48 protein-coding genes, 1 other RNA gene, 1 pseudogene and 1 riboswitch (2 of these 51 only partly in view) are annotated in these 56,819 nt (G+C 67.8%); of the genes and pseudogenes, 20 read left to right on the top strand and 30 right to left on the bottom strand.

Going from position 1 to position 56,819, the window contains the following annotated elements:
• The 5 genes from AB1281_RS23630 to AB1281_RS23610 form a co-directional block, all read left to right on the top strand.
• Positions 1–996: the 3' portion of a NupC/NupG family nucleoside CNT transporter gene (locus AB1281_RS23630; RefSeq protein ID WP_049444396.1), read on the top strand. 303 nt of this gene lie to the left of the window's left edge; the window shows 996 of its 1,299 coding nt (coding positions 304–1,299); its start codon lies off the left edge, out of view; the stop codon is at positions 994–996.
• Positions 997–1,021: 25 nt separating this feature from the next.
• Positions 1,022–1,987 (top strand): ribokinase, encoded by a 966-nt coding sequence (locus AB1281_RS23625; RefSeq protein WP_430347206.1) that lies wholly within the window; start codon positions 1,022–1,024, stop codon positions 1,985–1,987.
• 149 nt (positions 1,988–2,136) lie between these two features.
• Positions 2,137–2,568 (top strand): hypothetical protein, encoded by a 432-nt coding sequence (locus AB1281_RS23620; RefSeq protein ID WP_430347205.1) that lies wholly within the window; start codon positions 2,137–2,139, stop codon positions 2,566–2,568.
• 147 nt (positions 2,569–2,715) lie between these two features.
• On the top strand, positions 2,716–3,711 hold the full coding sequence (gene dusB / locus AB1281_RS23615) for a tRNA dihydrouridine synthase DusB (protein ID WP_101766374.1): 996 nt from the start codon (positions 2,716–2,718) through the stop codon (positions 3,709–3,711).
• Positions 3,712–3,828: 117 nt separating this feature from the next.
• Positions 3,829–4,656 (top strand): class I SAM-dependent methyltransferase, encoded by an 828-nt coding sequence (locus AB1281_RS23610; RefSeq protein WP_005408109.1) that lies wholly within the window; start codon positions 3,829–3,831, stop codon positions 4,654–4,656.
• Between the two features lie 178 nt (positions 4,657–4,834).
• Here the strand turns inward: AB1281_RS23610 and AB1281_RS23605 are convergent, their stop codons facing one another.
• The 3 genes from AB1281_RS23605 to AB1281_RS23595 form a co-directional block, all read right to left on the bottom strand.
• Positions 4,835–5,893 carry a metal-dependent hydrolase gene (locus tag AB1281_RS23605; protein WP_430347204.1) on the bottom strand — a complete coding sequence of 353 codons (1,059 nt, stop codon included), beginning with the start codon at positions 5,891–5,893 and terminating at the stop codon, positions 4,835–4,837.
• Positions 5,894–6,050: 157 nt separating this feature from the next.
• Positions 6,051–6,851: a UDP-2,3-diacylglucosamine diphosphatase gene (locus tag AB1281_RS23600; RefSeq protein WP_014036008.1), complete on the bottom strand. Its 801-nt coding sequence runs from the start codon at positions 6,849–6,851 to the stop codon at positions 6,051–6,053.
• On the bottom strand, positions 6,848–8,563 hold the full coding sequence (locus AB1281_RS23595; RefSeq protein WP_430347203.1) for a lysophospholipid acyltransferase family protein: 1,716 nt from the start codon (positions 8,561–8,563) through the stop codon (positions 6,848–6,850). Before AB1281_RS23595 ends, AB1281_RS23600 begins: the two co-directional genes overlap by 4 nt.
• A 335-nt stretch (positions 8,564–8,898) precedes the next feature.
• Between AB1281_RS23595 and metK the strand changes: the two genes are divergently transcribed.
• The gene (metK, locus tag AB1281_RS23590) at positions 8,899–10,110 is read left to right on the top strand and encodes a methionine adenosyltransferase (RefSeq protein WP_010481882.1); all 1,212 of its coding nucleotides are present in this window, start codon (positions 8,899–8,901) and stop codon (positions 10,108–10,110) included.
• 138 nt (positions 10,111–10,248) lie between these two features.
• On the top strand, positions 10,249–10,758 hold the full coding sequence (locus AB1281_RS23585) for an acyl-CoA thioesterase (protein WP_430347202.1): 510 nt from the start codon (positions 10,249–10,251) through the stop codon (positions 10,756–10,758).
• A gap of 80 nt (positions 10,759–10,838) precedes the next feature.
• Here AB1281_RS23585 and ppc read toward each other — a convergent pair whose 3' ends face one another.
• Positions 10,839–13,550 (bottom strand): phosphoenolpyruvate carboxylase, encoded by a 2,712-nt coding sequence (gene ppc / locus AB1281_RS23580; RefSeq protein ID WP_430347201.1) that lies wholly within the window; start codon positions 13,548–13,550, stop codon positions 10,839–10,841.
• Between the two features lie 172 nt (positions 13,551–13,722).
• Positions 13,723–16,239: a S9 family peptidase gene (locus tag AB1281_RS23575; RefSeq protein WP_430347200.1), complete on the bottom strand. Its 2,517-nt coding sequence runs from the start codon at positions 16,237–16,239 to the stop codon at positions 13,723–13,725.
• 120 nt (positions 16,240–16,359) lie between these two features.
• A riboswitch (S-adenosyl-L-homocysteine riboswitch) is annotated at positions 16,360–16,443 on the top strand.
• A gap of 36 nt (positions 16,444–16,479) precedes the next feature.
• Between AB1281_RS23575 and ahcY the strand changes: the two genes are divergently transcribed.
• The 5 genes from ahcY (at position 16,480) to AB1281_RS23550 (ending at position 21,455) form a co-directional block, all read left to right on the top strand.
• Complete coding sequence (gene ahcY / locus AB1281_RS23570) at positions 16,480–17,925, top strand: adenosylhomocysteinase (protein WP_004154241.1); 1,446 nt, start codon at positions 16,480–16,482, stop codon at positions 17,923–17,925.
• A gap of 260 nt (positions 17,926–18,185) precedes the next feature.
• The gene (locus tag AB1281_RS23565; protein ID WP_430347199.1) at positions 18,186–18,974 is read left to right on the top strand and encodes a lysozyme inhibitor LprI family protein; all 789 of its coding nucleotides are present in this window, start codon (positions 18,186–18,188) and stop codon (positions 18,972–18,974) included.
• Between the two features lie 50 nt (positions 18,975–19,024).
• Complete coding sequence (locus tag AB1281_RS23560; protein ID WP_430347198.1) at positions 19,025–20,368, top strand: XVIPCD domain-containing protein; 1,344 nt, start codon at positions 19,025–19,027, stop codon at positions 20,366–20,368.
• A 110-nt stretch (positions 20,369–20,478) separates the two neighbouring features.
• Positions 20,479–20,952, top strand: a complete 474-nt coding sequence (ybaK, locus tag AB1281_RS23555; protein WP_430347197.1) for a Cys-tRNA(Pro) deacylase — start codon at positions 20,479–20,481, stop codon at positions 20,950–20,952.
• Positions 20,952–21,455 (top strand): hypothetical protein, encoded by a 504-nt coding sequence (locus AB1281_RS23550; protein ID WP_430347196.1) that lies wholly within the window; start codon positions 20,952–20,954, stop codon positions 21,453–21,455. The genes ybaK and AB1281_RS23550 overlap by 1 nt, the downstream gene beginning before the upstream one ends.
• On the opposite strand, the gene AB1281_RS23545 is transcribed toward AB1281_RS23550, so the two are convergent.
• Complete coding sequence (locus tag AB1281_RS23545) at positions 21,452–22,045, bottom strand: energy transducer TonB (protein WP_430347195.1); 594 nt, start codon at positions 22,043–22,045, stop codon at positions 21,452–21,454. The two genes, AB1281_RS23550 and AB1281_RS23545, sit on opposite strands and share 4 nt — an antisense overlap.
• 107 nt (positions 22,046–22,152) lie before the next feature.
• A complete protein-coding gene (locus AB1281_RS23540) occupies positions 22,153–22,710 on the bottom strand; it encodes a DUF3228 family protein (protein WP_430347194.1) in 558 nt (185 codons plus the stop codon).
• A 136-nt stretch (positions 22,711–22,846) separates the two neighbouring features.
• On the opposite strand from AB1281_RS23540, the gene AB1281_RS23535 reads away from it, so the two are divergent.
• Entirely contained in the window at positions 22,847–24,364 is a 1,518-nt protein-coding gene (locus AB1281_RS23535) for an amidohydrolase family protein (protein ID WP_430347193.1), read from the top strand.
• Positions 24,365–24,370: 6 nt separating this feature from the next.
• Here AB1281_RS23535 and AB1281_RS23530 read toward each other — a convergent pair whose 3' ends face one another.
• The 3 genes from AB1281_RS23530 to AB1281_RS23520 are packed head-to-tail and all read right to left on the bottom strand — an operon-like array spanning position 24,371 to position 27,111.
• A complete protein-coding gene (locus tag AB1281_RS23530) occupies positions 24,371–25,102 on the bottom strand; it encodes a LytR/AlgR family response regulator transcription factor (protein WP_430347192.1) in 732 nt (243 codons plus the stop codon).
• Complete coding sequence (locus AB1281_RS23525; RefSeq protein WP_430347191.1) at positions 25,099–26,148, bottom strand: sensor histidine kinase; 1,050 nt, start codon at positions 26,146–26,148, stop codon at positions 25,099–25,101. Before AB1281_RS23525 ends, AB1281_RS23530 begins: the two co-directional genes overlap by 4 nt.
• A 36-nt stretch (positions 26,149–26,184) precedes the next feature.
• A complete protein-coding gene (locus AB1281_RS23520) occupies positions 26,185–27,111 on the bottom strand; it encodes an alpha/beta fold hydrolase (protein WP_430347190.1) in 927 nt (308 codons plus the stop codon).
• 203 nt (positions 27,112–27,314) lie between these two features.
• On the opposite strand from AB1281_RS23520, the gene metF reads away from it, so the two are divergent.
• Both metF and AB1281_RS23510 read left to right on the top strand, forming a co-directional pair.
• Entirely contained in the window at positions 27,315–28,142 is an 828-nt protein-coding gene (gene metF / locus AB1281_RS23515) for a methylenetetrahydrofolate reductase [NAD(P)H] (protein WP_075675359.1), read from the top strand.
• A gap of 40 nt (positions 28,143–28,182) precedes the next feature.
• Entirely contained in the window at positions 28,183–28,767 is a 585-nt protein-coding gene (locus AB1281_RS23510; RefSeq protein WP_430347189.1) for a DUF4124 domain-containing protein, read from the top strand.
• An 84-nt stretch (positions 28,768–28,851) separates the two neighbouring features.
• Here the strand turns inward: AB1281_RS23510 and AB1281_RS23505 are convergent, their stop codons facing one another.
• The 3 genes from AB1281_RS23505 to AB1281_RS23495 all read right to left on the bottom strand — a co-directional run bounded on the left by AB1281_RS23505 (position 28,852) and on the right by AB1281_RS23495 (position 33,883).
• Positions 28,852–29,805, bottom strand: coding sequence for a Nudix family hydrolase (locus AB1281_RS23505; RefSeq protein WP_430347188.1), 954 nt, complete (start codon positions 29,803–29,805; stop codon positions 28,852–28,854).
• A gap of 113 nt (positions 29,806–29,918) precedes the next feature.
• Positions 29,919–32,651 (bottom strand): preprotein translocase subunit SecA, encoded by a 2,733-nt coding sequence (gene secA / locus AB1281_RS23500; RefSeq protein ID WP_430347187.1) that lies wholly within the window; start codon positions 32,649–32,651, stop codon positions 29,919–29,921.
• A gap of 275 nt (positions 32,652–32,926) precedes the next feature.
• A complete protein-coding gene (locus tag AB1281_RS23495) occupies positions 32,927–33,883 on the bottom strand; it encodes a M23 family metallopeptidase (RefSeq protein WP_049443148.1) in 957 nt (318 codons plus the stop codon).
• A 12-nt stretch (positions 33,884–33,895) separates the two neighbouring features.
• Here AB1281_RS23495 and AB1281_RS23490 point away from each other — a divergent pair, with 12 nt between their 5' ends.
• Positions 33,896–34,345, top strand: coding sequence for a DUF721 domain-containing protein (locus AB1281_RS23490; protein ID WP_014035989.1), 450 nt, complete (start codon positions 33,896–33,898; stop codon positions 34,343–34,345).
• A gap of 281 nt (positions 34,346–34,626) precedes the next feature.
• Here AB1281_RS23490 and lpxC read toward each other — a convergent pair whose 3' ends face one another.
• The 15 genes and pseudogenes from lpxC to mraZ all read right to left on the bottom strand — a co-directional run bounded on the left by lpxC (position 34,627) and on the right by mraZ (position 51,477).
• On the bottom strand, positions 34,627–35,538 hold the full coding sequence (lpxC, locus tag AB1281_RS23485) for a UDP-3-O-acyl-N-acetylglucosamine deacetylase (RefSeq protein ID WP_008267619.1): 912 nt from the start codon (positions 35,536–35,538) through the stop codon (positions 34,627–34,629).
• 205 nt (positions 35,539–35,743) lie between these two features.
• A complete protein-coding gene (gene ftsZ, locus AB1281_RS23480) occupies positions 35,744–36,979 on the bottom strand; it encodes a cell division protein FtsZ (RefSeq protein ID WP_430347186.1) in 1,236 nt (411 codons plus the stop codon).
• 170 nt (positions 36,980–37,149) lie between these two features.
• Entirely contained in the window at positions 37,150–38,385 is a 1,236-nt protein-coding gene (gene ftsA / locus AB1281_RS23475; RefSeq protein ID WP_005408083.1) for a cell division protein FtsA, read from the bottom strand.
• Positions 38,386–38,453: 68 nt separating this feature from the next.
• Positions 38,454–39,131, bottom strand: a pseudogene (locus AB1281_RS23470) (cell division protein FtsQ/DivIB); the annotation flags it as partial.
• Positions 39,128–40,090, bottom strand: a complete 963-nt coding sequence (locus AB1281_RS23465; protein WP_075675362.1) for a D-alanine--D-alanine ligase — start codon at positions 40,088–40,090, stop codon at positions 39,128–39,130. The pseudogene AB1281_RS23470 and the gene AB1281_RS23465, both read right to left, overlap by 4 nt.
• On the bottom strand, positions 40,087–41,523 hold the full coding sequence (gene murC, locus AB1281_RS23460) for a UDP-N-acetylmuramate--L-alanine ligase (RefSeq protein WP_430347185.1): 1,437 nt from the start codon (positions 41,521–41,523) through the stop codon (positions 40,087–40,089). Before murC ends, AB1281_RS23465 begins: the two co-directional genes overlap by 4 nt.
• A 40-nt stretch (positions 41,524–41,563) precedes the next feature.
• Entirely contained in the window at positions 41,564–42,652 is a 1,089-nt protein-coding gene (gene murG / locus AB1281_RS23455; protein WP_430347184.1) for an undecaprenyldiphospho-muramoylpentapeptide beta-N-acetylglucosaminyltransferase, read from the bottom strand.
• Positions 42,649–43,974 carry a putative lipid II flippase FtsW gene (gene ftsW / locus AB1281_RS23450; RefSeq protein ID WP_075675364.1) on the bottom strand — a complete coding sequence of 442 codons (1,326 nt, stop codon included), beginning with the start codon at positions 43,972–43,974 and terminating at the stop codon, positions 42,649–42,651. Before ftsW ends, murG begins: the two co-directional genes overlap by 4 nt.
• A 1-nt stretch (position 43,975) precedes the next feature.
• The gene (gene mraY / locus AB1281_RS23445; protein WP_010481929.1) at positions 43,976–45,061 is read right to left on the bottom strand and encodes a phospho-N-acetylmuramoyl-pentapeptide-transferase; all 1,086 of its coding nucleotides are present in this window, start codon (positions 45,059–45,061) and stop codon (positions 43,976–43,978) included.
• Positions 45,051–46,445 (bottom strand): UDP-N-acetylmuramoyl-tripeptide--D-alanyl-D-alanine ligase, encoded by a 1,395-nt coding sequence (locus AB1281_RS23440; protein ID WP_075675365.1) that lies wholly within the window; start codon positions 46,443–46,445, stop codon positions 45,051–45,053. Before AB1281_RS23440 ends, mraY begins: the two co-directional genes overlap by 11 nt.
• Complete coding sequence (locus AB1281_RS23435) at positions 46,442–47,950, bottom strand: UDP-N-acetylmuramoyl-L-alanyl-D-glutamate--2,6-diaminopimelate ligase (protein ID WP_197587084.1); 1,509 nt, start codon at positions 47,948–47,950, stop codon at positions 46,442–46,444. The genes AB1281_RS23440 and AB1281_RS23435 overlap by 4 nt, the downstream gene beginning before the upstream one ends.
• Positions 47,947–49,791, bottom strand: coding sequence for a peptidoglycan D,D-transpeptidase FtsI family protein (locus AB1281_RS23430; protein WP_014035981.1), 1,845 nt, complete (start codon positions 49,789–49,791; stop codon positions 47,947–47,949). Before AB1281_RS23430 ends, AB1281_RS23435 begins: the two co-directional genes overlap by 4 nt.
• The gene (gene ftsL, locus AB1281_RS23425; RefSeq protein ID WP_014035980.1) at positions 49,788–50,051 is read right to left on the bottom strand and encodes a cell division protein FtsL; all 264 of its coding nucleotides are present in this window, start codon (positions 50,049–50,051) and stop codon (positions 49,788–49,790) included. Before ftsL ends, AB1281_RS23430 begins: the two co-directional genes overlap by 4 nt.
• Positions 50,048–51,016, bottom strand: a complete 969-nt coding sequence (gene rsmH, locus AB1281_RS23420) for a 16S rRNA (cytosine(1402)-N(4))-methyltransferase RsmH (RefSeq protein WP_075675368.1) — start codon at positions 51,014–51,016, stop codon at positions 50,048–50,050. The genes ftsL and rsmH overlap by 4 nt, the downstream gene beginning before the upstream one ends.
• A 14-nt stretch (positions 51,017–51,030) precedes the next feature.
• Complete coding sequence (mraZ, locus tag AB1281_RS23415) at positions 51,031–51,477, bottom strand: division/cell wall cluster transcriptional repressor MraZ (RefSeq protein ID WP_004143635.1); 447 nt, start codon at positions 51,475–51,477, stop codon at positions 51,031–51,033.
• Between the two features lie 324 nt (positions 51,478–51,801).
• Between mraZ and AB1281_RS23410 the strand changes: the two genes are divergently transcribed.
• Both AB1281_RS23410 and AB1281_RS23405 read left to right on the top strand, forming a co-directional pair.
• On the top strand, positions 51,802–52,590 hold the full coding sequence (locus tag AB1281_RS23410; protein ID WP_075675369.1) for an NRDE family protein: 789 nt from the start codon (positions 51,802–51,804) through the stop codon (positions 52,588–52,590).
• 358 nt (positions 52,591–52,948) lie between these two features.
• Positions 52,949–53,428, top strand: a complete 480-nt coding sequence (locus AB1281_RS23405) for a DM13 domain-containing protein (RefSeq protein WP_014035977.1) — start codon at positions 52,949–52,951, stop codon at positions 53,426–53,428.
• A gap of 88 nt (positions 53,429–53,516) precedes the next feature.
• Here AB1281_RS23405 and rnpB read toward each other — a convergent pair.
• An RNA gene (gene rnpB / locus AB1281_RS23400) (RNase P RNA component class A) lies at positions 53,517–53,868 on the bottom strand.
• A gap of 155 nt (positions 53,869–54,023) precedes the next feature.
• Positions 54,024–54,842 carry a 16S rRNA (cytidine(1402)-2'-O)-methyltransferase gene (rsmI, locus tag AB1281_RS23395; protein ID WP_075675371.1) on the bottom strand — a complete coding sequence of 273 codons (819 nt, stop codon included), beginning with the start codon at positions 54,840–54,842 and terminating at the stop codon, positions 54,024–54,026.
• An 81-nt stretch (positions 54,843–54,923) separates the two neighbouring features.
• Here rsmI and AB1281_RS23390 point away from each other — a divergent pair, with 81 nt between their 5' ends.
• Together AB1281_RS23390 and AB1281_RS23385 are read left to right on the top strand one after the other, a co-directional pair.
• Positions 54,924–56,645, top strand: a complete 1,722-nt coding sequence (locus AB1281_RS23390) for a penicillin-binding protein activator (RefSeq protein WP_430347183.1) — start codon at positions 54,924–54,926, stop codon at positions 56,643–56,645.
• On the top strand, positions 56,635–56,819 hold the 5' portion of the coding sequence (locus AB1281_RS23385) for a YraN family protein (protein ID WP_430347182.1). The gene runs 184 nt beyond the window's last position; only the first 185 of its 369 coding nucleotides appear in the window; its start codon is at positions 56,635–56,637; its stop codon lies off the right edge, out of view. Before AB1281_RS23390 ends, AB1281_RS23385 begins: the two co-directional genes overlap by 11 nt.

Genomic DNA, 56,819 nt, shown 5'->3' with positions numbered 1-56,819 from the left:
CCGACCATCATCTTCTTCTCGGCGCTGATGGGGGTGATGTACCACCTCAACGTCATGCAGGCGATCGTGCGCGTGATGGCGTGGTCGATCACCAAGGTGATGCGCGTGTCCGGCGCGGAAACCACCAGCGTCTGCGCCAGCGTCTTCATCGGCCAGACCGAGGCGCCGCTGACCGTGCGCCCGTACATCGCCAAGATGACCCAGTCCGAGCTGCTGACCATGATGATCGGCGGCATGGCCCACATCGCCGGCGGCGTGCTGGCGGCCTACGTGGGCATGCTCGGCGGTGGCGACCCGGCGCAGCAGGCCTTCTACGCCAAGCACCTGCTGGCGGCGAGCATCATGGCCGCACCGGCCACCCTGGTCGTGGCCAAGCTGCTGATCCCGGAAACCGGTACCCCGCTCACCCGCGGCACGGTGAAGATGGAAGTCGAAAAGACCTCCAGCAACATCATCGACGCGGCCGCCGCCGGTGCCGGTGACGGCCTGAAGCTGGCGCTGAACATCGGCGCGATGCTGCTGGCCTTCATCGCCCTGATCGCGCTGCTGAACGCCCCGCTGACCTGGATCGGCGATGTGACCGGCCTGGCCGCCGCCATTGGCAAGCCGACCAACCTGTCGACCATCTTCGGTTACGTGCTGGCTCCGATCGCCTGGGTGATCGGCACCCCGTGGGCTGATGCCACCACCGTTGGTTCGCTGATCGGCCAGAAGGTCGTGATCAACGAGTTCGTGGCCTACACCGAGCTGTCGCAGATCGTGAACGGCCAGGTGGCCGGCGTGAGCCTGTCCGAGGAAGGCCGCCTGATCGCCACCTACGCGCTGTGCGGCTTTGCCAACTTCAGCTCGATCGCGATCCAGATCGGCGGCATCGGCGGCCTGGCGCCGGAACGTCGCCACGATCTGGCCAAGTTCGGCCTGCGCGCGGTGCTGGGCGGTACCATTGCCACCTTCATGACGGCGACCATCGCCGGCGTGCTGACGCACTTCAGTTGAACCCTTGGTTGAGAAAAGATTCCCTATGAGCAGCAGTGTCGTTGTCGTCGGTTCCTTCAATGTCGATCACGTGTGGCGGTGCGAGTCGCTGCCGGCACCGGGTGCGACCATTGCCGGCCGTTACAGCACCGGCCCCGGTGGCAAGGGCTTCAACCAGGCCGTGGCCGCCTGCCGCGCCGGCGCCGACACCCACTTCGTGTGCGCGTTGGGCGATGACGCCGGTGGCGCCACCGCGCGCGAACTGGCCGCACAGGATGGCTTCGCGCTGATCGCCGAGGCCAGCAGCGAGCCGACCGGCACCGCAGGCATCTACGTCGATGCCCGTGGCCGCAACACCATCGTGATCGGCCCGGGCGCCAATGCCGCGCTGAGCACCGACTTCCTGCAACAGCAGCAGGCCCTGCTGACGGCCGCCAAGGTGGTGCTGGTGCAGCTGGAATCGCCGGTACCGACCATCGAAGCGGCGCTGGCCACGGCCCGCGAAGCCGGTGTCACCACGGTGCTCAACACCGCACCGGCCGACGCACCCTCGACCATTGGCCTGCTCAAGCTGGCCGATGTGATCACCCCGAACGAGACTGAGTTCGCCGCCCTGCTCGGCCGCCATGTCGGCGAGCGCGTGGAAGCCAACGACGTCGCCGCGCTGGATGGCGCCAGCCTGCACGCGCTGTGCCGCAAGCTGGTCGGCAACGGTACCGTGGTGGTGACCCTGGGTTCGGTGGGCGTGTTCGTGTCGCATGCCGATGAGAACCTGCGCGGCGATACCCAGCCGTACTACCGCGTGGGTGCCGAACAGGTGCAGGCGATCGACACCACCGGTGCCGGTGATGCCTTCAACGGTGCGCTGGCCGCATCGCTGGCGCAGGTGGCCGACGCCCCGTTCGCCCGCCACGTGCGCTTCGCCAACCAGTTCGCCGGCCGTTCGACCGAGAAGGAAGGCGCCGCTGCGGCGATGCCGCGCTTCACCCCGGCCGATTCCGAAGCAAGGTAGATCCACGCCATGCGTGGATGAGAGGGCCCGGATGTGCAGGCACCCGGGCCTTTCTTTTGGCCAGTTCCCAGCGGCTGCGACTGCCGGTCGCATTGCCCATACCCTGCCCCTCGCCCACCATCCGCGCAGCTTCCTTGCACGGGCAGGACATGGACGGATTCCCCTGGTTGCTGGTCGCGGCCGCCGGCAGTGCCATCGCGGCCCTGCTGCATATCGGCTGCATCGCTTTTGGTGCCCCCTGGTACGGGTACTTCGGTGCTGGCCCGCGCATGGTCCGGCTGGCACAGGCCGGGCATTGGTGGCCGCCGCTGATGACCGCCGGCATCACGGCCGTGCTGGTGGCCTGGACCCTGTATGCACTGGCAGCCGCGGGCTGGCATTCGCCGCTGCCGGGCAGCCGCCTGGTGCTGCCCGGTATTGCTGCATTGCTGCTGCTGCGCGCGGCGATGGGTTTCGGCCTGGCGTTGTTCCGGCCGGGGTACAACGGCGCGCGCTTCTGGGCGGCCAGCTCGCTGGTCTGCCTGGGCCTGGGGCTGGCCTTCGCCGTGGGGACCCGCCAGGCCTGGCAGAGCCTGGGGTAGCCGCCCACCATCGCCCGCCCCTGGGGGCGGCGGAAGCAACCGTCAAGCATCTGCTGATGCCGGTACGGCATGAGGTCGGTGCCGATCGGCCTGAACCGGACCGTGCCCGACACGGCCGTACCGCCGCCCGCGCCCTACAATGGGCGCATGCAGATCGGCCCGTACACCATTGCCCCCAACGTCGTGCTGGCGCCCATGGCTGGCGTCACCGACAAGCCCTTCCGCCTGCTGTGCAAACGGCTGGGTGCGGGACTGGCCGCCTCGGAAATGACCATCAGCGACCCGCGCTTCTGGAACACGCGCAAGTCCATCCATCGCATGGACCATGAGGGCGAACCGGCACCGATCAGCGTGCAGATCGCCGGCACCGAGCCGCAGCAGCTGGCCGAGGCCGCGCGCTACAACGTGGACCACGGCGCGCAGATCATCGACATCAACATGGGCTGCCCGGCCAAGAAGGTGTGCAACGCCTGGGCCGGCTCGGCACTGATGCGCGACGAACAGCTGGTGGCGCGCATCCTCGAAGCCGTGGTCAACGCGGTGGACGTGCCGGTCACGCTGAAGATCCGCACCGGTTGGGATTGCGACCACCGCAATGGCCCGGTGATCGCCCGCATCGCCGAGGCCAGCGGCATCGCTGCGCTGGCCGTGCATGGGCGCACCCGCGACCAGCATTACACCGGCCAGGCCGAGTACGGCACCATCGGCGAGATCAAGGCGGCGCTGCGCATCCCGGTGATCGCCAACGGTGACATCGACTCGCCGCAGAAGGCCGCGTACGTCCTGAAGGAAACCGGCGTGGATGCAGTGATGATCGGTCGCTCCGCGCAGGGCCGGCCGTGGATCTTCCGCGAGGTGGCGCACTACCTGGCCACCGGCGAGGAACTGCCGCCGCCGTCGCTGGCGGAAGTGCGCGACATCCTGCTTGGCCACCTGCATGCGCTGCATGCGTTCTATGGCGAGCCGCAGGGGGTGCGCATCGCGCGCAAGCACCTCGGCTGGTACGCCAAGGACCGGCCAGAGAATGCTGCCTTCCGCGCAGTGGTCAACCGCGCCGAAGACCCGCAGAGCCAGATCGCACTGACCACCGAGTACTTCGACCGCCTGATCGCCGGGGAACCGGCGTTGCCATCTGCTGCCTGAGCGTACTGCCACGCCGTCGAGTCGAGCTTGCTCGATTCCTCAAACCGTAGCGTCGAGCTTGCTCGACTGAATTCCCGGAGCCGTCGAGCACGCTCGACGCTACAAGAGCCCGCCCCCATGACCCCGCCGATCTCCTCCCCGACCTACCTGCACGGATTCTCCGGCACCGAACAGCAGCGCCTGATGACCCAGGCCCGGCTGCTGGAATCGAGCATCTTCGGCCAGATCGACTACAGCGGCGCGCGGCGCCTGCTGGAAGTCGGCAGCGGCGTCGGCGCGCAGACCGAGATCCTGCTGCGCCGCTTCCCCGAGCTGCACGTGACCGGCGTGGACCTGAGCGAAACGCAGCTGGCCACCGCCCGCGAAAACCTTGCGCGCACGCCGTGGTGCAGCGACCGCTACACCCTGCAGCAGGCCGACGCCGGCGAGCTGCCGTTCGAGGCACGCAGCTTCGACGCGGCGTTCCTGTGCTGGGTGCTGGAGCACGTGCCGTCACCAGCGCGGGTGCTGAGCGAAGTGCGCCGCGTGCTGGCGCCGGGTTCGCCGGTGTACATCACCGAGGTGATGAATGCCTCGTTCCTGCTCGACCCGTATTCGCCGCATATCTGGCGCTACTGGATGGCCTTCAACGATTTCCAGTACGACCACGGGGGAGACCCGTTCGTCGGCGCCAAGCTGGGCAACCTGCTGCTGGCCGGCGGCTTCCGCGACGTGCATACCGAGATCAAGACCATCCACCTGGACAACCGCGAACCGGCCCGTCGCAAGACGATGATCGCGTTCTGGGAGCAGCTGCTGCTGTCGGCGGCCGACCAGCTGCTGCAGGCCGGCTCGGTGGACGAGGAAACCGTGGAAGGCATGCGCCGCGAGTTCCGCCTGGTGCAGAACGACCCGAACGCGGTGTTCTTCTACTCGTTCGTGCAGGGCCGCGCGACGGTGTATTGATTCGTACGATGTTGATTCGGTAGAGCCACGCCACGCGTGGCTGTCACCGCCGATGTCCCTTCATCCACGCATGGCGTGGATCTACCGGTGCGACACTGCGCTGCCGATGGAGGCAGTAGAGCCACGCCATGCGTGGCTGCCTTCGCCGGTGCCTACGCCATCCACGCATGGCGTGGATCTACGGGTGCGCGGCACCCGTCGCGGAGGCTGCCGGCTCCTGCCAGATCCGCTGCCACATCGCGGCCAGGCGGCGACCAGCGTCAGCGCGCGCGGCAGGACTGCTGTAATCCACGCGCACCTGCTCGGGCGTGATCGCCCGCCACTGCCCATCAGCCTGTTCGGCCACGACGAAGTTGAAGGTGTAGTCCGGCTCCAGGCCCATGCGCAGGTCACTCAGCACCAACCGGCCGTCAACCACCTGCGCACGCATGAAGCCACGGTTGAACCACTGCAGCTGCTGCACCGCCGGAATGGCCTGCGCTTCGCGCAATGCCTGCACGTTGGACGCATGGCCTTCGAACCGCATCGGCCCGTGGTCGGCCATCAGCGAGCGGTCACCCACCACGTAGCCATTGGGCGTCATCGCCACCACCCGCCACAGCAGGGTGTTGAACGGCATCGGTACCGAGAAGCGCGGCGCATCGCCCAGGCCCATCGCGGCCAGGCTCTGCTGTGCGGCACGGTCGACCTGTGCCTTTGCGATCAGGCCCCAGCCCAGATAGCCACTGCTGAGCAGCAGGGCCACGCCCAGCACCTTGCCCGCCCAGGGCCGGGCGCGACCGAACCAGGCAAGCACGCAACCCAGCAGAAGCCACACCGTGTAACCCGGGTCGATGATGAAGACGCTGGAGCCCATGGTCGGATGCGGGCGCAGCGGCCACCACAACTGGGTGCCGTAGACGGTGAACGCATCCAGCACGGGATGGGTGACCAGCGCCAGCTGCATCGCCCAGAACCAGCGCACCGGCGACTGCGCGACGCGGCCGTTGCCGAAGCGCTTGAACAGCCACCAGATCAGAGCAGCCACCCACGGCAGCACCAGCAGTGAATGGCTGAAGCTGCGGTGCTCGATCATGTTCGCCACCGGGTCGGCGGCGGTGAAACCAAGCCACAGGGCATCGAGGTCCGGCAGGGTGCCAAGCGCGGCACCGGCCAGCAGGGCCGCACGGCGATGGCCGGGCGGGGCGATGGCAGCGGCGACGGCGCCACCGAGCACGATCTGGGTCAGGGAGTCCATGGGCCGATGCTAGCGGCTTGTGGGGGCGCCGTCTCGATGGCACACCTGCTGAAGAGCGCCGCTCGCGCTTTTCTGTAGCGTCGAGCCATGCTCGACTGCGGTACGCGGGGCAGTCTGAGAAGAGCAGTCGAGCATGGCTCGACTCTACAAGAGAGGGTCAGGCCGCTTGCTTGATGCGCGCGCCCGGCAGTTCCACCAGGGTCTGGCCGTTGTGGTCGAGCAGGCGCAGCGCGCCATCATGGTCTTCGGCCAGTGCGGTCAGGCTCTCCACCCAGTCGCCGTCGTTGGCGTAGACCAGGCCATCGCGTTCGACCAGCGCCGCGCGGTGGATGTGGCCGCAGACGATGCCGTCCAGGCCGCGCCGACGCACGTCATCCAACCCGGCCTGCACGAAACGCTCGATGTAGCGTTCGGCGGCGCCGCTGCGCTTCTTCAGGAACTCCGACAGCGACCAGTAGCGCATGCCCAGCCGGCGCCGCACGGCGTTCAGCGCCTGGTTGCCGGTCAGGATGCGGTAGTACAGCCAGTCGCCGAACTTTTCCTGCAGGCCGCCGAAGTGGGTCACGCCGTCGTAGTCGTCGCCGTGCGCGACCAGCAGCCGGCGGCCATCGGCGGTCACGTGGATGGCGCGGCGGCGCACCTGCATGGCCGGCAGCATCAGCCCACATACGTGGCGCAACGATGCGTCGTGGTTGCCGGGAATGTAGATGATCTCGGTCCCGGCACGGCGCAGCGCGTGCAGGGCCTGGATGACTTCGCTGTGCGACTGCCGCCAGTTGGCGCGGCGATGCGCCATCCACCACAGGTCGATGATGTCGCCGACCAGGTACAACCGTTCGCAGCGCAGCTGCGAGAGGAACCGCGCCAGCTCGGTGGCATGGCAATGACGTGAGCCCAGGTGCACGTCGGAGACGAACACTGCGCGCCGGTGCGGCGACAGGTTCGCCAGCGTGCTCATGCCGGCGTCCCCGCGTCGCGCAGGTAGCGTTTGCGCTTGTTTGGCCGTATCGCGCACAGGTCCACTTCGATCAGGCCATCGATCGAATCACTGAAGTCAGGGTCGACGCCGAAGGCGAGGAAGCGCGCGCCGCCGGGTTCGCACAGATCGGTGTACTGGCGGTACAGCGTCGGTACGCCGGTGCCAAGTGCGGCCAGGTTGGCCTTGAGCACATCGAACGCGGCACCTGCATCCAGCTCGCCGAAACTTGGCGGTGCGGCGAAATACTGGAAGGGGCGGTTCGATTCGGCCAGTCCCGCGGTACCGCTGTAGTAGCGCTGGTAGTACGCCACCAGCTGCTCGCGTGCATCACGCGGCAGCGCCGCGCTGATCGACACTGCGCCGAACAGGTAGCGGATGCCCGGCCGGCACTGCAGGTAGGCACCGATGCCCTGCCACAGGTAATCCAGGCTGCGGCTGCCCCAGTAGTCGGGTACCACGAAGCTGCGACCCAATTCCAGGCCTTCGGCAATGTGGGTGATGGCATCGTCGGAATAGCGGAACAGCGACGCGCTGTAGAGTCCGGACAGTCCATGCCGGGCCAGGGCCTGCGCGCCGCGCATGATGCGGTAGGCACCGGCGATGCGCTGCGCGGCGGCGTCCCAGATCACGATGTGCTCGTACTGCGGATCGTAGTCGTCCAGGTCGCGGCTGCGCCCGGTGCCCTCCCCCACCTGGCGGAAGGTCAGCTCGCGCAGGCGGCCCAGCTCCAGCAGCAGTGGCGAATCGGCGGTACAGGTCGCCAGCAGGATCTGCTTGCCATCGGCGGTCTGGCCCAGCTGGGTCGACGCGGCAATGCCAGCGGCCACCTGCGAAGGCGGCACCGGGGCCGCCAGCGGCTCGGGGCCTGCGCAGGCTGCGGGATTGCCGGCCGCGCCAGTGCGGCCCAGCGCATACAGCGCGCGGCGCACCGCCAGCAGCTGTGCGCCCGGGTCGCCGCCCTTGCCCAGCTGCATCGGCTCGCCGATGCTCAGCCGCAGCGGACGGCCACGACGGGTGAACATCTCGCGCGCCAGCAGCGCGGTGCCCGCCGGCTTGAACAGGGTCGAGGCGCCGTAGAACAGCGCCGAGTTACGCGCCTCCACCCGCACCGGCAGCACCGGCGCGCCAGCGGCACGGGCAAAGCGGACGAAACCGCGCTGCCAGCGGCCATCACGGATGCCGCGCAGCGACAGCCGCGAGACCTCGCCGGCCGGGAACACGATCACGCACTGCTCGGCGGCCAGCGCCTCTTCGACGGCATGCAGGCTGCCACGCTGGGCCTTGCCACCGAGGATGCGCACCGGCAGCAGCAGGTCCTGCAGTGGCGCGATCGCCCCCAGCAGGTCATTGGCCACGATCCGCACGTCGCGGCGGATGCGGCCAACCGCGTCCAGCAGTGCGAGGGCATCCAGTGCCCCGGAGGGGTGGTTGGCGACGATCAGCAGGCGGCCGGTGGCCGGGATCCTGGCCAGCGCGGCCGGGTCCACCTGGTACTGGCCGTCGATGAATTCCAGGCCGGCGGCGACGAAGCCGAAGCCACGCAGGCCTGAGCTGCGCTGCAGGAAGGCTTCGATCTGGTCCAACCGCGACCAGCGGCCGACGCTGCGCAGCAAGGGCCGGGCCAGTTGGCCACGACGACCATGGAACCAATCGGGGAAGCGTTGCTGGAGACGCTGTTCAAGTTCCTGCATGGCAGATCCACTCATGCCCGGCGGCCGGATTGGCCGACAGCCTGCGCCCGGCAGGCGGCAGCCAGATGGCGGTTTTTGGGCAGAACGATGACGGCCGCACAGCCGCTGCCGGGCGTTGTGGCCCGCGCAGTCGGGGCCGGTAGCCGCCCGGTGCGTTGTCACGCTGGTGGAACACTGGGCCTCGAGGCTGAGCCCCAATCCCGGCCGGACGGCCCCTGCAGGGCCTACGCGGGCTTAACCACCGGCAACCGGTACAGGTTCACAATGCACAGGCGGCGCACCCCGTGTATCATTCGCGCCCATCTTTCCATCCGAATCAAGGGATATTACGCCTGATGTCCAGCTATCTCTTCACCTCCGAGTCGGTCTCCGAAGGCCATCCGGACAAGGTTGCCGACCAGATCTCCGATGCGGTGCTGGACGCGATCCTGACCCAGGACCAGCGCGCCCGCGTGGCCTGCGAGACCATGGTCAAGACCGGTGTTGCCATTGTGGCCGGTGAAATCACCACCAGCGCCTGGATCGACCTGGAAGCGCTGACCCGCAAGGTCATCACGGACATCGGCTACGACAGCTCCGACGTCGGCTTCGACGGCGCCACCTGCGGCGTGCTGAACCTGATCGGCAAGCAGTCGCCGCACATCGCCCAGGGCGTGGATCGCAAGAAGCCGGAAGAAATGGGCGCTGGCGACCAGGGCCTGATGTTCGGCTATGCCACCAACGAGACCGACAGCTACATGCCGGCCGCGATCCACCTGTCGCACCGCCTGGTCGAGCAGCAGGCCAAGATCCGCAAGAAGAAGAACTCGCCGCTGTCGTGGCTGCGCCCGGACGCCAAGAGCCAGGTCACCCTGCGCTATGAAAACGGCGTGGTCTCGGCCATCGACGCCGTGGTCCTGTCGACCCAGCACGCCCCGGGCATCAAGCAGAAGGACCTCATCGAGGCCGTCCGCGAAGAGATCATCAAGCCGGTGCTGCCGGCCAAGTGGCTGCACAAGGGCACCAAGTTCCACATCAACCCGACCGGCAAGTTCGAGATCGGCGGCCCGGTGGGCGACTGCGGCCTGACCGGCCGCAAGATCATCGTCGACACCTACGGCGGCTGGGCCCGTCACGGTGGTGGCGCCTTCTCCGGCAAGGACCCGTCCAAGGTCGACCGTTCGGCTGCCTACGCGGCCCGCTACGTCGCCAAGAACGTGGTTGCCGCTGGCCTGGCCGACCGTTGCGAAGTGCAGGTCTCCTACGCCATCGGCGTGGCTGAGCCGACCTCGATCTCGGTCACCACCTTCGGCACCGGCAAGATCAGCGACGACAAGATCGAGAAGCTGATCCGCAAGCACTTCGACCTGCGCCCGTACGGCATCATCAAGATGCTGGACCTGGTGCACCCGATGTACCAGCAGACTGCGGCCTATGGCCACTTCGGCCGCAAGCCGAAGGAGTTCAGCTACCTCAACGGCGAAGGCGAGACCGTCAACGCCACGGCCTTCTCCTGGGAGAAGACCGACCGCGCCGCCGCCCTGCGCGCCGATGCGAAGCTGAAGTAAGAAACACGAAGGGCCGCGCAAGCGGCCCTTCTGCTTCTGGTAGAGCCGGCCGCTGGCCGGCTTTTTCATGGCCTCCGGAAACAGTCGCGTGATTGCCGGCCAGCGGCCGGCACTACCGGTTGTCGATACAATCGCCGCATGTCGACCGAACTGAAAACCCACCAGCTGTCCATGACCGTGCTGATGTCGCCGGAGATGGCCAATTTCTCCGGCAAGGTCCACGGCGGCGCCATCCTGCGCCTGCTCGACCAGGTCGCCTACGCCTGTGCCAGCCGCTACGCCGGCAGCTACGTGGTCACCCTGTCGGTGGACCAGGTGATGTTCCGCCAGCCGATCGCGGTGGGCGAGCTGGTCACCTTCCTGGCCTCGGTGAACCATACCGGCACCTCGTCGATGGAGATCGGCATCAAGGTGGTGGCCGAAGACATCCTCAAGCGCAGCGTGCGCCACGCCAACAGCTGCTTCTTCACCATGGTGGCCGTGGATGAGGAAGGCCGGCCGACGGCGGTGCCGCCCCTGCAGCCGGTCACGTCGGACGAGAAGCGCCGCCAGGCAGCCGCATTGATCCGCCGCCAGCTGCGCCAGGAAATGGAGCAGCGCCATCTGGAACTGCTGGCGTCGAATCCGCCGTCGCCGGAGGAGGAATGAGGTAGTGCCGGCCGCTGGCCGGCAACTTCATGAAACCCGGAAGGAAATTGCCGGCCAGCGGCCGGCACTACCGCAACACCTCACCCCGTGTTCTGCACACCCTGCGAAACACCGTTCACGCACGCCACCAGCGCGCGCAGTAACTCGTCATCCTCGCGCCCGCTGGCCCGCCAGCGCTGCAGCAAATCCACCTGCAGCACGCTGATCGGATCGACGTAGGGATTGCGCAGGCGGATTGACAGCGCCAGCCGCGCATCGTGGTCGAGCAGCGTCTGCTGGTCCATCAGCGCCAGCAACCAGTGCCGGGTGAGTTCCAGTTCGCGCTGCACCTGCGGGAAGAAGCGCCCGTGCAGGTCGCCCGACAACAGCGAGAACTGCTCGGCGATGGTGATATCGCCCTTGGACAGCACCATCGCGATGTCGTCCAGGAACGTACGGAAAAACGGCCAGTCACGCGCCATCTCGCGCAGGGTCTGCTCGTGGCCAGCATCGACTGCCGCCTGCAGGCCACTACCCACGCCATACCAGCCGGGAATCACCGCGCGTGCCTGGCTCCAGGCGAACACCCACGGAATCGCACGCAGGTTGCCCAGTGCCGCGTCCTGGCCGAGCCGGCGTGACGGCCGCGAGCCCAGCGTCATCCGCTCGATCACGTCGATCGGCGTGGCGGTGCGGAAGTAATCCATGAAACCGGCCTGGCCGACGAAGGCGCGATATATCTCGCTGCTGGCAGACGCCACCGCGTCCATCACCGGCCGCCACTCATCTTCGCGTGGTTCGGCGGCACGCGGCCGCAGGCTGGCGCGCAGCACCGCGCCGGTGGCCTGCTCCAGCGAGCGCAGGGCCAGCGCACGAATGCCGTACTTGCGATGGATCACCTCGCCCTGCTCGGTCACCCGCAGGCGGCCATCGATGCTGCCGCGCGGCGAGGCATCCACCGCGTGCGTGGTCTTGCCGCCACCACGGCTGATCGAACCACCACGGCCATGGAAGAAGGTCAGGCGGATGCCGGCCTCGGCCGCCACCTCCAGCAGTTCCACCTGCGCACGCTGCAGGCCCCAGCGCGAAGCGGCGATGCCGCCGTCCTTGCTGCTGTCCGAATAGCCCAGCATCACCATCTGCACGTCATCGCGTGCGTGCAGGTGTGCGCGATAGATCGGATCGGCCAGCAGGTCGCGCAGGGTCGCGGTGCCACGCTTGAGATCGTCCACCGTCTCGAACAGCGGCGCGATATCCAGCGGCACCGCCCCGCCCGCTTCCACCAGGCCGCCACGGCGTGCCAGCGCAAGCACCGCCAGTACATCGCTGCGGTCATGTGCCATCGAGATGATGTAGCTGCCCAGCGCATCGCCACCATGGCGCGCACGCGCATCGGCCAACGCCGCGAACACCGCGTCCAGTCGCCGGTTGCCTTCGTCGTCGCCCTTCGGCAATGGCGCGTCACCACTGGCATGCGGCGCCAGCAGGCGCGCGCGACCCAATGCATCCAGACCGTCCCATGCTGCGTCGCCGCCCAGCACGGTGGCCAGCGCGCGCGCGTGCACGCTCGATTCCTGGCGCACGTCCAACCGCGCCAGGTGGAAGCCGAAGGTCTTCACCCGCCACAGCAGGCGCTGCACGGCAAAGCCACCGGCATGCTCACCGCGGTTCGCACGCAGGCTGTCGAGGATCAGCTGCAGGTCGTCGATCAGTTCGTCCGGGCCGGCGTAAGCGCCCTCGCCATCGTCCAGCGTCGCCTGCAGGCGGGCGCGCATGCGGTCGTTGAGCAGGCGGTACGGCATGTCGGCATGGCGCGGGCGCGACTGCACCTGCGGCAGCAACTGTTGGTACTGCACCACGCGCGCCTGCAGTGCATCACTGACCCCCACCCGCTCGGTGGACTGGCTGAGCAGGCTGGCCAGCTGCAGCAGTTCCTTCTGGTAGCGCGCGAGTACCGCCTGTCGCTGCGCATCCAGCGTATTGCGGATGGTGTGGGCATCCACGTTCGGATTGCCGTCCATGTCACCGCCCACCCAGGTGCCGAATCGCAGCAGGCGTGGCAGCGGCAGTTCCTCGCCATAGGTATCGCGCAACGCCTGCTGCAGTGATTCGTACAGCACCGGAATCACCCGGTACAGCACCTGCACCAGATAGAAGCCGACGTGCTCGCGTTCGTCATCCACGGTGGGCCGCACCGGCGAGGAATCGGTGGTCTGCCATGAGGCGGTCAGCGCCATGCGGAAGCGCGCGGCATCGGCGGCGGCTTCTCCGGGCGTGCGCTGGCCGTCGAGGTTGTCGACCAGGCTGGCCACCATCAGCTGCTCTTTCTCCAGCAGCGCGCGGCGCACGGCCTCGGTCGGGTGCGCGGTGAACACCGGCTCGATGTCGATGCGGGGCAGCCACTGCGCCAGCTCGTCCAGGCCCACGCCCTGCGCCTTCAGGTGCTGCAGCGCATCCTGCAGGCCGTCGGGCTGCGCCCCGGCGGTACCGGCACGCTGGTAGTCACGGCGACGGCGGATGCGATGCACGCGCTCGGCGATGTTGACCACCTGGAAGTAGGTGCTGAAGGCCCGCACCATGGTTTCTGCCTGCTGCGGCGTGCGCCCGGCCAGGCCTTCGGCCAGCTCCGACAGTGGCGCCTGGTTCTCGCGCCGGGCAATGGCGCGGGTACGCACGTCCTCGACATCGTCGAGGAAGGCCGCCGATACCTGCTCGACCAGCAGGTCACCGACCAGTGCGCCGAGCCGGCGCACGTCGTCGCGAAGCGGAAGATCGGGGGAAGCAAACTCGATGCTGCTGCGGTACTCGTTCATCGGCGACGCACAGGCCTCGGTCAACGGATCCAGACCCCAAGCCTAAACCAGAACGGGCGTCGTGCTGCGATGCAAAAATGGTTTCACCTGGTAGTGCCGGCCGCTGGCCGGCAACCTCAGGTTGTGTGGCTCCATGAGGTTGCCGGCCAGCGGCCGGCACTACCGGGTCCGGTCAGCGCTTCTTCTTCGTCTTGCCCTGCTCGGCCGGGCCGATGGTCTGCTCCAGCCAGCGCTCGCTTTCAGCCAGCATGGTCATGATCGATTCGCGTGCGCGGTAGGCATGCGACTCGTTCGGCAGCATCACCAGCCGCGCGGTGCCCCCCAGGCCCTTCACCGCCGCGAACATGCGCTCGCTCTGGATCGGGAACGTGCCGGAGTTGTTGTCGTCCACGCCGTGGATGAACAGGATCGGATCCTTGATCCTGTCGGCGTAGTTGAACGGCGCCATCTTCTGGTAGGCGTCCTGCGCCTGCCAGTAGTTGCGCTCCTCGGCCTGGAAGCCGAACGGCGTGAGCGTGCGGTTGTAGGCGCCGCTGCGCGCGATGCCCGCCTTGAACAGGCGCGTATGCGCCAGCAGGTTGGCGGTCATGAACGCACCGTAGGAATGGCCACCAATGGCGATGTGATCGCGATCGGTCACGCCACGGCGCACCACTTCATCCACGGCGGCCTGCGCGTTGGCCACCAGCTGTTCGATGTAGGTGTCGTTCGGCTCCTTGTCGCCCTCACCGATGATCGGCATCGACGGGCTGGCCAGCACCACATACCCCTTGGCCAGGAACGCCTGTGGGCCCCAGTAGCTGACCGCATTGAAGCGGTACGGCGAATCGGTCACCTGGCTGGCCGCGGCCGCACTCTTGAACTCACCCGGATAGGCCCACATCAGCAGCGGCCGCGGGCCGTCGCGCTTCGGGTCGTAGCCCGGCGGCAGCAGCAGGGTTGCGGTCAGGTCTACGCCATCCTTGCGCTTGTAACGGATCTGCTCCTTCTGCACGCCCTTCAACTGCGGCAGCGGATGCGCGAAGTGGGTCAGCGCACGCGGCGCAGCGCCGGCATCGGCCAGCGACTGCACGTAGAAGTTGGCCGGCTCGTCCGGGCTTTCGCGGCTCAGCAGCAGCGAGCTGCCCTGGTTGTCCAGCAATGCCACCGGCAGCGCATAGCTCGGCGCCTGCGAGTGGAACAGGCGCGTCGCCTTGCCCGTGGCGATGTCGAAGCGGTCCACGAACGGACGGTCGCCTTCCGGCGAAGCGCCGGCACCGGCCAGGTACAGGCTGCTGCCATCGGCGCTGGTCTGCAGCAGCCAACGGCCGCGCTCGTCGCTGGCCAGCAGCGGCCGGCCTGGATCGGCATAGCGGTCCTGCGCGTCACGATCCCACAGCAGGCGCGGTTCGGTGCTGGCATTGTCCGGGGCGATCAGCCAGGTCTTGGTCCTGCGGGTCTTCCACCACGATTCGGTCAGCAGGGCCAGGTCGCCGCGGCCCCAGCTGATGCCGGCCAGGCGGCTGCCAAGCTGGGCCAGTGTCACCGGCGGCCTGTCGAACGGCGCGGCCTGCATCAGCACCGCATCACGCACCTTGGCGTCCTTGTTGGGGTCGCCACCATCCTGCGCTTCGGCCCAGACCAGGGTCGCTTCGGCATCACCACGCCAGCCGATGTCACGCACGCCGGTCACTTCGGCGTCGTTGCCGGTAGGCAGGCCTTCCACCAGCGGTCGCACGGCCACGGTATGCACCAGCTTGCCGCTGGCACGATCGATCACTTCAATGCGGCGCGGGAAACTGCCCACCGGCACCACGTAGGAATATGGGCGCTGCACCGGCTGGCGCAGCACGAAGCGGCCGTCGGGCGACACCGAGAAGCCCATGAAGATGCCGGCCGCGCCGATCGCACGGGTATTGCCATCCAGGCTGACTTCCACCGGCTGGGAGGTGGCGTAGTAGTCGAACTGGCGCGCGTCGGCTTCGTTCTTCAGCAGGTCCTGGTAGGTACGGATCGACACCACGCCATCGCCCTGGCGGGTCTGCTGCACGGCCGGGCCGGTCGGGATGCCGTCGGTGGCCGGGGCGGCACCGAGGTTGGCCGGGCGGGTGAACACCACCAGCCCGCGGCTGTCCGGCAGCCACTGGTAGCCGCTGCCGATCACCGTGTTCAGGCCGGCAACCAGGCGGCGTGCACTGCCACCGGCCACGTCCACCAGCCACAGTTCGTTGGCGCCGCTGGCGGCCTCGACCTGGTTGAAGGCCAGCCACTTCTGGTCCGGCGACCACATCACGCTGGCGATCGACAGCTTGGCCGGCAGGCCGCTGATCTGCCGTTCCTTGCCGTCGCCCACGTTCATCAGCCACAGCTTCTCGCCGAAGCTGAAGCGGCTGTCGGAGAACGTGCGCGGGTTGATGCGCAGGCCGGCCAGCTTCAGTTCCGGCTGCGCCACCACCTGGATCGACGGCAGCGACGGCATCTGCATCAGCGCGGCCACGTCGCGGCGCGGGGACAGGTACAGCGAGGGCGCGCGCGGTGCGTCGACCACTGCCTGCAACGCCGCCGAGGGCAGTTCGTAGCCATTGACGCCCTGGGCCTGTGCCGCTGCGGGCTGCGGGGCCACCGCCCAGGCCAGCGGGGCCACGGCCAGCAGTCCCATCGACAGGACCAGGCCGGTCCAGCGCCGCGTACGGCGCACGTGCATGCTCATCGTTCTACCTGCGTGATGCGTGAAAGCATCGACCTTAACAGGCCGTGCACGCGCCCCCATCTGCCGATGGTTGGGTCATCCGGATGTCATGCCGGGGCCGCGATATAATGGGGGTTCTCCCCTGCCGAGGGGCGCTGCGACCGGATCCCATGAGGCCCGGCCAGGCTCGGTAAGGTGGCTTTGTAACAACGGCGCCCGGCTAGATGCGAGCACCCGCTCGCCCACAACCGGAGCACACGAATGAACGCTGTTGCCAAGACCTTCTCCACCGAAGGTGATTACAAGATCCGCGACATCACGCTGGCCGACTGGGGCCGCAAGGAACTGGACATCGCCGAGCACGAAATGCCGGGCCTGATGTCGATCCGCCGCAAGTACCAGGCCGAGCTGCCGCTGAAGGGCGTGCGCGTGACCGGCTCGCTGCACATGACCATCCAGACCGCGGTGCTGATCGAGACCCTGAAGGACATCGGTGCCGACGTGCGCTGGGCCTCGTGCAACATCTTCTCGACCCAGGACCACGCGGCTGCCGCCATCGCCGCCACCGGCACCCCGGTGTTCGCCTGGAAGGGCGAAACCCTGGAAGAGTACTGGGACTGCACCCTGGACGCGCTGACCTTCACCCTGGCCGACGGCACCCTGACCGGCCCGGAGCTGGTGGTCGACGACGGCGGTGACGTGACCCTGCTGATCCACAAGGGCTACGAGCTGGAAAACGGCAGCGACTGGGTCAACACCGCTTCCTCCTCGCACGAAGAACAGGTCATCAAGAATCTGCTCAAGCGCGTCGCCAAGGAGCGCCCGGGTTACTGGGGCCGCGTGGTCAAGGACTGGAAGGGCGTCTCCGAAGAGACCACCACCGGCGTGCACCGCCTGTACCAGCTGGCCCAGGCCGGCACCCTGCTGATCCCGGCAATCAACGTCAACGACTCGGTCACCAAGAGCAAGTTCGACAACCTGTACGGCTGCCGCGAGTCGCTGGCCGACGGCCTGAAGCGCGCGATGGACGTGATGCTGGCCGGCAAGGTGGCCGTGGTCTGCGGCTACGGCGACGTCGGCAAGGGCTGCGCTGCATCGCTGCGTGCCTATGGCGCGCGCGTCATCGTCACCGAGATCGACCCGATCTGCGCCCTGCAGGCGGCGATGGAAGGCTATGAAGTCAACACCATCGAATCGACCCTGGGCCGTGCCGACCTGTACGTCACCACCACCGGCAACAAGGACATCATCCGCATCGAGCACCTGAGCGCGATGAAGGACCAGGCCATCGTCTGCAACATCGGCCACTTCGACAACGAGATCCAGGTCGACGCGCTGGTGTCGTTCGCCGGCATCAAGCACGTCAACATCAAGCCGCAGGTGGACAAGTACATCTTCCCGAACGGCAACGCGATCTTCCTGCTGGCCGAAGGCCGCCTGGTGAACCTGGGCTGCGCCACCGGCCACCCGAGCTTCGTGATGTCCAACAGCTTCGCCAACCAGACCCTGGCACAGATCGACCTGTGGGCGAACAAGGACAGCTACGAGAAGAAGGTCTACCTGCTGCCGAAGAAGCTGGACGAAGAAGTGGCCCGCCTGCACCTGGAAAAGATCGGCGTGAAGCTGACCACCCTGAGCCAGGAACAGGCCGACTACATCGGCGTGCCGGTGGAAGGCCCGTTCAAGCCGGACCACTACCGCTACTGATGCCCGCGGGGTGCCGGCCAGCGGCCGGCACTACCGGCGTACACGGGGTCGGATCCCTTTCCGCCGGAAAGGGCTCTGACCCCGGCAACAGATGCAGACAGAACGGGCGCCTTCGGGCGCCCGTTCTGCGTTCGCGGCGCCCCGCAGCAGATCCGCGCGCCCTGTCACAGAGCCCTAAGAAGCCGCTTGCTAGTCTCTATGCCCCCATGGACTGCCAACTGCAGGCCATGCGCCGGGACGCAGACACCAAAGGACAGGACATGCCGCGCAACAATGACCGAGTGACCCGGGCGATGAAGCCCCTGATGATTCTGTGCTGGGTGGCCCTGCTGGCCGCCTGCAGCCCGCCTGGCAGCGATGCCGCTGCCAGCGCGCCGGCAGCGGCCAGTGGACAGGCCAGTGCCGACGGCAAGGCAACCAGCACCCCGGCAGCGGCCACGGGCAGCAGCACTGCCTGCGCCGCGGGGGCATCGCAGGTACAGACCCTGATCTGCAACGACCCCGCCCTGTTGCAGCAGGAAGGCGAGCTGGCCAAGGCCGAAGCCTCCGCACGCGACACCCTCGATGCCGCCGGCAAGGACAAGCTGCAGGCCGAGCAGCAGCGCTGGATCCAGCACACGCGCGACCTGTGCGGTGACGCGCACTGCCTGCAACAGGTATTTGCCGATCGCCTCAGGGTGCTGTCGGCCACGCGCGACGGCCTGGTCGACCAGGACGCCTGCGAAGTGCCCGATGGCCAGCAGCAGTGCGTGGACCTGCTGGTGCTGCGCGATCCCAACAACCAGCTGGCGAACTTCAACACGCTGCTGGGAGAAAACGGCCAGGAAGGCCGCCTGCTGGGCTGCACGGCCGCCACCAACATGGGCGGTGGCCCCAACGCCGTGCTGGCGGCCAACTGCATCCAGGAAACCACCGCCGGCAAGCGCAACGTGCAGCTGTGCAACAACCAGATGGTCGGCCAGTTCGCCCTGGAACCGGCACCGGCCGCCTACGGCACCCAGGCCGTCCGCCAGCTGCTCGGCTTCACCCAGCAGCACTGCGCCGGCTGACATCCGCTGGGTGCGCCCGGCGCTTTTTCCCTCATTGAAGGACGATGACCATGGCAAAGGATTCCACCCTTACCCGCGAACAGCTGTCCACGCTGTTCCTCAACACGGAGCTGGGCGGCAACACCCGCCACCTGGACCACTTCTCATACGCGCAGAAAGGCGCAAGCACCTACTCGTTCGGGCTGGTGCAGTTCGATGTCGGCGGCAATCCACAGGCCAGGCGCTTCCTGCGCGACAACGGCTTCACCGCAGCTGACATCGAACTGCTGTCCCAGCAGGGCGGTTTGAGCACCCAGCAGCTGGCGGCGCTTGACGCCAAGTTGCAGGCCATTCCGCAGGCGAAGATGGACCAGCTCACCAACGACAAGCTGGACAGCGCCATCGAGCGCGTCGATGAAGCCATCGCCAAGGTGCGTGCCACCAACCCGGCCGCCGCCGATGCCATCGCGGCCAACCCCGAACTGCAGCTGGCCATGGCCGACTATGACAACCAGTTCGGCAGCATGGGCCCGCAGTTCATCAACTATCTGGCCGGCAACGCGGAAAAGCTGCAGGGCGGTACCGTCCAGGCCGGCAATCCGCCGACCCGTGGCGACGTGCAGAACTTCGTCGATGCCACCAAGTACGGCATCCAGTCGCCGGCCGCGGTGACCAGCCGCGATGAGCGCTTCGACCGGGCCATGACCCAGCTGGGCATCACCCCCACCCATGCCCCCTCGCACGGGTCGCCCGGCGCGCCCGGCAGCAGCGGCGTACTGGTCAGCGGCGCCAGGGGCGATGAGGTGCAGGCGATGCAGCAGAAGCTGGCCGACCTGGGCTATCTGGGCAAGGACGGAAAGCCGCTGGTGGCCGATAGCGATTTCGGGCCCGGCACCCTGGAAGCGGTCAAGCAGTTCCAGCGTGAGCACCAGCTCACCGTCGATGGCAAGGTCGGCGCCACCACACTGGGTGCGCTCGACAAGGCCATCGCGCAACAGCAACAGCAGGCCGCCGAACCGACCATGGCCACCCCCGGCCACGCCGACAACCCGCGTTACCAGCAGGTCGTGGAAAAGCTGGAAACGCTGGAAGAACAACGCCGCCAGGGTGGCCTGGCGCCGCTGTTCAATGACCGCAGCGAGCTCGAGAACGCCGCAGGCCAGGTGGCCTACGAGTCCAAGTTGGCCGGCATGAGCCAGGTCGATACCGTGCTGGCGCGGCCGGACAACCAGGGGGTGTTCGCAGTGCAGGGTCAGCTTGGCGATCCCGCCATGCACCGCACTTACGTCGACCTGTCGCAGGCGGTGAACCACACGCTGCAGGACAGCACGCGGCAGAGCCAGGCGCTGGACAACGAACTGTCGCAGCGACAGACCCAGGAACAGATTCAGACGCAGCAGTCGATGTCGCGCTGATCCTGGATGCCGACGATCGCAACCGGGACGGGCGCCTTCGGGCGCCCGTTCTGCGTTGATGCGCGAGTCTCGGTCAAGGCAACACCCCTGCCCCGCGCTAGGATGCCCCCATGACCCCGGCCATCAACCTGCTCAAGCGCGAGAAGATCGCCCACACCGTGCGCAGCTACGTGCACGACGCCCACGCCGAATCCTATGGCGGCGAAGCCGTCGACAAGCTCGGCCTCGACCCGGCCCAAGTGTTCAAGACCCTGCTGGCCAGCACTGAAGCACACGAACTGCTGGTGGCAATCGTGCCGGTCGCCGGCCAGCTCGACCTGAAGGCGCTGGCCGAAGCCGCCGGCTGCAAGAAGTGCGAGATGGCCGCCGCCGATGCCGCGCAACGCGCGACCGGCTATCTGGTCGGTGGCATCAGCCCACTGGGGCAGAAGAAGCGCCTGCGAACCTTCCTGGACGCCAGTGCCGAAGTGCTGCCCGCGCTGCATGTCAGCGCCGGGCGCCGCGGCCTCGAGGTGGAACTGGCACCGGCCGATCTGCTGCGGCTCACCGCCGGCCACTACGCTGCCATCGGCAAATCACGCTGATGCGCTGGCCGTGGTCTGCAGCGCCGATACCCCGGCTCGACGATGCACAGGCCGACGTGCTGCTGCAGGACCTGTTGTCGCGCGACGGCACGCGCATCAGCGACGCCGCACGCACGGTCGCACGGCTGTTCAGCGCGCCCTCGCTGGATGCATTGGCCGCATACGCGGAACTGATTGAACAACGCTGCCAGGGCGTCGCGCTCGGCGGCATGCTGATCAGCAACCAGGCGCATCTGAAGGCGGCCCTGCGTCGGCTGCATTACTGGCACGCGCGCGAGGGGTGCCTCTGCGCACTCAATCCCAGCTACCCGTTCTTCGATCCGCGTCGTCTGGTTGAACAGGGCCAGATGCAGCTGCGCTCGGTGGAAGAAGCCGAAGGCGGCTGGGGGGATTGCCACATCGTTGCATGCGAACAGTGCGGCCAGCATTGGCGGGCCATCGACCGCGAGTACCACTACCCGTGGTGGGAGTGGATAGCCCTGACTCCGGCATCGGTCCGCTAGCCGCCTGAGAACGCCACCGTCGTCCGCACCAGGCTCATGCGCGTGGCGCTGAACGCCCACCACTCCCGCTTCGATCGCCATCCCAGCGCGGCCTTGCCCGCCGCTTCATCAAGCAACGGGTGGCCGCTGGACGTGGCCACGATGGCCGCCTTGACGCGCCCCTCGTCGTCCAACAGAAGGTGCAGGTGAACAGTACCTTCCTGCTTGTCGGCATGCGCGGCCGCCGGGTAATCCGGCATCGACGGACGATCAAGCGTCCAGCGTGGGTCGTCCTGGATGAACAGCGAGCTGCGGGCCGAGAGCGGGCAACGCGGCGGCATCTGCAGTTCGAACCCCGCCGCGCCCGCGACCTGCTGTACCTGCGCAGGCTGGCCACACGCGATGACGGAGAGGGCATCCAGCATGCGCTGCTGGCGCTGCAACGCTGCCGCATCGCGCCCCTGCGCGCGGAAGATGCAGCGTCCGCCGTCCTGCGAAGCCCGCAACTGCTCGACACCGGCATCGCGGACCGGCGCCAGCTCGGCCAGGCTCCCACAGGCGGCGCCGGCATCGTACCCCGGCGAGCACCCACCGCCGGCAAGCAGCACCACCAGCAGTGCACTCCATCGCATCACCCGTCCCAGCATCATCCGCGCTCCGTGCATCGTTGTGCTGCCATGGTAGCGCGGTGCGCAACCGGCACGTTCACACTGTCGGATCACGGCCGCCAGTTGGCGTTGTTCTCCCAGAACACCACCGAGCGCTGGTAGGCCTCCCGATCCAGTGGCACGCCGGAACCGCCTTCCTCCACGCCCAGCGCATTGCGCATCATGGTGATCGGCGCCATCGGCACTTCTTCCGGTTCGGCGGTATAGATGCAGCCGACGATGCCCCAGTCGGCCTCGATCGGCGAACCTTCCCTGGCCAGCTGCTCGGCGCTGTACAGGATCACCACCAGGTAGTTCGCACGCGGCGATTCCACGCCCTCGAACCAGCGCACCAGTACCGGCAGTTCCTCGCGGTTGCGCGCTTCGTAGCCGCTGCGCAGCTGGTGGCGGTTGGCCTCGGTGACCGGCACCGTCAGGCAGCGCGTGCTGGTCCAGTTCTCGTAGACGAACAACTTGCAGAACGGCGCGTAGCCGTCGACCACCTTCAACGGCGCGTGTGCATTGAGGTGTGCCTCGAACTGCTCGGCAGTGCAGTCCTGGATGGTGTTGCCGCGCGGCACGCGCGGGAACAGGCGGGGACGGGCGAAATCGGTGAGGACGATGGACATGGCATGGCGTGGTCAGGAGTTCCACCGCACAGGGTAACCGCCCCGGAGGCAGGCAGGGCCGGATGCCGATGGTCACTGGCGCCCGCGTCCGGCTTGCAGCACTCTGCAGGCGACCCAATGCAAGGATCGCCGGCTCATGGATGCAGCACGCGCGTTGCCCCGTTCCACCCGCCGTCGGCGATGGCCGATCGCCCTGGCCATCCTCCTGCTGGCGCCGCCATTGCTGTTCGCCGCCGCCCTGCTCTGGCCGCTGTCGGCACCGCCGTTGCCCGAGCCGGGCAACAGCCGCGTGATCGTCAATGCCCGCGTGGTGGATGTCGAGCGCGGCCACGTCAGTGAACCGACCACGGTAACAGTGCGCAATGGCACGATCACCGCCATTGGCGAAGTGCCACGGGACACCACAATGCCCGTTCTTGATGCCGGTGGCCGGTGGCTGCTGCCCGGTTTCTGGGACATGCACACCCATGCACTGCAGGTGTCGCCGCAACTGCAGTTCCCGCTGATGCTGGCCAACGGCATCACCGCTACCCGCGACATGATGGACTGCCCGCAAGCCACTGATCCGCTGATCGCCTGCGTGGCCGACAAGCGCCGCTGGACCGCACAGGCCATTGCAGGGCAGCACGTTGCACCGCGCTTCGTGCAGATCGCCAGTTTCTACTTCGAAGATCCGACACTCGCGCCGGGGGCCGCCGCCGAGCGTGCACGCACGTACAGCGCGCGTGGTGTTGATGCGTTGAAGGTCTACAACCGGCTACGTGCGGATACCTACCAGCGGCTGGCCACCGAGGCGCAGCAGCTGCGTCGCCCGCTGGTCGGCCACCTGCCCAAGGCCGTGCCTCTGGAAGACGCGGTGCAGGCAGGCCAGCGCAGCTTCGAGCATGCCCATCTATTCGTACGCCACTGCTTCGACAACGCGGCGGCGTGGCGCGGCGGCACGCTCGACAGCGAGGATCCAACCGCGCTGGCCGAACGCATGGTCGGCGGCTACCAGCCCGCGCTCTGCAACGAGGCGTTCGGTGTGATGCAGGCCAGCGGTGCCGCGTTCGTGCCGACGCACGTCACCCGCGAGGAAGACGCGCGCGCACGCGACCCAGCCTTCGTCGACGATCCGCGCCTGGCCTATCTCGATCCGCTTTCACGCTGGGCGTGGCGTGATGACCTGCAGGCCACCGTAGCGCGCTACCCCGGCCTGCGCGGCGAAGACGCATTGAAAGCCTACTTCGAGCACGGGCTGGCGTTGACCGGCGCCGCGCATCGCGCCGGCGTCACCGTGCTGGTCGGCACCGATACCGGGCTGGGCGGCCTCCGCTTCCACGATGAACTGCAGTGGCTGCGGCAAGCCGGCCTGAGCCAGGCCGACGTATTGCGTGCTGCCACGCTGCAGGCTGCGCGCCATCTTGACCTGCAGGCATCGCATGGCAGTGTCGAGGTCGGCAAGGTGGCCGATCTGGTGCTGCTCGATGGCAACCCGCTGCACGACACCGCCAGTACCCGCCGCGTGCATGCGGTGCTGCTGGCCGGTCATCTCTACGACCGCCCGCGGCTGGATGCACTGCTCGCCTATGCGCGCAAGCAGGCACGTTCGCCCGCCGTGATGGCGCGGTTGTTGTGGGGCTTCCTCACCAGCCCGGTCAGTGCCGAGCTGTAGCGGCAGCTACAACGCCATCCGCTCGCGCAGTTCGCGCGCCTGCCGCCGCGACACTTCCACCTCGCTGCCGTCATCCAGCGCCAGGTCATAACCATCGCCGATGCTCGGCGTCACGCCACGGATGCGGCGCAGGTTGACCAGCGTGTTGCGGTTGGCACGGAAGAACAGTTCCGGGGGCAGGCGTGCCTCCAGCGCGCTCAGGCTGCGGGTCAGCAAGGCGTTCTGGTCGCGGAACCACAGCCGCGTGTAGTTGCCATCCACCACCAGCCGGCGGATCTCCGAGACCGCCACGAACCAGCAGCGTTCGCCCTCGCGCACGAACACCTGGTCCTGCGCGCCCAGCGTGCCGCGCGATTCCGGCACGTCGGCCGCCACCGCCTCGCGCTGCCGCGCCCGCTCGAGCGCTTCCAGCAGCCGCGGCGCTTCCACCGGCTTCACCAGATAATCCAGCGCATTGGCCTGGAACGCGCGCACCGCGTAGGTGTCGTAGGCGGTGACGAAGACCACGGCCGGCACCGTCTCGAGGCCGTCCAGCACGTCGAAACCGCTGCCGGAGGGCATCTGCACATCCAGCAGCACCAGGTCCGGGGCCAGTGTGGCGATCGCCTCGCGCGCGGCCGGCACATCGTCGGCCTCGCCCACGCACTGCACCCACGGCAGCGCCGACAACAGCGTGCGCAGCTCCTGCCGCGCCAGCCGCGCATCATCAACGATCAACACGCGCAGCACGCCATTCATTGCGGAATCTCCAGCAGGGCCTGCATGCGGTCGCCGACCGGCTGCAGGGTGAAACGACCTTGCGTACCGAGCTGTGCACGCAGGTAGGCCAGGCCGACGCCGTGCCCTTGGGTGGGCTCGCTGGCGCTGGCCAGTGGATTGTCCACCTGCAGGCGCAGCACGTCATTGTCCAGCGAGGCGCGGATCAGCACCTCGCCGCCGCCGGGGCGGCTGGCGATGCCGTGCTTGATCGCGTTCTCCACCAGCAACTGCAACGCCATCGCCGGCAGCTGTGCCTGTGTGGCATCGGCATCGATCTGCTGCCGCACCTGCAGGCGCTGTTCGAAATGGACCGCCTCGATGGCCAGGTAATCGTCGACCACCGCCAGTTCCTCGGCCAGCGTGACCTGCTCGCTGCGGTTGTGGGCCAGCGCCTGGCGCAGCGTGCGCGACAAGCGGGTGACCATGTCGCGCGCACGTTCCGGGTCTTCCAGGATCAGCGCACGCAGGTTGTTCAGCGCATTGAACATGAAGTGCGGGTTGAGCCGCGCACGCAGCGCATCGCGCTCCAGCGCGCTGCGTTCGGCCTCGGCGCGCAGCCGGGCCAGCTCACTGTGGCGCGCCCGCCGCAGGCCGTGCAGGCCCGCCCACAACCCGGTCCACATCAGCAGGAACAGCGCGGTGTTCATCCAGTACACCAGCACCGAAGACCACTGGTAATCGGCATGGCCACCAGGCAGCTGCACCCAGCCCAGCGCCAGTGCCGGCAGCAGCAGCGCCGCCGTTACCGCCTGCGCGACGCTGGCCCCGACCACCACGCCGGCGGCCAGTTTCAGCACCAGGCTGCCCAGGCTCCCCTCCCACCAGCGCTGGCGCAGTGCAACCGAACGCAACGCGCCGCTGCACAACCAGAGTGAGACCGCCACGCTGACGGTGATCAGCACGATGCCACTGAACACCACGCCGCCACCGATCCGCATTCCCACCCACAGCCCGTACATCGCATAGCCGGCCCATGCCAGTGCATTGAGCGTCCAGAAACGGCGGGAAGGCGTGGTGGCGTCCATGCGGGCTCTCGGTGGTGGCAGGAGGGCGGACAAGGGTCAGGGATGCGCGGCGAGGAAACGCTGCACCTGTTCCTGCAACCAGCGCGGATCATCCCACATCAGGAAGTGGAAACCCTGCGCGCTCATCGCGATCTGCACGCCCTGCAGTTTCGCGTACTGGGCCTGGAACACCGCCCGGGTGCCGTCCTCGGTGCCACCCATCGGCTGGTAGCCGGCCCAGCTGCCGAGCACCAGCGTCGGCGCGGTGATCGAAGCGATGCTGTTGCGCAGGTCGGTGGTCATCACCGCATGCATGGCATCGGCCGTGGTCTGGCGGTCGCTGCCTTCGCCCCAGCGGCCCAGTTCGGCCTGGCGCTGCGGATCGCGGGTCATGCCCGGCAGGCCCGCCTTCAACTGCGCCTGCCATTGCGCGGCGTCGGCGGCCAGCATGCCCTTGCGCAGCTGGTCGGCCACCGGCCGCACGCTGTCAGTGGTGGCCTTGGGGTCACGCGCAGCCGGCAGGAATGGCAGGGCGTCGACCACCACCAGCGCGCTGACCGCCTTCGGCTCGGCCTGCGCCATCTGCAGGCCCAGCAGGCCACCGAGGCTGTGGCCGACCACCACCACCGGGCCCAGGTGCTGGTCGTGCAGGTAGGCCAGCAGCTGCCCACGCATCGCCGGCAGGAAGTCGACCGGGCGCGGATCGGCCGCTGCCGCGCCGGCAAAGCCCGGCAGCTGCACGAGGTGGCACTGCACATCCTTCAGGGCCAGGCAGGTCTCGCGCCAGACCTCGGCGCTGCTGTTGAGGCCGGGGATCATCAGCAGCGGTCGGCCCTTGCCGACCACCTCGACCTGCACCCTGCCAGCGGTCGAGCCGGTGGCGGCATGCGCGGAACCGGAGCCGAGCACGGCCATCGCCATGCCGATCATCGCCAGCCGGGCCAGGGCCTTCATTGCGTACCAGAGTGCCAGGAAGATCTTCATCGTCTGCTCCTTCATCAGGTGGGTGGTGCCGGGATGGGATAAGCGTGCCGCCGGCCGCGGCATCCGGGTTGCGATTCCGGAGCAGCGGCCGGTCAGCAGGGCGAACGGTCGCGCACCACGGATGACCTGCCCTCACACCTCAATCGCACATCCATCTTGATGAAGCGATATACTGATCCGCACCCGCCGCCGCCGCCCGTGCCATGACTGCCATCAGCTTCGAGTTCTATCCGCCCAAGACCGACGAACAGCGCAGCCAGCTGGACCGCGCCGCGGCCAGGCTGAAGGACTACGGCCCCGAATACGTGTCCTGTACCTTCGGCGCCGGTGGCTCGACCCTGAGCTATACCTCCGAGACCGTGCGCCACCTCAACCAGCACCATGGCTTCGAGGCTGCACCGCACCTGTCCTGTGTCGGCGGCACCCGCCAGGAAATCCGCGAACTGCTCAAGCTGTACCGCGCCATCGGCTGCCATCGCCTGGTCGCGCTGCGCGGCGACCTGCCCTCCGGCATGGGGTTCCCCGGCGACATGCGCTACGCCGCCGAGCTGATCGACTTCATCCGCGCCGAACACGGCGACGCCTTCCGCATCGAAGTCGGTGCCTACCCGGAGACCCATCCACAGGCCTCCGATGCACTGGCCGACCTCAAGCACTTCAAGGCCAAGATCGATGCCGGCGCCGACGCGGCGATCACCCAGTATTTCTACAACCCGGATGCGTACTTCCACTTCGTCGATGCGGTGCGCCGGCTCGGCGTGCAGGTACCGATCACACCCGGCATCATGCCGATCGCCAACTTCAGCCAGCTGCGCCGCTTCTCCGAGCAGTGCGGTGCGGAAATCCCGCGCTGGATCAGCCGCAAGATGCAGGCCTATGGCGATGATGCCGAATCGGTGCGGGCGTTCGGTACCGAAGTGGTGGCCAAACTGTGCCAGCGCCTGATCGAGGGCGGCGCGCCGGGCCTGCACTTCTACACCTTGAACCTGGCCAAGCCGACCACCTCGGTGTTGAAGCTGCTGCACGGCTGAAAGCACGCCATGCCACCGCGATCGGCGCTACCCTGCGCCGATGAAACGGTTTTCCTTCCTGCTGTTGCTGCTGTCGTTGTGTTCGGCATCGAGCGTGGTCCATGCGCAGTCCCCACGCCTGAACCGCTGCACCGACGCGCAGGGACAGAGCGTGTATACCGACCGCCCCTGCGACAGCGTCGGCGCCCGATCGCGATTGCCACCGCCCGCGCCCACCGGCAGCACCCTGCCGCGCGACACCCTGGGTGCGCGCTGCCCACGGCGCCTGAGCGAGCTGGTGGAGGCACTGCGCACCGGCATCGTCAGCAACGATGTGAACCGGCTGTCCTCGCTGTACCTGTGGGGTGCGGTCTCCGATGCGGGCGCGCAGCGCATCCTCGGTCAACTCGAATCGCTGGCACGACGGCCGCTGGTGGACGTGGTGCCGGTGTATCCGTCACAGGGGCTGGCGTCCTCGCAGGAGGAGGGTCAGAGCCCTGCGGCGCAGGGATCCGACCCTGAGCCGCCAGCGGCACGGCATCCGGTCGGCCTGCGCCTGGAGCAGACCTTGCCCGGCAGCGTGTCGCGCGCTTCGACCGTGCTGGGGTTGCGGCGGCAATACGGGTGTTTCTGGATCACGCTGTGATCGGGAGGGGTCGGATCCCGGCCATGGGGTCAGAGCCCTGCTGCGCAGGGATCTGACCCCGCGCGCGACCCCGCGTGCGCGGCGTTACGCTGGCCACAACCCGCGAATCGCAGCGATGCCCTGCCCGCCATGCCGGCGCGCTTCGGCGATGTGGCCAGCGGCCATGCCGCCCAACGCGTAGATCGGCAGCGACACCTGCGCGCGCAGTGCGGCGAAGGCCTCCCAGCCCAGCGGCGCCGCTTCGGGATGGCTGGCCGTGGCCTGCACCGGGCCGAGCACCGCGAAGTCGCAGCCCAGCCGCTGCGCTGCCTGCAGCTGCTCCAGATCGTGGCAGGACGCGGCGACCAGCTGCCCTTCCGGCAAGGGCCGTTCCTGCAGGGCCAGCAATTGCTCGCTGCCCAGGTGCACGCCCACGCCCAGTGCGCGTGCCAACGCGATATCACGGTTCAGCAGCCACTGCACGCCGCGGCGATGCGCGCGCACGGCCTGTTCGATCATGGCCTGCCGCTGCGGATGTTCCGGCGGCAGGCGCAGCTGGATGCGCTGCTGGCCGGCCGCCACTGCCTGCTGCAGCCGGTCATGCCAGTGCTGCACGCCGCCGGCATCGTCGGCCGGCGCCGGCGTGATCAGGTAGCGGTCCGGTTGGCGCAGTGCGGCCACCACCGGCAGGTCGGCCGGCGGCATCGAATAGCGGCCCAACTTGTCCTGCGCCACCCAGGTGATCGCCTGGCCTTCGCGCCCGCGCGGTGTGCCCTTCCAGCTGCGCACGTGGCGCACTTCCAGGGTCAGGTGCTTGTCCGGATAGCGCTGCGGCACGTCCATCAGCCAGGGCCCGACATCGGCCTCGATGCCCAGCTCTTCGCGCAGTTCACGCACCAGCGCCTGTTCGGAGGTCTCGCCGGATTCGCGCTTGCCGCCGGGGAACTCCCACAGGCCGGCCATGTCGCGGTTCTCGGTACGGCGGTTGAGCAGCACGCGGCCACGGGCGTCGGTGATGACGGCGGCCACGACGTGGATCGATCGGGTGGGGGAAGGCATGGGGGAAGCATGCCCAGAACAGGGCGGGCCACGCAATCTCGGATCCGGCCGGATCAGCCCCGCGAAACAGCCGCCATGAAAGAAAAGCCCCGCTTGCGCGGGGCCTTTCGGGGTCAGCTCAGCTGGCCGTGGCAGTGCTTGTACTTCTTGCCACTGCCGCACGGGCACGGATCGTTGCGGCCGATCTTCGGCTCGTCGCGCTGCAGCGTGGCCACGCCCTGCTGGGCGGCTTCGACCTGCGCGGCTTCCTCGTCGGCGCTGTAGCCGCCCGCATCCTGGTGCTGGAACTGCGACTGGCTCAGGCGCGCCTGCACCTGCTGGCGCTCGGCCGCTTCCAGGGCCTGCACTTCCTCGTCGCTGCGGATACGCACGCGGGCCAGCAGGGTCACCACTTCGCGCTTGACGTTCTCCAGCATGTCCGAGAACAGCTCGAAGGCTTCCTTCTTGTATTCCTGCTTCGGCTGCTTCTGCGCGTAACCACGCAGGTAGATGCCCTGGCGCAGGTAATCCATGCGCGCCAGGTGCTCCTTCCAGCTCTGGTCCAGCACGGTCAGCATCACGTGCTTCTCCAGCGCGCGCATGGTCTCTTCGCCCAGGCCGGCTTCCTTCTCGGCGAAGTGCTGGTTGACGCGCTCCTGGACCTTGGTGGCGATGGCCTCGGCGTCCAGCTCTTCATGTTCCTTGACCAGGTCGGTCAGCGACATCTGCAGGCCGAAGTCCGACTCCAGGGTCGCTTCCAGGCCGCGCAGGTCCCACTGCTCGTCGATCGAGTTCGGCGGCACGAAGCGCGCAACGATGTCGAAGATCACGTCGTCGCGGATGCCATCGACATTCGCCTTCACCGACTCGGCATCCAGCAGCTCGTCGCGCTGGGCGTAGATCACCTTGCGCTGGTCGTTGTTGACGTCGTCGAAGTCCAGCAGGTTCTTGCGGATGTCGAAGTTGTGGGCCTCGACCTTGCGCTGCGCCTTCTCGATCTGGCGGCTGACCAGGCGGTCCTCGATGACGTCGTCTTCCTTCATGCCCATCATGCGCATGGCCTTCTGCACCCAGTCGGAGGCGAAGATGCGCATCAGGTTGTCTTCCAGCGACAGGTAGAAGCGGGACGAACCCGGGTCACCCTGGCGGCCCGAACGGCCACGCAGCTGGTTGTCGATACGGCGCGATTCATGGCGCTCGGTGCCGACGATGTGCAGGCCGCCCGCGGCCTTCACTGCATCGTGGCGCTTCTGCCATTCGGCCTTGACCGCCGCCTTCTGCTCGTCGGTCGCGTCCTCGCCCAGGGCGTGGATCTCGGCTTCCAGCGAGCCACCCAGCACGATGTCAGTACCACGGCCGGCCATGTTGGTGGCGATGGTCACCGCGGCCGGGCGGCCAGCGTTGGCGACGATGGTCGCTTCGCGGTCATGCTGCTTGGCGTTGAGCACTTCGTGCTTCACGCCGGCCTTGCTCAGGTGCTCGGACAGCATTTCCGAGGTTTCGATCGAGGTGGTACCCACCAGCACCGGCTGGCCGCGCTTGGCGCACTCTTCGATGTCGGCCAGCACCGCATTGAACTTGCCCTTGCGGTTGAGGAACACCTGGTCCGGGCTGTCCTTGCGGATGGTCGGGCGGTTGGTCGGGATCACCACCACTTCCAGGCCGTAGATGCTCTGGAACTCGAACGCTTCGGTATCGGCCGTACCGGTCATGCCGGACAGCTTCTTGTACATGCGGAACAGGTTCTGGAAGGTGATGCTCGCCAGCGTCTGGTTCTCGCGCTGGACCGGCACGCCTTCCTTCGCTTCCACCGCCTGGTGCAGGCCGTCGGACCAGCGGCGGCCGGCCAGGGTACGGCCGGTGAACTCGTCGACGATGACCACTTCGCCGTCGCGCACGATGTAGTCCACGTCACGCTGGTAGATCGCGTGCGCGCGCAGGGCGGCATTGAGGTGGTGGACCACGGTCAGGTTCTGCGCCGCGTACAGGCCTTCGGTCTCGCCGTCGAGGATGCCGGCGTCGACCAGCAACTGCTCGGCGTGCTCCATGCCCGCTTCGGACAGGTGCACCTGCTTGCCCTTCTCGTCCACCCAGAAATCGCCTTCGCCGTCTTCCGCTTCCTGCTTGACCAGGTGCGGCACGACGCGGTTGACGCGGATGTACAGCTCCGGGGAATCATCGGCCGGGCCGGAGATGATCAGCGGGGTACGCGCTTCGTCGATCAGGATGGAGTCGACTTCGTCGACGATGGCGTAGTGCAGGCCGCGCTGGTAGCGGTCGGCCTTGGACAGCGCCATGTTGTCGCGCAGGTAGTCGAAACCGAATTCGTTGTTGGTGCCGTAGGTGATGTCGGCCGCGTAGGCTTCGCGCTTGTCGCTGTGCGGCATGCCCGGGTACACCACGCCCACGCTCAGGCCCAGCCAGTTGTACAGCTTGCCCATCTGTGCGGCATCGCGGCGGGCCAGGTAGTCGTTCACGGTGACCACGTGCACGCCCTTGCCTTCCAGCGCGTTGAGGTACACCGGCAGGGTCGCCACCAGGGTCTTGCCTTCACCGGTGCGCATTTCTGCGATCTTGCCCAGGTGAAGCACCATGCCGCCGATCAGCTGCACGTCGTAGTGGCGCATGCCCAGCACGCGGCGACCGGCTTCGCGGCAGACCGCGAACGCTTCCGGCAGCACCTTGTCCAGGGCTTCACCATCGGCGATGCGCTGCTTGAACTCCGGCGTCTTGGCCTGAAGCTGCTCGTCGGAAAGCTTCTCGATCTCCGACTCCAGCGCATTGATCTTGGCGACGATGCGGTTGAGCTGGCGCAGCTGTCGTTCGTTACGACTGCCAAATACGCGGGTAAGCAGGCTGTTGATCATTGAAGGAACCGGGTTGGATGGACACGACGCCCGGCCTCCCCCTTGGGATCCGTCCGCCGCAAACGAAACAGGGCGCCTGGCGCCCTGTCGATGGCAACACCCATTGTAGCTTGGGACGGCCGCGAGGGGTTTCAACCCCGTGGGGTAGTGCCGGCCGCTGGCCGGCAACCTCGTTCGGGCCCCTCAAAGGAATTGCCGGCCAGCGGCCGGCACTACCAGATCAACCGCATCGGGTCAGAGCCCGTCCGCGGCGCGGAAGGGATCCGACCCGGGCATCAGCCGCGGCTGATCCGGCCGACCGGCGTATTGCCGCCGTCGCCGAGGAACTTGCGCGGGTTGACCACGTTGCCGTTTTCCCACACTTCGAAGTGCACGTGGGCACCGGTCGAACGCCCGGTGGAACCGGCCTTGGCCACTTCCTGGCCGGCACGGACCAGGTCACCGGCCTTCACCACCAGGCGCGAATTGTGCGCGTAGCGGGTGACGTAGCCGTTACCGTGGTCGACGTCCACCACGTTGCCGTAGCCGCCCTTCACGCCGGCGAAGCTGACCACGCCTTCGGCGACGGCCATCACCGGGTCACCGACCTTGGCGTGGAAGTCCATGCCCTTGTGGGTGGCGGCACCGCGGCCGAACGGGTCGGCACGGGTGCCGAAGCCGGAGGTCACGTAGCTGTTGCGGATCGGCATGCGCGATGGCACGGCGTTCTGCTGCAGCTGGTGGTCGAACATCAGCGATTCCATCACCGACAACTGGCGGCCTGAAGCAGCGAAGCGCTGCTCCAGCACCTGTAAGTCGGCGTTGACGTCCTTGACCGGGATGTCGCTGGTCGGGCCGCCGGCGTCGCCGTCACCGAGACCGGGGGTCTCGTTGAAGTCGAACTCGCCGTCTTCCAGCTTGCCCATCTGGGTCAGCCGTTCGCCAAGGGCGTTGAGGCGGGTGGCCTGGGCCTGCAGCTCGCCGAGACGGGCGGCCAGCGCGTTGACCTGGGTCTGCGCATCGCGCTTGACCTTGGCCAGCTCCGCGTCCTGGCGATCGACCTTGGCCTGCAGGCGCGAATCATTCAGCGCACTGGCGCCAATGCCGCCGGCAAGGCCGATAATGCAGCCTACCCCGAGCACGCTGCCCAGCAGGGCGCGGGGGCGGTCCTCGAAATAGAACCGCAAACGCGCGATCGGCGACGCCTTGGCCTGTCCTTCACGCGTTTTGATTACGATCTTTTTGAATGCCATCAGTGAGTTTTCATGTCTGAGCCGAAATCCAGCGTTCGCCCCGCGTCAGTGCCGAAACCGGCGCTGGATGCGGTGATGGCGGACAAAAGCGGGAACCCGCTACGGCGTGCCTTGTGGCTCGACGCGCTGGACCGTCAGTTGCGCCCCCAGTTGCCGCCACCTCTGCGCAGCCGTTGCCGGCTGGCCAATGTGGACGGGGAACACCTCGTTTTTCTCGTCGAGTCCCCGGTCTGGCATGCCAAGTTGCGGCTTGCCGAAGCCCAGTTGCTCGACGCGGCCCGTTCCATCGGGCTGAAGGCCACCAGGGTGACCATCAAGACTGCGTCCACCACTCCCTCACGCTCCCCAGCGATCGACAACCGGAATGGCCCCCACGCAGTTTCAGCCGCCACGCACAAAGGGCTACGCGACGCCTTGGCTTGCCTGCAGGACATTCCCTCGAAGCCGAAGAAACGGTCCTGACGACAACGGAGCATCCGGCTCCGCTCCCCGTCGCGCGTGTCACCACGGCGTGAAACATTTCGGGGGCCGGGTCGCATCCTAGCTGCCATCCGGGGGCCTGTCGTTAGATTGGAGTTAAAAGTTCGTTAAATTCAGGCTTCCGATCCAACAGGTTCACAAAACCGTGACCTTGAACCGGCCTTGACGCGTCTCAAGCACGCTGAATGCGTCGCCGGCGCCGGAAACAACAACGCCGCCCTGGAAGGCGGCGTTTTTATTTTTAAATTCAACAACCTACAGGATCAGGCGTAGGCCGGGGTGGCGTATTCCACCGGATCCGGGGTGGCCGGCGAGTCGAAGCTGACCCATTCCCAGGCGCTGGCGTCGGCCATCAGGGCCCGCACCAGCTTGTTGTTGAGCGCGTGGCCGGACTTGAAGCCCTCGTAGGCGCCCAGCACCTGGCCACCGGCCAGGTAGAGGTCGCCGATGGCGTCAAGGATCTTGTGGCGCACGAATTCGTCGGCGTAGCGCAGGCCGTCTTCGTTGAGCACGCGGAACTCGTCCAGCACGATGGCGTTGTCCATCGAACCGCCCAGGCCCAGGTTGCGCTCGCGCATGTATTCCAGGTCGCGCATGAAACCGAAGGTACGCGCGCGGGAGATTTCCTTGGTGTAGGCCAGCGTCGAGAACTCGATCTCCTGGCGCGACTGCTTGGCCGGGATCATCGGGTGGTCGAACTGGATGGTGAAGCCCAGCTTGTAGCCCTCGTACGGGGTGAAGCGGGCCACCTTGTCGCCCTCGGTCACTTCCACGGTCTTCAGCACGCGGATGAAGCGCTTGGGCGCATCCTGTTCCACGATGCCTGCCGACTGCAGCAGGAACACGAACGGGCCAGCCGAACCGTCCATGATCGGCAGCTCGGCCGAGGACAGTTCAACGATGATGTTGTCCACACCCAGGCCGGCCAGCGCCGACATCAGGTGTTCGACGGTCTGGATCTTGGCGTCGTTGCAGGTCAGGCCGGTGCACAGGGTCACTTCGGTGACCAGCTCGGCCTTGGCCGGCACTTCCACGACCGGGTCCAGGTCCACGCGGCGGAACACGATGCCATGGTTGACCGGTGCCGGGCGCAGGGTCATGTAGACCTTGTCACCGCTGTGCAGGCCAACGCCGGTGGCGCGGATCGTGTTCTTGAGGGTGCGTTGCTGGATCATGGGGGATGGACCGGAAGTGACACATTAGATTAACACGCGCACTCCCCTACCCTGGCTGAAACGCCAGTTGCAGCCACCGGTAGGACGCACCGGCACGCCGCTGGGAAGCGCGTGAAGCAGGGCGGCCGGGCCCATCCTGGCCCGGCGCCCGCGTTTTCAGGACATGGTGGCGCAACCCGGGGAGGACAACCCCGGGCCGCCCCGCTTAGTCCGCCTGGCGGCGCAGGAAGGCCGGGATGTCCAGGTAATCGTTCGGCAGTTCCGCCGCCGCCGGGGCCGAAGCGGCCGGGGTCGACGGTGCGGAGGCCGCCGCGGTATCGCTGCTGGCACGACGCAGGCCCAGGCCCATGCCACCCACGGCCTTGGACACGGCATCGCCGCCGTTGTCGAACTCGCCGAACTCCGGCTGGCCGGTGGTGGCGTTGCGGACCAGCTTGATCGGCGCACGCTCGCCCGGACGCTGGGTCTTGCTGGCCGAGACGCGGTTCAGGCCCGTGGCCACCACGGTCACGCGCACTTCGTCCTGCATGTCCGGGTCCAGCACGGTGCCGACCACCACGGTGGCGTCTTCGGAAGCGAAGCCATCGATGGTGCGGCCGATCTCGTCGAACTCGGCCATGGTGAAGTCGGCACCGGCGGTGATGTTGACCAGGATGCCGTTGGCGCCGGCCAGGTTCACATCGTCCAGCAGCGGGTTCTGGATCGCCGATTCGGCAGCGGCCTGGGCGCGGTCATCGCCACGGGCGGTGCCGGTACCCATCATCGCCAGGCCCATTTCGGACATGACGGTGCGCACGTCGGCGAAGTCGACGTTGATCAGGCCCGGACGCACGATCAGGTCAGCGATGCCCTGCACTGCACCCTGCAGCACGTCGTTGGCAGCGCGGAAGGCCTGGATCATGGTCGCGTTGCGACCCAGCACGGTGATCAGCTTCTCGTTCGGGATGGTGATCAGCGAGTCGCAGTGCTGGCTCAGTTCCTCGATGCCCTTCAGCGCCACCTGCATGCGGCGACGGCCTTCGAACGGGAACGGCTTGGTGACCACGGCCACGGTCAGGATGCCCATTTCCTTGGCCAGCTGTGCCACCACCGGCGCAGCGCCGGTGCCGGTGCCGCCGCCCATGCCGGCGGTGATGAACACCATGTCGGCGCCCTGCAGCGCGTCCATGATGCGCTCACGGTCTTCCAGCGCGGCCTGGCGGCCGACTTCCGGGTTCGCGCCTGCGCCCAGGCCCTTGGTCACGTTGGTACCCAGCTGCAGCTGCAGCTTGGCGCCACAATTCTTGATGGCCTGCGAGTCGGTGTTGGCGGTGATGAATTCCACGCCGTCCACCGCCGAGTTGACCATGTGCGCCACGGCATTGCCGCCGCCGCCGCCCACGCCAACCACCTTGATCACCGCATTGGGTGCCATCTTTTCGATCAGTTCAAAATGCGCCATGTCCGTGTCCTCGTTGTATCCGCTTTGGCTGGCATGGGCATTCGGGCGTCCTGCCGTCCTGCTGCATGCCGACGTTGCGGCTGTGTGGGTTGTGTGTTGCCGGTATTGCGTTGTGATGCGGGTACTGCGGGTGTTGCGCCCGGGCGAGGCCCGGGTTTACGGGGTCCGCGTCAGAACTCGCCGCGGAACCAGGTCTTGAGTTTCTTGAACATGCTTCCCGCGCGTCCGGTCGGCAGCGACGGCCGCCGCGGGTGCTCGATCTGGCTGCCCATCAGCAGCAGGCCCACGCCGGTGGCGTGCACCGGGTTGCCGACCACTTCGCCCAGGCCGGTGACGTGCTGCGGGATACCCACGCGCACCGGCATCTGCAGCATTTCCTCGGCCAGTTCGACCACGCCTTCCATCTTCGACGCGCCACCGGTCAGCACCATGCCGGCGCGCACCAGTTCCTCGAAGCCGGAGCGGCGCAGTTCGGCCTGCACCATCTCGAAGATTTCCTCGTAACGACCCTGCACCGCCTGCGCCAGCGAATGGCGCGGCATGCGGCGCGGCGGGCGGTCGCCCACCGACGGCACCTGGATGCTCTCCTCGGCCGTGGCCAGCTGGGCCAGGGCGCAGGCATAGCGCACCTTGATCTGCTCGGCTTCCGGGGTCGGCGTGCGCAGCATGTGCGCGATGTCGTTGGTCACGTGGTCGCCGGCGATCGGCAGCGAGGCGGTGTGGCAGATCGCGCCCTGCACGAACACGGCGATGTCGGTGGTGCCGGCGCCCATGTCGACCAGCACCACGCCCAGTTCGCGCTCGTCGGCGGTCAGCACCGCCACGCTGGAGGCCAGCGAGGACAGCACCAGGTCGTCCACCTGCAGGCCGCAGCGCTGCACGCACTTGCTGATGTTGGCCGCGGCCGACTGCGCGCACACCACCAGGTGCGCATGCACTTCCAGGCGAACGCCGGTCATGCCGACCGGGTTGCGGATGCCTTCCTGCGAATCGTCCAGCACGTACTCGCGCGGGATCGCGTGCAGGATCTTCTGGTCGGCCGGGATCGCCACCGCCTTGGCCGCGTCGAGCACGCGATCCAGGTCGCCCCAGGTCACTTCACCGTCGCGGATCGGCACGATGCCCGGCGAGTTCTTGCACTGCACGTGGTTGCCGGAGATCGAGGCGTACACCGAGCGGATCTCGCAGCCGGCCATCAGCTCGGCTTCTTCCACCGCGCGCTGGATCGACTGCACGGTCGATTCGATGTCCACCACCACGCCACGCTTCAGCCCGCGCGATTCGTGCGAGCCGATGCCGATCACTTCGATCGGGTTGCCCGGCGAATACTCGCCCACCAGCGCCACCACCTTGGAGGTGCCGATGTCCAAGCCAACGATCAGCGATTTGTCACCCTTGCGATTCATGTCCTTTCCTGCGTGCTTCTGGCCGGGGTCGCCGGCGTTTTCGCCGGCGTGGCCGGGGTACCCCAGCTCAGCGTGAAACCATTGGTGTAACGGAGGTCGGCGCGCTCGATCGGCGCGTCCTGACGATTGAGCTGCGGCAGTACCTTGACGAAGCGCTGCATGCGCGAGCGCGCGTCGTCACGGCCGACCACCACTTCGGTGCCGTTGCTCAGCACCAGCGACCAGCTGCCGCGTGCATCCATCGTCACCCGGCGCACATCGACGCCGGCCGGTGCGAACAATGCACGCGAGTCGCTGTACAGCTTCATCACTTCTTCGGTCTGGCTGTCCGGGCCATCCAGTTCGGGCAATGCCAGGTCGGACAGTTTCTTCGGCGTGGGGAACAGCTTGCCCTGCTCGGACACCAGGCGGTCGGTGCCCCAGCGTGCGAACGGCTTGTGCTCGACCAGGGTCACTTCCAGCACATCCGGCCACTGCTTGCGGACCTGTGCGCTTTCCACCCACGGCAGCTTTTCCAGGGCGTCCTGCGCATCCTGCAGCTTGACCGCGAAGAAACCGGCGCGCGCATAAGGCAGCAGCACCTGCTGCAGCTGTTCGGCCGGCACCCGCTTGAACTCACCATGCACGCGCAGCTTCGCCAGCGGCCAGCGCTCGGCGCCGACCCAGCCATTGACCACGGCCACCACCGGCAGTGCAACCACCGACAGCGCCAACAGCCAGACGAAGATGCGCAGCACCGCGTTCATGCGTGCGAGGCCTCCAGGGTCTGTTCCAGCACGCGCCACACCAGTTCCTCGAAACCGATGCCGGCCTGGCGGGCCGCCTTGGGCACCAGTGAATGGCTGGTCATGCCCGGCGCGGTGTTCACTTCCAGCAGGAAGAAACGGCCGCTGGCACGATCACGCATCACGTCCACGCGGCCCCAGCCACGGCAGCCAGCAGCACGGAACGCGGCCAGCGCGATGCGGCGGATCTCTTCTTCGTCGTCACCGTCCAGGCCCGGGCACAGGTACTGGGTGTCCTCGGCGATGTACTTGGCGTTGTAGTCGTACCACTGGCCCTTGGGCACGATGCGGATCGACGGCAGTGCGACGTCGCCGAGGATGGCCACGGTCAGTTCGTCGCCGACCACCATCTGCTCCATCAGCAGCTGGCCGTCGTAGCGCGCGGCCAGGGCCACTGCTTCATCCAGGCCGGCGTCATCGGTGACCCGGCTGATGCCCACGCTGGAGCCTTCGTTGGCCGGCTTCACCACCACCGGCAGGCCGAGTTCGGCGGCATTGGCGTGCACGTCCTCGGCAGTGACCTTGCGGTACTGCGGGGTCGGCAGGCCCAGCGACAACCACACCTGCTTGGTGCGGATCTTGTCCATGCTCAGCGCCGAGCCCAGCACGTTCGAGCCGGTGTACGGCACGCCGAAGGCGTCCATCAGGCCCTGCACGATGCCGTCCTCACCGCCACCGTTGTGGCCGTGCAGGATGTTGAACACGCGGTCGATGCCACCGGCGGCGAGCGCCGTGGCCAGTGCCGGAATGCCATCCACCGCGAACGCATCGACGCCACGCGACTGCAGGGCTTCGAGCACGTTGCGGCCCGAGTCCAGCGACACCTCGCGTTCGCTGGAACTGCCGCCCAGCAGCACGGCGACGCGGCCGAACCCGGCCGGGTCGGTCACGCGCAGCGGCGGGAAGGTCAGCGTGCTCACGCCTGGCCCTCCCCCTTGAAACCGTCCACCGCGATATGGGTGGCCACCGCACCGATGTCGCCGGCGCCCATCATCAGCAGCAGGTCACCGTCCTGCAGCACGTCCGGCAGCACGCTGGCCAGCTCGGCGGCCTTGCCCACCACCACCGGCTCGCTGCGGCCGCGCGCACGGATGGCACGGGCCAGCGCGTGCGAGTCGGCGCCGGCAATCGGTTCTTCACCGGCCGGGTAGACCTCGCTCAGCACCAGCGCATCGACGCTGGACAGCACTGCGGCGAACTTGTCGAACTGGTCGCGGGTACGGCTGTAGCGGTGCGGCTGGAAGGCCACCACCAGGCGCTTGTCGGCCCAGCCACCACGGGCGGCGGCGAACACCGCCTCCAGCTCGCTCGGGTGATGGCCATAGTCGTCGATGATGCGGACCTTGGCACCGCTGGCGGTGGTCACCTCGCCCAGATCGTTGAAGCGACGGCCGACACCGGCGAAGCCTTCCAGCGCGCGTGCGATCGCGTCCGGTGCCACGCCCAGCTGCCAGCCCACCGCAGCGGCGGCCAGCGCGTTGAGTACGTTGTGCTTGCCCGGCAGCGCCAGCACCACTTCCTGGCTGGTGCCCTGCGGCAGGCGCAGGGTGAAGCGCATGCGCGAACCTTCCTGCACCACGTTCTCGGCGCGCACGTCGGCCTGCGGGCTCATGCCGTAGCTCATCACGTGGCGCGGGGTCTTGGCAGCCAGTGCCGCCACTTCCGGATCGTCGATGCACAGCACCGCCAGGCCGTAGAACGGCAGGCGCTGCAGGAATTCGGCGAACGCCGCCTGCACGCGGGCGAAGTCGTTGCCGTAGTTCTCCAGATGATCCGCATCAATGTTGGTGATGATCGACATCAGCGGATTCAGGCGCAGGAAGCTGCCATCGCTTTCATCGGCCTCGGCCACCAGCCACTGCCCGCCACCCAGCTTGGCGTTGGCACCGGCGGCCAGCAGCTGGCCACCGATCACGAACGTCGGGTCCAGGCCACCTTCGCTCAGCACCGCAGCGGTCAGGCTGGTGGTGGTGGTCTTGCCATGGGTACCGGCCACGGCGATGCCGCGGCGGAAGCGCATCAGCTCGGCCAGCATCGCCGCACGCGGCATGATCGGAATGCGCTGGCTGCGCGCTTCCATCAGTTCCGGGTTGTCTTCGCGGATGGCACTGGAGACCACCACGCAGTCGGTGCCCAGCACGTTGGCCGCGGAGTGGCCACGCATGATGCGCGCACCCAGGCTGGCCAGGCGGCGGGTCGCCACGTTGTCGGCGTTGTCCGAGCCGGACACTTCATAGCCCAGCGTCAGCATCACTTCGGCGATACCGCTCATGCCGGTGCCGCCGATGCCGACGAAATGCACGCGCGGGAACGCGCGCACCAGGTCGTTGGTGTCGTGCAGGCGACGGATCATGCGCGGCCTCGCGCAGGGCAGGCGCGGTGGCATGCCTTCTTCATACAGCTTCCTCGAGAATGATATCGGCGATGCGCTCGGCGGCATCGACCTTGGCCAGGGCACGCGCGGCTTGCGCCATCTGCATGCGGCGGGCGGGATTTTCGGACAGATCGCGCAGCAGTGCGGCAATGCCGTCGGCCAGCGTTCCGTCCTGCTTCAGCAAAACCGCCGCGCCGCGCTCGACCAGGTACTCCGCATTGCGGGTCTGGTGATCGTCGACGGCGGCGGGGAATGGCACCAGCACGCTGCCGACACCGACCGCGCACAGCTCGGCCAGCGTGGATGCGCCGGAGCGGCATACGACCAGGTCGGCCCAGGCAAAGGCTTCGGCCATGTCGGCGATGAACGGGGTGATTTCAGCCTGCACGCCGGCCTTGGCGTAAGCCTCGACCGCTTCGGCATGCATCTTCTCGCCGCTCTGGTGGCGCACCTGCACCGGCACGCCGGCCCCCAGCGCGGCAATCGCCTGCGGCACGCCGGTATTGAGGGCACGCGCGCCCTGGCTGCCACCGACCACCAGCACGCGCAGCGGGCCCTGGCGGCCGGCGAAGCGCTGTTCCGGCGGTGCGATGGCAGCGATTTCCGCACGCACCGGGTTGCCGACGAATTCCTCGCGCTGGGCGAAGGTGCCCGGGAAACCGCTCAGCAGGCGGCGCGCATAGCGCGACAGGATGCGGTTGGTCAGGCCCGGTGCACGGTTCTGCTCATGCACGATCAGCGGCAGGCCATGCAGGCGCGTGGCCATGCCACCGGGGCCGGAGGCGAAGCCACCGAAGGCGACCACCGCGCGCGGCTGGCGCTGGCGGATGATCAGCCCGGCCGCGCGCAGCGCGCGCATCAGCCGCCACGGCGCCGCCAGCAGGGCCAGCTTGCCCTTGCCGCGCAGGCCGGTGATGGCCAGCGTGTCGATGGCGATGTCGTGCTGCGGCACCAGGCGGGTTTCCATCGCACCGTCGGCGCCCATCCAGGTCACCGGCACGCCGCGCTCGCGCAGCACGCGGGCCACGGCCAGGCCGGGGAAGATGTGGCCGCCGGTACCACCAGCCAGGATCATCACCGGACGCCCACTCTCGGTGGCTGCACTCATGACAGCCTCCCGAAGGTGGGTTCGATGCGCGACTGCAGGCGGCTGGTGCCACGTGCGGCGTTCGCCGCAGCGGACGCGGATGCGACCGGCTCGGCACTCATCGGCACGCTGGCGGCCACCGGTGCGGTGGGCTCGTCCATCGGCTCGGCAGCGGCGTCTTCGGCGCCACCGATGCGCACGGCCTGGCGGCGCTCGGCGCGCTTGAGTTCATACGACACGCGCAGCAGCAGGCCCATCGCCACGCAGGTCATCAGCACCGACGAACCGCCGGAGGAGATCAGCGGCAGGGTCAGGCCCTTGGTCGGCAGGATGCCCAGGTTCACGCCGATCGAAACGAAGGTCTGCATGCTGATCCACAGGCCGATGCCGAAGGCGATGTAGCCGGAGAAGTGGCGCTTCATTTCCACGCAGCGCATGCCCAGCCAGAAGGTGCGGCCAACCAGCAGTGCGTACAGCGCCACGATCACGCAGGTACCCAGGAAGCCGAATTCCTCGGCGGTGACCGAGAAGATGAAGTCGGTGTGCGCTTCGGGCAGGTAGTAGAGCTTCTGCACGGAATTGCCCAGGCCGACGCCGGTCCATTCGCCACGGCCGACCGCCATAAGCGCGTTGGACAGCTGGTAGCCGTCACCCTGCTGGTCGGCCCACGGGTCCAGGAAGGAGGTGATGCGGCGCATGCGGTACGGCTCGATGATCGCCAGCGCGCTCATCCCGACCAGGCCGATGATCACCGGCATCGACATGCGCGGCATGTTCACCCCGCCCAGCACCAGCATGCCGGCGGTGATCGCCAGCAGCAGGGTCGAGGAACCGAAGTCCGGCTGCAGCAGCAGCAGCACCACCAGCGCACCGGCCACGCCCAGCGGCTTGAGCATCGCCGGCCAGGTCGCATTGACCTCGTCGCGGAAGCGCACCAGGTAGCTGGACAGCCAGACGATGTACAGCACCTTCACCGCCTCGACCGTCTGGAACTTGGAGATGCCCAGGTTGATCCAGCGGCGCGCACCGTTGACCGTGCTGCCCAGGCCTGGCGTGAACACCGCCAGCAGCAGCACGAAGCAGCCCAGCAGCAGCATCTGGTTGTACTGCTCGATCGACTTCAGCTCGGTGCGGGCGGCAATGACCGCCAGCACGATGCCCACCGCCAGGAAGATCAGGTGGCGATTGAGGTAGTAGAACGGGCTGCTCATCAGTGCGATCGAGCTGGACGCCACCATCACCACGCCGACACCGGTGAGCGCGATGATCGCGCCCAGCAGCCACTTGTCGTAGCTGCCTTCGATGGCTTCAAGGCGTGTTGCCTGGCGGGACAGGTCGTTCATCTCAGCGCACCTTCAACGTGGCCAGGCCGATCAGCACGAGCACGACGGAGATGATCCAGAAGCGCACGATCACGCGCGGCTCCGGCCAGCCCTTCAGTTCGAAATGGTGGTGGATCGGCGCCATGCGGAACACGCGCTTGCCGGTCAGCTTGAACGAAGCGACCTGGATCATCACCGACAGCGTTTCGATGACGAACACGCCGCCCATGATCACCAGCACCAGCTCCTGGCGGGTGATCACCGCGATCGTGCCCAGCACCGCGCCGAGCGCCAGCGCGCCGATGTCGCCCATGAAGACCATGGCCGGATAGGTGTTGAACCACAGGAAGCCCAGGCCCGCACCGGCGATGGCCGCGCAGATGATGACCAGCTCGCCGGCGCCCGGGATCTGCGGGATCTGCAGGTAGTTGGCGAACACCACGTTGCCCGAGGCATAGGCGAACACACCCAGCGCGCAGGCCACCAGCACGGTCGGCATGATCGCCAGGCCGTCCAGGCCGTCGGTCAGGTTCACCGCGTTGGAGAAGCCGACGATCCAGAAGTAGGCGATGGCCACGAAGCCGATGCCGGCCAGCGGCAAGGCGATCGACTTGAACATCGGGATGTAGAAGGTCAGCGCTGCCGGCACGTCGGCCGTGTAGAACAGGAACAGGCCCGCGGCCAGGCCGAAGATCGACTGCAGCAGGTACTTCCAGCGCGACTTCAGGCCGTTCGGATCACGGCGGACGATCTTGATCCAGTCGTCATACCAGCCGATGGCGCCGAAGCACAGCATCACCGCCAGCACCAGCCACACGTAGCGGTTGCGCAGGTCGGCCCACATCAGCACCGACAGGGTGATGGTGAGCAGGATCAGCGAACCGCCCATGGTCGGCGTGCCGGCCTTGGAGAAATGGGTCTGCGGACCGTCCTTGCGGATCGGCTGGCCGCCCTTGAACTGGGCAAGCTTGCGGATCATCGCCGGGCCGAGCCACAGCGACAGGAACAGGGCCGTCAGCGCGGCAAGGATGGCGCGGAACGTCTGGTAGTTGAACAGCCCGAACAGGCTCTCCAACTGCTGCAACCATCGAGCCAGTTCATACAACATGCGGGGATTCCTCTCCTTGCGCCAGCAGCGCTTTGACAATCGTGTCCATGGCGCTGCCACGGGACCCCTTGACCAGGCAGCGCACGCCGGCGTGCAGCTCGTCCTTCAGCGCCTGCGACAGCGCGTCATGGGTAGCGAAATGACGGCCGCCGTCGCCGAAGGTGGCAGCAGCAGCGGCGCTGAGCGGACCCAGCGCATACAGGCGCTTCAGGCCAGCAGCGCGTGCGCGCAGGCCGGCCTGCGCATGCAGCGCCTCGGCATCCGGGCCCAGCTCACGCATGTCGCCCAGCACCAGCCAGCCCTCTTCCGGCGCGGCGGCCAGGGCATCGATGGCGGCTGCCAGCGAGCCCGGGTTGGCGTTGTAGCTGTCGTCGACCAGCACCGCGCCGTTGCGCAGCTGATGGGCGATCTGGCGACCCGGCACCGGCTGCGCTTCGGCCAGGCCAGTGGCAATCAGCGCCAGATCGATACCGGCGGCCAGCGCCAGGCTGGCAGCAGCCAGCGCGTTGCTGACGTTGTGGCGACCCGGCAGGCCCAGCACCACGCGGGCTTCGCCGGTCGGTGCGACCAGGGTGAACTGGCTGCCCTGCGCACCGGCGCGGATGTCGCGCGCAGTCACGTCCGCCGAGTGTTCCAGGCCATAACGCAGCACGCGGCAGCGCGCCGGGGTGCTGATGAAATGCTGTTCGAACCAGCGGCCATAGGCATCGTCGGCATTGATCACCGCCACGCCATCGGCCGGCAGCGCGGCATAGATCGCGCCCTTGGTCACCGCCACGCCGAGCAGGCTGCCCATCCGCTCCAGGTGGGCGGGGGCGATGTTGTTGACCAGCGCATAGCGCGGGCGGGCGATGTCGGTCAGGTAGGCGATGTCACCCGGCTTGCCGGCGCCCATCTCGTAGACGGCGTAGTCGGCATCTTCCGGGGCATCGATCACCGCCAGCGGCAGGCCGATCTCGTTGTTGCGGTTGCCCGGGTTGGCGTAGACCACCTTGTGCGCGTGCTGGGCCACCTGCTGCAGGATCGACAGCAGCAGGCTCTTCACGCTGGTCTTGCCGTTGCTGCCGGTGATCGCGAACACCTCGGTCTCGCGGTCGCGCTGCATGCCGGTGGCGATCTTCGCCAGCGCCAGTTCGCTGTCGGCCACCAGCACCTGCGGCAGTTCGATCGGCAGCAGGCGCTCGACCAGCAGCGCACTGGCACCGCGCGCCTGCGCGTCGGCAGCGAAGTCATGGCCATCGAAACGCTCGCCACGCAGCGCCACATACAGGCTGCCCGGACCCAGGTTGCGGGTGTCATTGCTGACCGCATCGATGGCCACGTCGTCGCCATGGATCTCGCCGCCGGCCCAGTGTGCGATCAGCGAAAGCAGGGTGCGCTTCATGCGATGCCCTCCCCGGCCTGCGCGGCCAACACGCCAGCCTTGGCAGCCAACGCCGCCGCCGCCACTTCGGTGTCGTCGAAGTCATGGCGCACGCCATTCACTTCCTGGTACGGCTCGTGACCCTTGCCGGCGATCAGGATGATGTCGCCGGCACCGGCACGCTTCACCGCCAGGCCGATCGCGCGCGCGCGGCTGCGCTGCACGGTCACGGCATCGGCATTCTGGAAGCCGGCCAGGATGTCGGCGACGATCACGTCGCCATCTTCGCCACGCGGGTTGTCGTCGGTGACGATGACCTGGTTGGCCAGGCGCTCGGCGATCGCCGCCATCTGCGGGCGCTTGCCGGTATCGCGCTCGCCACCGCAGCCGAACACGCAGAACAGCGCACCGTGCAGGTGGCCATGCAGGCTGTCCAGCGCCTGTTCCAGCGCGTCCGGGGTATGCGCGTAGTCGACCACCACGGTCGGCAGGCCGTCTTCGCCGCCCAGGCGGTTCATGCGGCCACGGATCGGCTGCAGCGCCGACAGCACGTCGGCGATGCGCGGCAGCGGCTGGCCCTGCGCGTGCAGGGTGCCGGCCACGGCCAGCAGGTTGTCCACGTTGAAGCGGCCCAGCAGCGGCGACTGCACCGCCGCACGCTGGCCGTCGATGACCAGTTCGAAGGCGATGCCACGGCCGTCCAGCTGCAGCGCCTCGGCGCGCACGCTGGCGTCGCTGGCACCGCGCGAGCTCAGGCCGATCGGCTGCACGCCGGCCGGCAGGCCAGCGAACAGCTGGCGACCGAAGGCGTCGTCAAGATTGATCACCGCGGCCTTCAGGCCCGGGCGATGGAACAGCCGCGCCTTGGCCGCGCCGTAGCTGGCCATGTCGCCGTGGTAGTCCAGATGGTCGCGGGTGAGGTTGGTGAACACCGCCACGTCGTAGTGCACGGCATCCACGCGGCCCTGGTCCAGCGCATGCGAGCTGACTTCCATTGCCACCGCGCGTGCGCCGGCGTCGCGCAGCTGCGCCAGCAGCGCATGCATCTGCAGCACCAGCGGCGTGGTGAAGCCGGTCGGTTCGACCGCGCCATAAAGTCCGGCGCCCAACGTGCCGATACTGCCACTGGGCGTTCCGAGCAGGTGCCAGGCCTGGGCCAGCAGCTGCACGGTGGAGGTCTTGCCGTTGGTGCCGGTCACGCCCACCATCGCCATCGCCCGCGACGGTGCGCCATGGAACTGGTCGGCCATCGCACCCATGCGTGCGCGCAGGCCCGGCACGGCGATCGCATCGCCCGGTGCCGGCAGCTCGGCGGGTGCCGGCGGTTCGAACAGGATGGCGCTGGCACCGGCGGCTCGGGCCTGCTCGACAAAGCCCAGGCCATGCGCGCCGAAACCGGCGATGGCGACGAAGGCATTGCCGGGGCGCACGGCACGGCTGTCCAGCACCAGGCCGGTCAGAACGGGGTCGTGCCCTGCCAGGGCCACGTCCGGAAGCAACTGCGAAAGCAACATCGAAGGACTCATTGCGTGCCTCCCGTAGCGGGCGGCGTCTGGGCTTGCGCGCTCGGCAGCGCAGCATCGAATTCAGCGGCGGCATCGACCGGCAGCGCGGCTTCGGCCGGCGGCGCCGGCAGGATCGACGCCGAATGGCCGACCTTGCCCGACTGCTGTGCGGCCAGCCACGACTGCAGGTCATCCAGCGGCACGTCCATCAGGCGCAGGGTGCCTTCCATCACGTTGTGGTAGACCGGCGCCGACACCAGGCCGCCGTAGAACTTGCCGGCCTGCGGGTCGTTGATGACGATGACGGTGGCGAAACGCGGGTTGGTGGCCGGCACCACGCCAGCAAACAGCGCGTTGTAATGGCCGCGCTCATAACCGCCCGGGCCGGCCTTGCGCGCGGTGCCGGTCTTGCCGGCCACGCGGTAACCCAGCACCGCCGCCTGCTTGGCGCCGCCCTGGGTGACCACCGTTTCCATCATCGCCACCACCTGCCGGGCAACGTTCTCGTCGATGATCTGCTGGCCTTCGTTGCGCTGGCCCTTGACGAAGGTCGGCGCGATCAGGCGGCCGCCGTTGGCCAGCGCCGAGTACGCGGTGGCGATCTGCAGCGGCGTGACCGACAGGCCGTAGCCGTAGGACATGGTGGTCTTGGTGGTGCCCGACCAGCGCGCCGGGCGCATCACCACACCGGCCGATTCACCCGGGAAACCGCTGTGCGGCGCCGAGCCATAGCCGAAGCGGCGCACGCCGTCATAGAAGGTCTGGTCCGGCATCTTCGCCGCGACCTTGGCTGCACCCACGTTCGAGCTGCGGGTGATCACGCCGGTCACGTTCAGCACACCGTTGTTGCGCGGCACGTCGCGGATGGTGAAGCGGCCCAGGGTCATGTAGCCCGGGTTGGTGTCGATGATGGTGTCCTTGGTCACCGCACCGGCCTGCAGCGCGGTGGCGATGGTCAGCGGCTTCATCGTCGAGCCCGGCTCGACCAGGTCGGTCACCGCGCGGTTGCGGCGCGTATCGGGGATCGCGCCGGTCAGCGAATTCGGGTTGTAGGTCGGCAGGTTGACCATGGCCAGGATCTCGCCAGTGGTCACGTCCATGATCACCATCGAACCGCCGGCCGCCTTGTTGGCCACCAGCGCGTTGCGCAGTTCCTTGAAGGCCAGGTACTGGATGCGGCGGTCAATGCTGAGGGTCAGGTCCTTGCCCGGCTCGGCGGCGCGCAGCAGATCGCTCTCGACCGTCTCGCCCTTGCGGTTGCGGATCACCCGCTTGGCGCCGGCCTTGCCGCGCAGCCATTCGTCGAACGCCAGTTCCAGGCCTTCCTGGCCGCGGTCGTCGATGTTGGTGAAGCCCAGCACGTGCGCCATCGCCTCACCCTGCGGGTAGAAGCGGCGGAACTCGCGCTGCGCGGCCACACCCGGGATCTTCAGCGCAACCACCTTCTCTGCCTCGTCCGGATTGATCCGGCGGCGCAGGTACATGAATTCCTTGTCCGACTTCTGCGACAGGCGGCTGCTCAGCTCATCCACCGACATGCCGACCGCCTGGGCCAGCTCCGGGATGCGCTCGGGCGAACGCAGCAGGTCCTGCGGGTTGACCCAGATCGAGGCAACCGGCGTGGACACCGCCAGCGGTTCGCCGTTGCGGTCGGTGATCATGCCGCGCGAGGTCTTGATCGGCAGCTCGCGCAGGTAACGGGCCTCGCCCTGGCGCTGGTAGAAATCGCTATTGATGATCTGCACGTAGGCCGCACGCCCCACCAGCGACACCGAGCACAGGCCAAGCGCCAGCGCGACCCAGCGCAGGCGCTGGCGCAGGTTGAAGGCGTTGCGCGGGCGGTTGCGGCCGGTCTTGCTCATGGGCGCACCACGACGATGTCACCGGCCTCAGGGAACTTCATGCCCAGCTTCTCGCGGGCAATGCGGTCCACGCGGTTGGCTTCGGCCAGGGTCGCCTGCTCCAGCTGCAGGCGGCCGAATTCGAGGTTGATGTCATCGCGCGTGCGCTCGGCACGCGACAGTTCGATGAACGTCTGCCGATGACGGTGACGCACGAACACGACGCCGATCGCCGAGGCCACGGTGCAGGCCAGCAGGATGATCAGCAGCAGCCGGCTCATGCATCGGCCTCCCGTTTCTGTGCCACGCGCAGCACGGCGCTGCGGGCACGCGGATTGGCGGCCAGCTCCTCGTCGGTGGCCTTGATGGCGCCCCCGATCAGGTCCAGCGTCGGCACGAACGCAACGGCCTCGGGCAGGCGGCGGTTGGCCGGCGGCGCCTTGGCCAGGCGGTTCATGTACTGCTTGACGATGCGGTCTTCCAGCGAGTGGAAGCTGATCACCGCCAGCCGGCCACCGGGCTTGAGCCGTTCCACCGCCGCATCGAGACCGGCTTCCAGATCGGCCAGCTCGCGGTTGATATGGATGCGGATGGCCTGGAAGCTGCGCGTGGCCGGGTGGATCTTGTCCTTGCCGCGCGGCATCACCGAGGCAATCAGCTCGGCCAGTTCGGCGGTACGCGTGAACGGCTGCTTCTCGCGGCGGGCCACGATGGCGCGGGCGATGCGCCGGCTCTGGCGCTCTTCGCCATAGGTCCACAGCACGTCGGCAATCTCGCGGTCTTCGACGCGGTTGATCCACTGCGCGGCGCTTTCACCGCTGTCCGGATCCATGCGCATGTCCAGCGGGCCGTCCTTGCCGAAGCTGAAGCCACGTTCGGCCACATCCAGCTGCGGCGACGACACGCCCAGGTCGAACAGCACGCCGTCCAGGCCTTCGGCCGTCGCATCCCACTGCAGCAGCTGGGCGAAGCTGCCACGGAAGATGGACACGCGCGGGTCCGGCGCGAAATCGCGCTCGGCAACGGCGATGGCTTCCGGATCCTTGTCCATGACCAGCAGGCGCCCCTCGGGACCGAGCTGGGTAAGCACGCCACGTGCATGACCGCCACGACCGAACGTGCCATCCAGATAACGTCCGTTTTCGATCACCCTCAGGCCTTCAAGGACCTGGGTGTACAGGACCGGCAGGTGCACCGCCGGCGACTGCGACACCGGAAGGTGACCGGCCTGCGCTTCTGGGCGCATCCGGGCACCCCGGCTCACAACTTCAGGTCGAGCAACCCATCACCCAGATCCTCGTCAGACAACGTCTGCTGGATCAGGGCCCGATGCGCCTGCTCGCTCCACAATTCGAACTTGTCGCCCATACCGAGCAATACCGCCTTCTTCTCAATGCCCACCGCACCGCGGTGGCTGGCGGGGATGCTGATGCGACCGTTGCCGTCCAGCTCCAGATGGGCGGCCGAGCCGACCAGCTTCTGCTGCAACAGGCGCACGACGCGCTGGGTGTTGGGCTTGGACATCACATCGTCGCGGACCCGCTCCCATTCCGACTCTGCGTACAGCCACAGGCAGCCGGCTTCGAACGGGTTGTAGGTCAGCACGAGACGGTTGTTGCTGGCGCGCGCGACGAGGTCGCGGTAAGCGGTGGGAACCGCCATGCGCCCTTTGTCGTCAACTGTGATGGCCGTCTCGCCCTGGAACACGACGCCTGCACCTTGTCCTTCGCCCGGTGAAACATTGAACCACGAAAACCCACAAAACACCCGGATTTCCCTCTGATGCCCACCTTAGCAGCGGGCCGAGGGTTGTCAACAACTTTTCAGCAGGGAAATCGCCAGCCGCATCAATGGCTTGCAACAACCTTTAGAGAATTGTTCAAGGCTTATCCACAAGTTGCTGATCCGTCTCAATTTTTGAGATTGAACGGAAGTTCAGGGGCGTGGACGGGGCGTGAAACATCGGCCGCGCATTCATCCGGAACGGGCCGGAAACGGCGCCAGACTGCGCAAACCGTGCACAATGAAGCCATGTGCCTGCTCGCTCTTGGCTGGATGCACCACCCGCGCTGGCGGCTGGTGATGACCGGCAACCGTGATGAGTTCCACGCCCGCCCGACGGCGGCGCTGGCCCCCTGGCAGGATGAGACGTCCGTCATCGGGGGGCGCGACCTGCGCTCCGGCGGTGGCTGGGCCGGCGTCGGCGCCTCGGGCCGGATGGCGGTGGTCACCAATGTCCGCGACCCGCTCGCTGCCCAGACCGGCCCGTCGCGGGGTGCGCTGGTGGCCGACTTCCTGCGCGGCCGCGACCCTGCCGCCGTGCATATCGACCGCTTGGCGACCGTGGCTGGCGCCTATGCCCCGTTCAATCTGTTGCTGGCCGATAGCGACAGCCTGGAGTACCTGGGCAACCATCCCGCCGAACGGCAGACCCTCGGCCCGGGCGTGCACGGCATGTCCAACGGCGCGCTGGACGCGCCCTGGCCGAAGACCCGGCGGCTGATGGCGGCGCTGTCGGCATGGCTGGAAGAAGACGGGGTCAGATCCCTTTCGCAGCGCGAAAGGGATCTGACCCCGGATCTGGCCCCGCTCTGGGCCGCGCTGGCCGACGAACACCGCCCTGCCGACAGTGACCTGCCCGACACCGGCATCGGCCTGGAACGCGAGCGCTGGCTGAGCCCGGCCTTCATCCGCGGCGACGACTACGGCACCCGCGCCAGCACCGTGCTGCTGATCGACGCCGACGGCCACGGCGAGATCCACGAACGCCGTTTTGGCCCGCAGGGCGCACCCAGCGGACAGAGCCACGTCATTTTCTGACCGGGTTGTGCCGGCCGCTGGCCGGATTCTCTTGCCAGCGGGGTAGTGCCGGCCGCTGGCCGGCAACCTCTGGATCTTCGGATGCGCCATGAAGCAGCCGGCCAGAGGCCGGCACTACCGGGCATCGCGTTGTCGCGATCCACGCGACGGCAGTCGTCATCGCAACGGGTTCGAAACGTCATTCAGCTTCCAACCGTGACCGCGATCCGCCCGCGCCACAGGGGCTCCGGCCTCTCAGCCCGCGCACTGTGCCCTTTTCGTATTCGGCACTGTGTCTATAAATGTCGCCCCTGACCTCCCAGGGTGGTGGCGCCCGGCACCGCGCCGCGCGATCGACCGCAACCCCCAAGGAGGCCCCATGCGCCGCATCCTCATCCTGCTCGCCACCCACCTGCTCACCCTCGGCCTTGGCTTCGGCCTGGGCGTCTACCTCCTGCCCATTCTGATCGCCCCCGATGACCCGCCGGTCGTGCAGGTGCAGGCCGCCATGAAAGACGCCACCTACCGCACCACCTTCCGCCGCGACCTCAAAGGCAGCGACGCGGTGCACTGGGCCGAAGGCAAGGTCAGCGTCAGCGCCACCCAGGTCGCCTTCGACGGCAAGATGGGACCGGGCCCGGACTACAAGGTCTACCTGGTCCGCGATTTCGTCGACAACAAGGCCGACTTCCTGAAGATCAAGGCGCAGGCCCAACGCATCGGCGAGGTGAAGACCTTCAACCGCTTCCTGGTCGAGGTTCCCGCGAACGTGGACGTGGACGACTACACCACCGTGGTGGTGTGGTGCGAGCGCTTCTCGCAGTTCATCTCCGCCGGGCAGTACCGTACGCCGGGCTGACCGAGGCATGGGGTCGGATCCCTTTCCTCCGGAAAGGGATCCGACCCCGCAATCACGGTAGATCCACGCCATGCGTGGAAGAAGAAGGAGGCGGAGCCGGCCGATAAGCCGGGTTCTGTCGTGGACAGTCATTCCTCTAGGCGTTACGTCACCGCAACGCTCAAGCAACCTACCCGGATCCAACGCGGGCCGCGCCAAAGGATCCCTATTTGGTCTTGCTCCAGGTGGGGTTTGCCGTGCCGGTCTGTTGCCAGACTCGCGGTGCGCTCTTACCGCACCATTTCACCCTTACCGGCCTTCCGAAGAAGACGTAGGCGGTATCTTTCTGTTGCACTTTCCGTCGGCTTGCGCCGCCCAGGCGTTACCTGGCACCTTGCCCTATGGAGCCCGGACTTTCCTCGGCACCCCCGAAGGGATGACGCGACTGCCTGGCCGGCTCCGCCAGCGCGTATTCTAGCGTACGCACGCTTTTCCTGCCGTGCTGATCGCGGCATCCGGTTCATCCATCCACGCATGGCGTGGATCTACCGGTTCCGCTGCTCTGGTGGGTGCGGATTCCGCTTTGGTGGGTGCGGACCTGGGTCCGCACGATCCATCAACTGCCGTACAACGCCTTGCGCGGCGCGCCGGTCAACTCAGCGGCCAGCTTGGCGGCGGTCGACGGCGGCAGGTGCTCGCTCAGTTTGGCGTACACGCGGCGGCCATGCGCCAGCTGCGCTTCTTCGTCATCACCCGCGCCCTGCACCATCACCACGAACTCGCCCTTGCGCTGGTTGTCGTCGGCCTCGACCTTGGCCAGCAAGCCGGCCAGGTCGCCATCGAGCACGGTCTCGAACAGCTTGGTCAGCTCGCGGGCCAGCACCGCCGGGCGTTCGCCCCCGAAGATCGCCGCCATATCGGCCAGCGACTCGGCAATGCGGTGCGAGGATTCGTAGAACACCATCGTGCGCACTTCGCCAGCCAGCGTCTGCAGCCGGTCGCGGCGGCCGCTGGCCTTGGCCGGCAGGAAACCCTCGAAACTGAAACGGTCGCTGGGCAGGCCGGCCACGCTCAGCGCGGCGATGGCGGCGCAGGCACCGGGAATCGGGCTGACCTTGATGCCCGCCGCGCGCGCGGCACGCACCAGCCGGAAACCGGGATCGCTGACCAGCGGGGTGCCCGCATCGCTGACCAGCGCCAGCGACTCGCCGGCCTGCAGGCGCGAGACCAGGCGCTGCGCCAGGGCCTCTTCATTGTGTTCGTGCAGGGCCACCAGTGGTTGCTGGATGCCGAAATGGGACAGCAGCTGGCCGCTGCGGCGGGTGTCCTCGGCACAGATGGCCGCCACCGAACGCAGCACCTCCTGCGCGCGCGGGCTCAGATCGGCCAGGTTGCCGATCGGGGTGGCGACGACGTACAGGGTTGGAACACTCATTTCAGCGGTACTCACGGGGCAAGGGTAGAATCGTAGCGTGTACCCGGCCAAGGCCGCTGCCCTCATCGCATGGACCCGATCATGAACAAGCCCGCCGCACGGATCTCCGCCCTGTCGTTGTCGCTGATGCTGCTGGCCGGTTGTGCCACCACCAGCCTGACCAGCACGCCCGATTCGCCGGCCCAGAGCCAGGCGCTGGCGCTGATCGAACAGGGCAAGCCGCGCGACGCCGCACTGCAGCTGGAAGGCCTGGCCGCCACCCTGCGCGGCGGCGCCCGCAGCAACGCACTGGCCGACGCGGCCTGGGCCTGGCACCTGGCCGGCGACAGTGCCCGCGCGCGCAGCCTGCTGGGCCAGCTCACCGCACGCCAGCTGTCCGGCGCCAGCCTGCAGCGCTACCAGCTGACCGGTGCCGAGCTGGCCCTGGCCGACAAGCAGCCGGCGCAGGCGCTGGCCCTGCTGAAAGATCATGCCGACAGCGTTGCGGTCGGCCTGCGCACCCGCTGGCTGCTGGCCCGCGCCCAGGCCCTGCAGGGCACCGGCGATGCCTTCGGCGCCGCCACCGAGCGTGCCCGCGCCCATGCCGGCCTGACCGGCAGCGCGCGCAGCGAGAACCAGGCCGCCATTGCCGGCCTGCTCGGCACCCTCGACGACGCCACCCTGCGCAGCCGTGCCGCCGCGCTGCCGGCCAACGACCCGCTGTACAACTTCGCCGGTCGTGCGCTGATCGCGCGCGGCCTGCCGCTGCCGCGCCCGTTCGACCGCGATGGCGCGGCCCAGTTCGATACCAGCAAGCGCCCGCCGGCGATGAGCGACGGCTACCGGCCGCCGGCCAAGCTGGCCGTGCTGCTGCCGCTCAGCGGCCGCCTGGCCACCGCCGCACAGCCGGTGCGCGATGGCCTGTTGAGTGCCTACTACGGTGAAAGCCGTCGCCGCCCGGACATCAATTTCTTCGACACCGCCGGCACCCCGGCCGGTGCCCTCGCCGCCTACGACAAGGCCGTCGCCTCCGGTGCCGACTTCGTGGTGGGGCCGCTGGGCCGCGACGAAGTGGACGCCGTGTACGGCCGCCAGCAGCTGCAGGTGCCGGTGCTGGCCCTGAACCGCGGCAAGGACGCACCGCCGGCCGGCAGCGCCGGTTTCTCGCTGGCGCCGGAAGACGACGGCATCGTCGCCGCCGAATACCTGCGTGGCCGCGAACGCAACCGTGCACTGGTGATCAGCAGCAACGACGACACCGGCCGCCGTTCCGCCGCCGCCTTCGCGCAGCGCTTCGCACAGCGCGGTGGCCAGGTGGTGGCCACCTTCAACGTCAGCGATGCCGTGGGCGATGTCGGCGCGCAGGTGCGCAATGCCGGCCAGGTCGATGCGGTGTTCCTCGCCGTGCGTGCGCCGCAGGCCCGCCTGCTCGCACCGCAGCTGGCGCTGGCCGGTGCCGGTGGCGCCACCCGCGTCGGCACCTCACAGCTGACCGTCGGCAGCGGCAAGGTGGAAGAAGACGTGGCGCTGGACGGCATCGTCTACCCGAACGAAGCCTGGAACGTGCGCAGCGTATCCGGCCTGCCGTCGGCCAGCCAGGTGGCCAGCACCCTGCCGAGCGCACGCGGTGCGGCCGGCCGCCTGTTCGCCTTCGGCGCCGACGCCTGGAAGATCACCGCCTATCTGGACAAGCTGTCCAACGAAGGCGGCCTGGACGGTGCCACCGGCACCCTGTTCCTGGACAGCAACGGCAATATCCTGCGCCAGCCGGCATGGTCGACCTTCAATGGCGGCCGGCCGATGCCGATCGTCGGTGGTCGCTGAGCGCAGCCAACGCGGCTCGGCGGTGGAAGCCGCCGCCGAGCAGCATCTGCAACAGGCCGGGCTGCAGCCGCGCGCGCGCAACGTGCGTTATCGCGGCGGTGAACTGGACCTGGTGATGGACGATGCCGGCACCGTGGTGTTCGTGGAAGTGCGCTATCGCGCGCGCTCCGATTT

This window comes from Stenotrophomonas sp. NRRL B-14846, assembly GCF_050473585.1.
Lineage (GTDB): Bacteria > Pseudomonadota > Gammaproteobacteria > Xanthomonadales > Xanthomonadaceae > Stenotrophomonas.
The sequence above is the reverse complement of the archived record's forward strand: the minus strand, read 5'-3'. Positions and strand labels throughout refer to the sequence as shown.

Bases quoted from the DNA above. Each gene is read 5' to 3' on its own strand.
- AB1281_RS23625 (WP_430347206.1), top strand. From the start codon at position 1,022: ATGAGCAGCAGTGTCGTTGTCGTCGGTTCCTTCAATGTCGATCACGTG.
- AB1281_RS23620 (WP_430347205.1), top strand. From the start codon at position 2,137: ATGGACGGATTCCCCTGGTTGCTGGTCGCGGCCGCCGGCAGTGCCATC.
- dusB (WP_101766374.1), top strand. From the start codon at position 2,716: ATGCAGATCGGCCCGTACACCATTGCCCCCAACGTCGTGCTGGCGCCC.
- AB1281_RS23610 (WP_005408109.1), top strand. From the start codon at position 3,829: ATGACCCCGCCGATCTCCTCCCCGACCTACCTGCACGGATTCTCCGGC.
- AB1281_RS23605 (WP_430347204.1), bottom strand. From the start codon at position 5,893: ATGGACTCCCTGACCCAGATCGTGCTCGGTGGCGCCGTCGCCGCTGCC.
- AB1281_RS23600 (WP_014036008.1), bottom strand. From the start codon at position 6,851: ATGAGCACGCTGGCGAACCTGTCGCCGCACCGGCGCGCAGTGTTCGTC.
- AB1281_RS23595 (WP_430347203.1), bottom strand. From the start codon at position 8,563: ATGCAGGAACTTGAACAGCGTCTCCAGCAACGCTTCCCCGATTGGTTC.
- metK (WP_010481882.1), top strand. From the start codon at position 8,899: ATGTCCAGCTATCTCTTCACCTCCGAGTCGGTCTCCGAAGGCCATCCG.
- AB1281_RS23585 (WP_430347202.1), top strand. From the start codon at position 10,249: ATGTCGACCGAACTGAAAACCCACCAGCTGTCCATGACCGTGCTGATG.
- ppc (WP_430347201.1), bottom strand. From the start codon at position 13,550: ATGAACGAGTACCGCAGCAGCATCGAGTTTGCTTCCCCCGATCTTCCG.
- AB1281_RS23575 (WP_430347200.1), bottom strand. From the start codon at position 16,239: ATGAGCATGCACGTGCGCCGTACGCGGCGCTGGACCGGCCTGGTCCTG.
- ahcY (WP_004154241.1), top strand. From the start codon at position 16,480: ATGAACGCTGTTGCCAAGACCTTCTCCACCGAAGGTGATTACAAGATC.
- AB1281_RS23565 (WP_430347199.1), top strand. From the start codon at position 18,186: ATGCCGCGCAACAATGACCGAGTGACCCGGGCGATGAAGCCCCTGATG.
- AB1281_RS23560 (WP_430347198.1), top strand. From the start codon at position 19,025: ATGGCAAAGGATTCCACCCTTACCCGCGAACAGCTGTCCACGCTGTTC.
- ybaK (WP_430347197.1), top strand. From the start codon at position 20,479: ATGACCCCGGCCATCAACCTGCTCAAGCGCGAGAAGATCGCCCACACC.
- AB1281_RS23550 (WP_430347196.1), top strand. From the start codon at position 20,952: ATGCGCTGGCCGTGGTCTGCAGCGCCGATACCCCGGCTCGACGATGCA.
- AB1281_RS23540 (WP_430347194.1), bottom strand. From the start codon at position 22,710: ATGTCCATCGTCCTCACCGATTTCGCCCGTCCCCGCCTGTTCCCGCGC.
- AB1281_RS23535 (WP_430347193.1), top strand. From the start codon at position 22,847: ATGGATGCAGCACGCGCGTTGCCCCGTTCCACCCGCCGTCGGCGATGG.
- AB1281_RS23530 (WP_430347192.1), bottom strand. From the start codon at position 25,102: ATGAATGGCGTGCTGCGCGTGTTGATCGTTGATGATGCGCGGCTGGCG.
- AB1281_RS23525 (WP_430347191.1), bottom strand. From the start codon at position 26,148: ATGGACGCCACCACGCCTTCCCGCCGTTTCTGGACGCTCAATGCACTG.
- AB1281_RS23520 (WP_430347190.1), bottom strand. From the start codon at position 27,111: ATGAAGATCTTCCTGGCACTCTGGTACGCAATGAAGGCCCTGGCCCGG.
- metF (WP_075675359.1), top strand. From the start codon at position 27,315: ATGACTGCCATCAGCTTCGAGTTCTATCCGCCCAAGACCGACGAACAG.
- AB1281_RS23510 (WP_430347189.1), top strand. From the start codon at position 28,183: ATGAAACGGTTTTCCTTCCTGCTGTTGCTGCTGTCGTTGTGTTCGGCA.
- AB1281_RS23505 (WP_430347188.1), bottom strand. From the start codon at position 29,805: ATGCCTTCCCCCACCCGATCGATCCACGTCGTGGCCGCCGTCATCACC.
- secA (WP_430347187.1), bottom strand. From the start codon at position 32,651: ATGATCAACAGCCTGCTTACCCGCGTATTTGGCAGTCGTAACGAACGA.
- AB1281_RS23495 (WP_049443148.1), bottom strand. From the start codon at position 33,883: ATGGCATTCAAAAAGATCGTAATCAAAACGCGTGAAGGACAGGCCAAG.
- AB1281_RS23490 (WP_014035989.1), top strand. From the start codon at position 33,896: ATGTCTGAGCCGAAATCCAGCGTTCGCCCCGCGTCAGTGCCGAAACCG.
- lpxC (WP_008267619.1), bottom strand. From the start codon at position 35,538: ATGATCCAGCAACGCACCCTCAAGAACACGATCCGCGCCACCGGCGTT.
- ftsZ (WP_430347186.1), bottom strand. From the start codon at position 36,979: ATGGCGCATTTTGAACTGATCGAAAAGATGGCACCCAATGCGGTGATC.
- ftsA (WP_005408083.1), bottom strand. From the start codon at position 38,385: ATGAATCGCAAGGGTGACAAATCGCTGATCGTTGGCTTGGACATCGGC.
- murC (WP_430347185.1), bottom strand. From the start codon at position 41,523: ATGATCCGTCGCCTGCACGACACCAACGACCTGGTGCGCGCGTTCCCG.
- murG (WP_430347184.1), bottom strand. From the start codon at position 42,652: ATGAGTGCAGCCACCGAGAGTGGGCGTCCGGTGATGATCCTGGCTGGT.
- ftsW (WP_075675364.1), bottom strand. From the start codon at position 43,974: ATGAACGACCTGTCCCGCCAGGCAACACGCCTTGAAGCCATCGAAGGC.
- mraY (WP_010481929.1), bottom strand. From the start codon at position 45,061: ATGTTGTATGAACTGGCTCGATGGTTGCAGCAGTTGGAGAGCCTGTTC.
- AB1281_RS23440 (WP_075675365.1), bottom strand. From the start codon at position 46,445: ATGAAGCGCACCCTGCTTTCGCTGATCGCACACTGGGCCGGCGGCGAG.
- AB1281_RS23435 (WP_197587084.1), bottom strand. From the start codon at position 47,950: ATGAGTCCTTCGATGTTGCTTTCGCAGTTGCTTCCGGACGTGGCCCTG.
- AB1281_RS23430 (WP_014035981.1), bottom strand. From the start codon at position 49,791: ATGAGCAAGACCGGCCGCAACCGCCCGCGCAACGCCTTCAACCTGCGC.
- ftsL (WP_014035980.1), bottom strand. From the start codon at position 50,051: ATGAGCCGGCTGCTGCTGATCATCCTGCTGGCCTGCACCGTGGCCTCG.
- rsmH (WP_075675368.1), bottom strand. From the start codon at position 51,016: ATGCGCCCAGAAGCGCAGGCCGGTCACCTTCCGGTGTCGCAGTCGCCG.
- AB1281_RS23410 (WP_075675369.1), top strand. From the start codon at position 51,802: ATGTGCCTGCTCGCTCTTGGCTGGATGCACCACCCGCGCTGGCGGCTG.
- AB1281_RS23405 (WP_014035977.1), top strand. From the start codon at position 52,949: ATGCGCCGCATCCTCATCCTGCTCGCCACCCACCTGCTCACCCTCGGC.
- rsmI (WP_075675371.1), bottom strand. From the start codon at position 54,842: ATGAGTGTTCCAACCCTGTACGTCGTCGCCACCCCGATCGGCAACCTG.
- AB1281_RS23390 (WP_430347183.1), top strand. From the start codon at position 54,924: ATGAACAAGCCCGCCGCACGGATCTCCGCCCTGTCGTTGTCGCTGATG.